The organism is Streptomyces sp. NPDC002773 (assembly GCF_040295605.1).
Classification (GTDB): Bacteria; Actinomycetota; Actinomycetes; order Streptomycetales; family Streptomycetaceae; genus Streptomyces.
Genome location: NZ_JBEOVO010000021.1, coordinates 1 through 57,671, shown reverse-complemented (window position 1 = coordinate 57,671; position 57,671 = coordinate 1). Strand labels below are relative to the sequence as shown.

46 protein-coding genes (1 of these 46 running past the window's edge) are annotated in these 57,671 nt (G+C 71.0%); 15 read left to right on the top strand and 31 right to left on the bottom strand.

Going from position 1 to position 57,671, the window contains the following annotated elements; all coding sequences use genetic code 11:
- Positions 1-381, bottom strand: partial view of an ABC transporter permease gene (locus ABT034_RS23810; protein WP_351218382.1) — the 5' end (the start) only. The gene continues 423 nt to the left of window position 1, outside the view; the window shows 381 of its 804 coding nt (coding positions 1-381); its start codon is at positions 379-381; its stop codon lies beyond the left edge, outside the window.
- 128 nt (positions 382-509) lie between these two features.
- Between ABT034_RS23810 and ABT034_RS23805 the strand changes: the two genes are divergently transcribed.
- The 3 genes from ABT034_RS23805 to ABT034_RS23795 all read left to right on the top strand — a co-directional run bounded on the left by ABT034_RS23805 (position 510) and on the right by ABT034_RS23795 (position 4,941).
- Complete coding sequence (locus ABT034_RS23805) at positions 510-1,391, top strand: winged helix-turn-helix transcriptional regulator (RefSeq protein WP_351218380.1); 882 nt, start codon at positions 510-512, stop codon at positions 1,389-1,391.
- 258 nt (positions 1,392-1,649) lie between these two features.
- On the top strand, positions 1,650-3,470 hold the full coding sequence (locus ABT034_RS23800; protein WP_351218485.1) for an NAD-binding protein: 1,821 nt from the start codon (positions 1,650-1,652) through the stop codon (positions 3,468-3,470).
- A gap of 199 nt (positions 3,471-3,669) precedes the next feature.
- Positions 3,670-4,941, top strand: a complete 1,272-nt coding sequence (locus tag ABT034_RS23795) for a phytase (RefSeq protein WP_502973039.1) — start codon at positions 3,670-3,672, stop codon at positions 4,939-4,941.
- Between the two features lie 64 nt (positions 4,942-5,005).
- Here ABT034_RS23795 and ABT034_RS23790 read toward each other — a convergent pair whose 3' ends face one another.
- The 6 genes from ABT034_RS23790 to ABT034_RS23765 form a co-directional block, all read right to left on the bottom strand.
- Positions 5,006-7,798 carry a hypothetical protein gene (locus ABT034_RS23790; protein ID WP_351218483.1) on the bottom strand — a complete coding sequence of 931 codons (2,793 nt, stop codon included), beginning with the start codon at positions 7,796-7,798 and terminating at the stop codon, positions 5,006-5,008.
- A gap of 119 nt (positions 7,799-7,917) precedes the next feature.
- On the bottom strand, positions 7,918-9,039 hold the full coding sequence (locus ABT034_RS23785) for an ATP-binding protein (RefSeq protein ID WP_351218376.1): 1,122 nt from the start codon (positions 9,037-9,039) through the stop codon (positions 7,918-7,920).
- Positions 9,040-9,077: 38 nt separating this feature from the next.
- Complete coding sequence (locus tag ABT034_RS23780) at positions 9,078-10,490, bottom strand: VWA domain-containing protein (RefSeq protein ID WP_351218374.1); 1,413 nt, start codon at positions 10,488-10,490, stop codon at positions 9,078-9,080.
- Positions 10,487-11,905 (bottom strand): hypothetical protein, encoded by a 1,419-nt coding sequence (locus ABT034_RS23775; protein ID WP_351218372.1) that lies wholly within the window; start codon positions 11,903-11,905, stop codon positions 10,487-10,489. Before ABT034_RS23775 ends, ABT034_RS23780 begins: the two co-directional genes overlap by 4 nt.
- Positions 11,905-12,408, bottom strand: a complete 504-nt coding sequence (locus tag ABT034_RS23770) for a hypothetical protein (protein WP_351218370.1) — start codon at positions 12,406-12,408, stop codon at positions 11,905-11,907. The genes ABT034_RS23775 and ABT034_RS23770 overlap by 1 nt, the downstream gene beginning before the upstream one ends.
- Before the next feature lie 197 nt (positions 12,409-12,605).
- Positions 12,606-12,758, bottom strand: a complete 153-nt coding sequence (locus tag ABT034_RS23765) for a hypothetical protein (protein ID WP_351218368.1) — start codon at positions 12,756-12,758, stop codon at positions 12,606-12,608.
- Positions 12,759-12,995: 237 nt separating this feature from the next.
- On the opposite strand from ABT034_RS23765, the gene ABT034_RS23760 reads away from it, so the two are divergent.
- Positions 12,996-13,232, top strand: a complete 237-nt coding sequence (locus tag ABT034_RS23760; protein WP_351218366.1) for a hypothetical protein — start codon at positions 12,996-12,998, stop codon at positions 13,230-13,232.
- A gap of 66 nt (positions 13,233-13,298) precedes the next feature.
- Here ABT034_RS23760 and ABT034_RS23755 read toward each other — a convergent pair whose 3' ends face one another.
- Entirely contained in the window at positions 13,299-14,339 is a 1,041-nt protein-coding gene (locus ABT034_RS23755; RefSeq protein WP_351218364.1) for an Lrp/AsnC family transcriptional regulator, read from the bottom strand.
- Between the two features lie 171 nt (positions 14,340-14,510).
- Between ABT034_RS23755 and ABT034_RS23750 the strand changes: the two genes are divergently transcribed.
- Positions 14,511-15,851, top strand: coding sequence for an MFS transporter (locus ABT034_RS23750; protein WP_351218362.1), 1,341 nt, complete (start codon positions 14,511-14,513; stop codon positions 15,849-15,851).
- A gap of 138 nt (positions 15,852-15,989) precedes the next feature.
- Here ABT034_RS23750 and ABT034_RS23745 read toward each other — a convergent pair whose 3' ends face one another.
- The 3 genes from ABT034_RS23745 to ABT034_RS23735 form a co-directional block, all read right to left on the bottom strand.
- A complete protein-coding gene (locus ABT034_RS23745; protein ID WP_351218360.1) occupies positions 15,990-17,468 on the bottom strand; it encodes a phosphodiester glycosidase family protein in 1,479 nt (492 codons plus the stop codon).
- 2 nt (positions 17,469-17,470) lie between these two features.
- Positions 17,471-18,232, bottom strand: coding sequence for a peptidase inhibitor family I36 protein (locus ABT034_RS23740; protein ID WP_351218358.1), 762 nt, complete (start codon positions 18,230-18,232; stop codon positions 17,471-17,473).
- A gap of 73 nt (positions 18,233-18,305) precedes the next feature.
- On the bottom strand, positions 18,306-18,884 hold the full coding sequence (locus ABT034_RS23735; protein WP_351218356.1) for a TetR/AcrR family transcriptional regulator: 579 nt from the start codon (positions 18,882-18,884) through the stop codon (positions 18,306-18,308).
- Between the two features lie 90 nt (positions 18,885-18,974).
- Between ABT034_RS23735 and ABT034_RS23730 the strand changes: the two genes are divergently transcribed.
- Complete coding sequence (locus tag ABT034_RS23730; RefSeq protein WP_351218354.1) at positions 18,975-19,421, top strand: anthrone oxygenase family protein; 447 nt, start codon at positions 18,975-18,977, stop codon at positions 19,419-19,421.
- Positions 19,422-19,505: 84 nt separating this feature from the next.
- A complete protein-coding gene (locus ABT034_RS23725; protein ID WP_351218352.1) occupies positions 19,506-19,910 on the top strand; it encodes a DUF4267 domain-containing protein in 405 nt (134 codons plus the stop codon).
- Between the two features lie 81 nt (positions 19,911-19,991).
- Here the strand turns inward: ABT034_RS23725 and ABT034_RS23720 are convergent, their stop codons facing one another.
- The 9 genes from ABT034_RS23720 to ABT034_RS23680 form a co-directional block, all read right to left on the bottom strand.
- Positions 19,992-21,464 (bottom strand): non-reducing end alpha-L-arabinofuranosidase family hydrolase, encoded by a 1,473-nt coding sequence (locus ABT034_RS23720; protein ID WP_351218350.1) that lies wholly within the window; start codon positions 21,462-21,464, stop codon positions 19,992-19,994.
- Positions 21,465-21,477: 13 nt separating this feature from the next.
- Positions 21,478-22,179, bottom strand: coding sequence for a cupin domain-containing protein (locus tag ABT034_RS23715; protein ID WP_351218481.1), 702 nt, complete (start codon positions 22,177-22,179; stop codon positions 21,478-21,480).
- Positions 22,176-23,036 carry a DUF6807 domain-containing protein gene (locus tag ABT034_RS23710; protein WP_351218348.1) on the bottom strand — a complete coding sequence of 287 codons (861 nt, stop codon included), beginning with the start codon at positions 23,034-23,036 and terminating at the stop codon, positions 22,176-22,178. Before ABT034_RS23710 ends, ABT034_RS23715 begins: the two co-directional genes overlap by 4 nt.
- Complete coding sequence (locus tag ABT034_RS23705) at positions 23,033-24,079, bottom strand: Gfo/Idh/MocA family protein (RefSeq protein WP_351218346.1); 1,047 nt, start codon at positions 24,077-24,079, stop codon at positions 23,033-23,035. Before ABT034_RS23705 ends, ABT034_RS23710 begins: the two co-directional genes overlap by 4 nt.
- Positions 24,076-25,134 carry an endo-1,4-beta-xylanase gene (locus ABT034_RS23700; RefSeq protein ID WP_351218344.1) on the bottom strand — a complete coding sequence of 353 codons (1,059 nt, stop codon included), beginning with the start codon at positions 25,132-25,134 and terminating at the stop codon, positions 24,076-24,078. The genes ABT034_RS23705 and ABT034_RS23700 overlap by 4 nt, the downstream gene beginning before the upstream one ends.
- 26 nt (positions 25,135-25,160) lie before the next feature.
- The gene (locus ABT034_RS23695; protein WP_351218342.1) at positions 25,161-26,531 is read right to left on the bottom strand and encodes a glycoside hydrolase family 30 protein; all 1,371 of its coding nucleotides are present in this window, start codon (positions 26,529-26,531) and stop codon (positions 25,161-25,163) included.
- A gap of 92 nt (positions 26,532-26,623) precedes the next feature.
- A complete protein-coding gene (locus tag ABT034_RS23690) occupies positions 26,624-27,454 on the bottom strand; it encodes a carbohydrate ABC transporter permease (protein WP_351218340.1) in 831 nt (276 codons plus the stop codon).
- Positions 27,451-28,356, bottom strand: coding sequence for a carbohydrate ABC transporter permease (locus ABT034_RS23685; protein WP_351218479.1), 906 nt, complete (start codon positions 28,354-28,356; stop codon positions 27,451-27,453). Before ABT034_RS23685 ends, ABT034_RS23690 begins: the two co-directional genes overlap by 4 nt.
- A 112-nt stretch (positions 28,357-28,468) precedes the next feature.
- The gene (locus tag ABT034_RS23680; RefSeq protein WP_351218338.1) at positions 28,469-29,761 is read right to left on the bottom strand and encodes an extracellular solute-binding protein; all 1,293 of its coding nucleotides are present in this window, start codon (positions 29,759-29,761) and stop codon (positions 28,469-28,471) included.
- A 235-nt stretch (positions 29,762-29,996) separates the two neighbouring features.
- Here ABT034_RS23680 and ABT034_RS23675 point away from each other — a divergent pair, with 235 nt between their 5' ends.
- The 4 genes from ABT034_RS23675 to ABT034_RS23660 all read left to right on the top strand — a co-directional run bounded on the left by ABT034_RS23675 (position 29,997) and on the right by ABT034_RS23660 (position 36,425).
- A complete protein-coding gene (locus ABT034_RS23675) occupies positions 29,997-31,010 on the top strand; it encodes a LacI family DNA-binding transcriptional regulator (RefSeq protein WP_351218336.1) in 1,014 nt (337 codons plus the stop codon).
- Positions 31,011-31,019: 9 nt separating this feature from the next.
- Positions 31,020-33,239, top strand: coding sequence for a glycoside hydrolase family 3 N-terminal domain-containing protein (locus ABT034_RS23670; RefSeq protein WP_351218334.1), 2,220 nt, complete (start codon positions 31,020-31,022; stop codon positions 33,237-33,239).
- Complete coding sequence (locus tag ABT034_RS23665; protein WP_351218332.1) at positions 33,236-34,699, top strand: glycoside hydrolase family 43 protein; 1,464 nt, start codon at positions 33,236-33,238, stop codon at positions 34,697-34,699. Before ABT034_RS23670 ends, ABT034_RS23665 begins: the two co-directional genes overlap by 4 nt.
- A 265-nt stretch (positions 34,700-34,964) precedes the next feature.
- Complete coding sequence (locus tag ABT034_RS23660; RefSeq protein WP_351218330.1) at positions 34,965-36,425, top strand: endo-1,4-beta-xylanase; 1,461 nt, start codon at positions 34,965-34,967, stop codon at positions 36,423-36,425.
- Between the two features lie 54 nt (positions 36,426-36,479).
- Here ABT034_RS23660 and araD read toward each other — a convergent pair whose 3' ends face one another.
- The 4 genes from araD to ABT034_RS23640 all read right to left on the bottom strand — a co-directional run bounded on the left by araD (position 36,480) and on the right by ABT034_RS23640 (position 41,809).
- On the bottom strand, positions 36,480-37,193 hold the full coding sequence (gene araD / locus ABT034_RS23655; protein WP_351218328.1) for an L-ribulose-5-phosphate 4-epimerase AraD: 714 nt from the start codon (positions 37,191-37,193) through the stop codon (positions 36,480-36,482).
- 38 nt (positions 37,194-37,231) lie between these two features.
- Complete coding sequence (araA, locus tag ABT034_RS23650) at positions 37,232-38,740, bottom strand: L-arabinose isomerase (RefSeq protein ID WP_351218326.1); 1,509 nt, start codon at positions 38,738-38,740, stop codon at positions 37,232-37,234.
- A gap of 74 nt (positions 38,741-38,814) precedes the next feature.
- The gene (gene araB / locus ABT034_RS23645) at positions 38,815-40,521 is read right to left on the bottom strand and encodes a ribulokinase (RefSeq protein WP_351218324.1); all 1,707 of its coding nucleotides are present in this window, start codon (positions 40,519-40,521) and stop codon (positions 38,815-38,817) included.
- A 241-nt stretch (positions 40,522-40,762) separates the two neighbouring features.
- Complete coding sequence (locus ABT034_RS23640; protein WP_351218322.1) at positions 40,763-41,809, bottom strand: LacI family DNA-binding transcriptional regulator; 1,047 nt, start codon at positions 41,807-41,809, stop codon at positions 40,763-40,765.
- A 230-nt stretch (positions 41,810-42,039) separates the two neighbouring features.
- Here ABT034_RS23640 and chvE point away from each other — a divergent pair, with 230 nt between their 5' ends.
- Genes chvE through mmsB form a run of 3 tightly spaced genes read left to right on the top strand, consistent with a single transcriptional unit; the run spans position 42,040 to position 45,982 of the window.
- Positions 42,040-43,149 carry a multiple monosaccharide ABC transporter substrate-binding protein gene (gene chvE, locus ABT034_RS23635; protein ID WP_351218320.1) on the top strand — a complete coding sequence of 370 codons (1,110 nt, stop codon included), beginning with the start codon at positions 42,040-42,042 and terminating at the stop codon, positions 43,147-43,149.
- Between the two features lie 20 nt (positions 43,150-43,169).
- Positions 43,170-44,741: a multiple monosaccharide ABC transporter ATP-binding protein gene (gene mmsA / locus ABT034_RS23630; RefSeq protein WP_351218477.1), complete on the top strand. Its 1,572-nt coding sequence runs from the start codon at positions 43,170-43,172 to the stop codon at positions 44,739-44,741.
- Positions 44,738-45,982 (top strand): multiple monosaccharide ABC transporter permease, encoded by a 1,245-nt coding sequence (gene mmsB, locus ABT034_RS23625; protein WP_351218318.1) that lies wholly within the window; start codon positions 44,738-44,740, stop codon positions 45,980-45,982. Before mmsA ends, mmsB begins: the two co-directional genes overlap by 4 nt.
- Positions 45,983-46,056: 74 nt before the next feature.
- Here mmsB and ABT034_RS23620 read toward each other — a convergent pair whose 3' ends face one another.
- The 5 genes from ABT034_RS23620 to ABT034_RS23600 all read right to left on the bottom strand — a co-directional run bounded on the left by ABT034_RS23620 (position 46,057) and on the right by ABT034_RS23600 (position 51,987).
- Positions 46,057-47,133 carry an aldose epimerase family protein gene (locus ABT034_RS23620; RefSeq protein WP_351218316.1) on the bottom strand — a complete coding sequence of 359 codons (1,077 nt, stop codon included), beginning with the start codon at positions 47,131-47,133 and terminating at the stop codon, positions 46,057-46,059.
- Positions 47,134-47,240: 107 nt separating this feature from the next.
- On the bottom strand, positions 47,241-48,248 hold the full coding sequence (gene yjfF, locus ABT034_RS23615) for a galactofuranose ABC transporter, permease protein YjfF (RefSeq protein ID WP_351218314.1): 1,008 nt from the start codon (positions 48,246-48,248) through the stop codon (positions 47,241-47,243).
- Positions 48,245-49,360, bottom strand: coding sequence for an ABC transporter permease (locus ABT034_RS23610; RefSeq protein ID WP_351218312.1), 1,116 nt, complete (start codon positions 49,358-49,360; stop codon positions 48,245-48,247). Before ABT034_RS23610 ends, yjfF begins: the two co-directional genes overlap by 4 nt.
- Positions 49,357-50,919, bottom strand: coding sequence for a sugar ABC transporter ATP-binding protein (locus ABT034_RS23605; RefSeq protein WP_351218310.1), 1,563 nt, complete (start codon positions 50,917-50,919; stop codon positions 49,357-49,359). The genes ABT034_RS23610 and ABT034_RS23605 overlap by 4 nt, the downstream gene beginning before the upstream one ends.
- 66 nt (positions 50,920-50,985) lie before the next feature.
- A complete protein-coding gene (locus ABT034_RS23600; RefSeq protein ID WP_351218308.1) occupies positions 50,986-51,987 on the bottom strand; it encodes an ABC transporter substrate-binding protein in 1,002 nt (333 codons plus the stop codon).
- A gap of 576 nt (positions 51,988-52,563) precedes the next feature.
- On the opposite strand from ABT034_RS23600, the gene ABT034_RS23595 reads away from it, so the two are divergent.
- Positions 52,564-52,773 carry a hypothetical protein gene (locus ABT034_RS23595; protein ID WP_351218306.1) on the top strand — a complete coding sequence of 70 codons (210 nt, stop codon included), beginning with the start codon at positions 52,564-52,566 and terminating at the stop codon, positions 52,771-52,773.
- A gap of 63 nt (positions 52,774-52,836) precedes the next feature.
- On the opposite strand, the gene ABT034_RS23590 is transcribed toward ABT034_RS23595, so the two are convergent.
- Positions 52,837-53,346, bottom strand: a complete 510-nt coding sequence (locus tag ABT034_RS23590) for a hypothetical protein (RefSeq protein WP_351218304.1) — start codon at positions 53,344-53,346, stop codon at positions 52,837-52,839.
- Positions 53,343-57,671 (bottom strand): DUF6531 domain-containing protein (locus ABT034_RS23585; RefSeq protein ID WP_351218302.1); only part of this gene is annotated, 4,329 nt, incomplete at its 5' end. The genes ABT034_RS23590 and ABT034_RS23585, both read right to left, overlap by 4 nt.

Genomic DNA, 57,671 nt, shown 5'->3' with positions numbered 1-57,671 from the left:
CAGGAACTCGAGGACGCTGCTGACCACCGCGAAGGCGGTGAAGCCGAGGAGGTACGGGAGGCGGCCGGCGGGGGCGATGAGCAGCGCGCCGAGGGTGCCCTGGCGCTGTTCGGTGATGAGGGCCTTGGCGGACCAGAGGATCAGCCGGACGGCGAAGTGGAAGGCGGTCGTGCCGACCACGATGTAGGCGAGGTAGGCGGTGGTGCCGCTGCCGGCGGCGAAGTCGTCGCCGACGGCGCCGCCGCCGATCGCGTGGAAGCCGAGGTAGGCCAGCGCGATGGTGAGTGCGGCGGGCAGGACGGTGCCGACGGCGTACGTCCACGGATAGGCGCGGCGGGTCATCTGCCAGGTGCGCCAGGCGGTTGCCCAGGCTATGGGCATGAAACGGATCCTCCCCCGGGTACGGAAACTCTGCGAGTGAGTTCCTCTTAGGAACTCACAGTGAGTTTCTATCGGGAACTCACTCGATGGCGCAAGATGGACCGGTCACCGAACGAGGAGGACACGCCATGGCACGAGCCGTGCCCGAACACGACGCCACCTGCGCCATCGCCCAGGCCGCGGCCGTCGTCGGCGACTGGTGGAGCCTGCTCCTCGTCCGCGAGACGGCACGGGGGCGGTACCGCTTCGACGAGCTCCAGCGCGAGCTGGACATCTCCCGCAAGGTCCTCACCGAGCGGCTGAACCACCTCGTCGACAGCGGCGTCCTCGACAAGGTCCCCTACCAGGAGGGGCCGGTGCGGTACGAGTACCGGCTCAGCGACGCCGGCCGCGCGCTGCTCCCCGTCCTGGTCTCGATGCAGGACTGGGCCGACCGCTGGCTGCTCGGTGACGGCTCGCTCACCGCCTCCGCCGACGAGCGGAGCGCCGAGGCCCACCGCGTCCACGACCTGCCCGGCACCCGGCTGCCCCGGCTCACGCTGCCCGCGCACACGGGTGCGACGCTCGACCCCGTCGACACGGGGGCCGGCGCCACCGTCCTCTTCTGCTACCCGGCGACCGGCAGGCCGGGCCCCCTGCCGGAGAACTGGCCGGACATCCCCGGCACGGCGGGATGCACCCTGGAGAACCGGCTGTTCCGGGAGGCGTACCCGCGGTTCACCGCGGCCGGGGTCGCGGTGCGCGGCATCAGCACGCAACGCCCCGACGAGCAGCGGGCGTTCGCGGAGGCCGAGGCGATCCCCTTCCCGCTCCTCTCCGACATGGACGACGGGTTCTCGGCGGCGCTGCGACTGCCGACGTTCCGCGCGGGCCAGGCCCTCCGGTTGAAGCGGGCGGTCCTGGTCCTGGACCGGGAACGGACCGTACGGCATGTGCAGTTCCCCGTCACCGACATCCCGGCGGCCGTGGAGACGGCGTGGCGAGAGGGGGCGGCGATCGCCTCGGGGTGACGGCACCGGCCCACCTCCCCGAATGGCCGCGGTCGCCTCGGGGTGCAGATCTTCTCCTCATCTTCCCTGCGAGCGGCGCAAGTTGGGTGTCGGCACCCATGCCGAAACATCCGTTCGACTGGAAGGGTGGGGGCGGTGAGGGCGGCCGCCGACCGGTCGGCGGCCCGAGGGGGGATCATGTCCGTCGTACCGCGGCAGGCTCGTCAGGAGGCCGAGGGCCGTGCGCAGCCGGTCGAGGCCGTGCCGCGGGACGGGCACATGGTCGTCTGCGGAGACGACGCCCTCGCGCACCGTATCGCCGGTGAACTGGCGGAGGTGTACCGGCAGAGCGTCGTCCTCGTCGCGCCCGCCGGGGGCGGGCCGGACGTCTCCGCACCACGCGTGCGCGTCCAGCACGCCGACCGTATCCCTCCCGACGAGGCGACCCTGGTCGAGGCGGGTGTGCGCCGGGCCCAGGCACTGGCGCTCCTCTACGAGGACGACGAGGTCAACATGCGGGCCGCGTTCCTGGCCCGTCGGCTGAACCCGCACCTCCGTCTGGTCCTCCGGATGTACAACCGCAACCTCGGCCACCGTATGGCCGAACTGCTCGACCAGGCGCGCGGAACGGATCCGGCGGAGGACGACGGCGGGCGCGACGCGACCACCATCGTGCTGTCCGACGCCGACACGGCGGCCCCCGCCCTCGCCGCCACCGCCGTCGCCGGAACCCGCAAGATCGTCCAGGCCGACGGGCTGCTCCTGCGCGCGGCCGAGCGGATCCCTACCGGTCCCGTCGGCCCCGAAGGTCCCGTCGGCGCCGAGGGACCCGCCGACGCCGGGCTCGTCACCCTCGCCCTACTGTCGTCGACGGCGAACGACCCCGCGGGCGCGGACGGCTCCGACCGCAGCGGGCGGCTCGCGCCCCGGCTCCTTCCGGACGACGCCGAGGTACGGGAGGCGGCCGGGCACGGCACCGTCGTCCTGGAGGCCATCAGCCACGAGCCGGTCCCCTCCCGCCGTCGGGAGAGCCGGGGTGCCTCACCCCGTGAACTGCTCTCGCCCCGGGTGCGGTGGGCCCTGGCCGGTGTCTTCGCCGCGATCGTCGCCCTCGCCATCGCCTCCTGGGCGACCACGGGGGACCATCCGCTGCACGCCGCGTACCTCACCCTCCTCGACCTGTTCGCGATCGGCGACCCCGCGCTCGGCGAGCCCGCCGCACGTCAGGTCCTCCAGCTCCTCGCCGGCCTGCTGGGCCTCGCGCTGCTGCCGCTGCTGATCGCCGGCGCCCTCGAAGCGCTCGGCGCCTACCGCGGCGCCGCCGCCCTCCGGCGCCCGCCGCGCGGGCTCGCCGGCCATGTCGTCCTCCTCGGCCTGGGGCGGGTCGGCACCCGCGTCCTGGTCCAGCTCCACGAGCTGGGGGTGCCCGTGGTGTGCGTGGAGGACGACCCAGACGCCCGGGGCGTCGCCCACGCCCGTACCCTGCGGGTTCCGGTGGTCCTCGGCGACGTCACCCAGGAGGGGGTCCTGGAGGCGGCCAAGACCCATCGCGCGCGTGCCCTGCTCGCCCTGACCAGTGCGGACACCACCAATCTGGAGGCCGTCCTGTACGGGCGCACCCTCAACCCCGACCTGCTCGTGGCCCTCCGGCTGTACGACGACGACTTCGCCTCCACCGTCTACCGGACCCTGCGGGCCGCCCACCCCGACGCGCTGACCCGCAGCCGGAGCGTGTCGACGCTCGCCGCCCCGGCCTTCGCCTCGGCGATGATGGGACGTCAGATCCTCGGGGCGATCGCGGTCGAGCGCCGTGTCCTGGTCTTCGCCGCGCTCGGTATCGCAGGGCAGCCGCAGTTCGAGGGCCGGACGGTCGCGGAGGCGTTCCGCCCGGGCGCGTGGCGCATCCTCGCCCTCGACACCAGCACCGCGGACGGGACGGACGTACCGGACGCGCGGGACACGCGGGACACGCCGGGGTCTCCCGCCTCCCCCGAGCCGCCCGGCCTGCTCTGGGACCTCCATCCCGGTTACGTGCTCCGCCCCGAGGACCGCGTGGTGGTCGCGGCCACCCGAGCCGGTCTCGCCGAGCTGCTCTCGTGACGACGGTCGCACCCGCCAGGAGGAAAGCCCGCAGGCCGCGCGGCGGTTCACCGCACGTACACCTGGACTTCGGACCTCCGGACGCCCCGTGGCGCCGTGCCGACACGAAGGGGCAGCACGCTCACGCAGGACCGATCACCCCCCTGCAGAGGAGAGTTGCGTGACTCGCCCCACCACCGCCCGGTCGCTCGCGCTCGTCATGACCACGGCGCTCGCGGCAGCGGCCCTCGCCGTGCCGGCCCACGCCCACCACCGCTCCTCCGGCAGCCCGCTGCCGGCCGTGACGCCCCGCGCCGAGACGCCGGTGCTGCACGACGACGACGCGGGCGGCAACGCCGACGCGGACGACCCGGCGATCTGGCGCAACGCCGCCGCCCCCGGCCGCAGCCTCGTCATCGCGACCGCCAAGGAGGGGGGCCTGCGCGTCTACGACCTGGACGCGCGACCGGTGCAGTCGATAGCCGCGCCGCCGGCCGCCGGACCGGACGACGCCCCGGGCCGCTTCAACAACGTCGACCTCGTCCACGGCCTGCGGCTCTCCACGGGCCGGGCCGACCTGGCCGTCACCAGCGACCGCGGCCACGACCGGCTGCGTTTCTACCGCATCGACCGCGACCGTACCGGCGGGCCGCTGACCGACGTCACCGACCCGGCCGCGCCTCCCGTGTTCTCCCGGGACCAGGCCGAGATCAACGACCAGCGGACCGCGTACGGTCTCGCGACCTGGACGGACCGCGCGACCGGGAAGTCCTTCGCCCTGGTCAGCCAGCGCGAGCGCACCAGCATCACGCTGCTCGAACTGCTCCCGGCCGCGGGCGGCAAGGTCACGTACCGCACGGTCCGCACCCTGGACCTGCCCTCCACGTTCCGGCTGCCCGACGGCACCTCGTGGACCCCCTGCGGGGAACCGGGCGAGCTGCCGCAGGTCGAGGGGATGGTCGTCGACCCCGCCGACGGCACCCTCTACGCCGGCCAGGAGGACATCGGCATCTGGCGTCTGCGCGCCGACCTCACCGGCACGCCGGAGCTGGTCGACACGGTCCGTGAGTACGGCGTTCCCGGGGTGTACGACGAGGAGACCGAGGAGTGCGCGCCGGGCGCCGACCCCGGCTACGGCGGCACCAGGATCTCCGCGGACGTCGAGGGCCTGACCTTGCTCACCGAGTCCGACGGCGACGGGTACCTCCTCGCCTCCAGCCAGGGTGACGACACCTTCGCCGCCTACGACCGGGAGGTCGGCGACGACAACGAGTACGAGGGCGGCTTCCGGGTCGCGGCCGCGCACAGCGCGCTCGACGGCTCCGAGGAGTGCGACGGGGCCGCCGCCCTGAACGCCCCCCTCGGCTCGAAGTTCCCGCGCGGCCTGCTCGTCGTTCAGGACGGGCATGACTCGCCCGCCGACGGCGACCGGGCCGCGACCAACTTCAAGTTCGTCGACCTCGGCACCGTCCTGGACGCCCTCGACGACTGAGCCCTTCCCGGCCGTTCGCCCGGGCCGGCCGCCGGGGCCCTTCGGCCCGGCGGCCGGCCCGGTGTCACGGGGCCGCCAGGAGCGCCGCCACCGCGTGGGCCGTGGCCGGGTGGCGCTCCGTCAGGGCCGGGGCGCGGGCGTCCGGGGCGGCCGGCGTCCAGGGGTCGCCGCCGCCCAGGAGCTCCGCCACCGCGTCGCTCGTGGCCCGGTGGGTGAACAGCAGCGCCGCACCCGCCGGACCGGTGACTTGCCCGTCCGCCGGGGCCCACGGGTCCGTGGAGCCCAGGAGCTCCGCCAGGGCGTCGCACGTCTCCGGGTGCGCCGGGAGCAACGCCGCACCGCGCGGCACGGCGGCCGGCCGGACGGGCCGCAGCTCCGGTCGGGCGCGCCACGGCGGGACCCAGGTGTCCAGGGCTGCGAGCCGGGCCGGGAAGATCCGGCCCGCCTCGCGGATGAGCAGCGGTGCCAGCTCCGCGGCGTTCGCCCGCAGGGTGGTGATGAGGGTCGGCAGCCACGGCAGCAGGACGTCGTCGGGCAGTCGCCCGAAGGCGTTCGACACGGCCTCCACCACCACGTCCGCGAGCCCCGGCACCGGTTCCAGAGCGTGCACGAAGCCGCTGAGGTAGCGCGGGTAGGTGGGCACCACGAGGGGATTGGCGAGGAGGGCGTCGCAGCGTGCGCGCAGCTCGGCGCGGGGCAGGGTGCCGAGCTGGACCTGCGCGGCCCACAGCAGCGCCGTCTTCGCCGGGTCGCCCGGGTGCGACTGCGCCACCGCCAGTTCCAGCTGCGTCCGGTCGCAGCCCAGGGACAGGGCCAGGCTCTCCATGCTGAACAGGAAGCCCAGCATCGCCGCCACCTGCCCCACGGTCGCGTCCTCGTCGCGGAACGCCGTCGGGAGCAGCGTGCAGTAGTGGGCGTACCCGGTTCTGACGAAGGACTCGATCCACGGCGGCAGCACCGGCTCGCTGGTGCGGTAGTACGCCAGGAGGCCGCGGACCCGGCGCAGCACCTCGGGTGCCCCGTCCGCGGTGCGCTCGCCCGCGAGGACGTCGAGGGCGCGGGTGCCGAGCTCGTCGGCGAGGCGCCTGCCGCCGAGGTACAGGGTGGCGTCCTCGACCGCCGCGAGCACCTCCGCCGTCGTGGCCCGCTCGCCGTACGCGGTGCGGCGCAGGCGCTGTTCGAGGACCTGCTCCAGGCTCACGCCCTCGTAGCCGAGTTCGATCAGTGCCCGCTGGTGGGTGCCGAGCGACAGGTCCCACGACTCCTGGATCGACCGCTCGCCGAGCCGCCGCTCCCCCATCACCGGGCGTGCGGCGCCGGGTGGGAGCAGGCGGCGCAGCATCCACAGGACGTCCGAGCAGGGTTTCAGCTCGGGCCGGGACGCCATGTCGAGGAGGGCTCGCCGTACGCCGCGCTGCTGGAGGTCCAGTTCGAGCGGTGCCAGCCGGTCGTGCACGTCGCGTGCGAGCGGCGGCAGGGCTTCGTAGCCGACCTGGCCGATCCGGTCGCCGCCCATCATGATCTCGACGAGCCTGCGTACGTCCCGGCGGCCGGGGACGGTGTCCTTCTCGATGCAGGTGACCGCCGCGTCCTGGAAGTCGTACGGCGTGGGCTTGGCCCGGTCCCGCATGGCGGCGAGCAGGATCGACGTCTCGAAGACGGCGATCGCGTCGGCGGTGGAGGCGAGGTAGCCGCTGCGGCGGGCGGCGCGGACGATGTCGACGGACCAGCCGAGCAGTTCGGCCTCGTCGAGGGAGTGCAGGGCGGGGGGCTGCTGGAGGAAGCCCGTGAGCCGGTCCTCCGTGGGTACGGGCGGGGGCGGCGGCGCGGCGGCCTTCGCTGCCTTCTTCGCCGGGCGCGGCTTCTTCGTGCCGGTCTGCCCCTCCAGCCGGTACGGCTCGACCCCGGTGCGCTTGAGGTTCTTCGCCCATTCCGTCGCGGCGATGGAGACGGAGCCGGGGGCGAGGCCGAACTGTGCCTCGATCGCGGTGTGGCTGGAGGGGATCAGGCCGTACTGCCAGGTCGTGGCGGTCCGCGGGGGGATGGCGAAGCCGCCGGTGCCGTGCACGCCGAACTCCTCGACGCGGCTGGTCGCGTGGAAGGCGCCGCACACGTAGAGGCAGTCCGCCGGGTCGGTGCCGGTCGCGGCCAGGTGCTCGCGCATCCGGGTCCACATGTAGCGCTCGCGGTCCTCGTCGACGCGCACCCGCTCGCCCCGCCCGGGGGCGAGTCGCCGGAAGAGGCTGCCGATGAGGAACATGACCTGGCGGTAGGTGTCGTGGTCGCTGCCGGCGAGCGGGACCTCGACGTACTGGTGCCACCACTCCGACCAGTGCCGCACCTTTCCGTGGCGCAGGAGGTGCTCCTCCAGTTCCGCGAAGCGGGGCCTGAGGTCACCGATCTCGATGCCGACGGCCTCGCCGTGCAGGGCGTCCTCGTCGGCGGCGGTCTGCTGGGCCTCGGCCTGGTCGGCCTGGTCGTGCCGGGCGTCCCACTGGAAGACGTGGTCGGAGGAGCGGTCGACGAGGACCAGTTCCACGCCGGGTGTGTCGAGGGCGTAGGCGATGGCCTGGTACTCGGCGGATGCCTCGGTGACGGGTGCGACGACGGACAGCGGGGCCCAGTCGGGCGGGAAGCCGTCGATCTCGCTGGCGAAGGCCTGTACCGCGACGGGCAGCCGGCAGTTGCGCAGCTCGGTGAGGAGCGGCGCCATGTCCTCGCACAGCTCCAGGTAGACGACCTTGGGCTGCTTCTCGCGCAGTCGGCGGGCCATGGCGAGGGCGGAGGCGGGCGAGTGGTGGCAGACGGGGAAGATCTCCAGGGGTTCGCCGACAGCGCGGTCTACGTCGTCGACCATGCCGAGGAGGATGCCTTCGAGGGCGTCCTGGCCCCCGGAGAACTCTTCGGCAGCCCGGTGGAGTTGACCTCGTAGCGCGGTGAACACGGCTCCCGGCCCGGCGGTCTCGATGGCCGCGGTCACGACAGCTTGGCGATCGCGTCGCGGCCGCCCTCCAGGAACTCGGGCCAGGAGCCGCCCTCCTCCTTGCCGCGCGGCTCGACGACGCCGTGCAGGTACTTGTTGAGGATGGCCAGGTCCTCGGGCTCGCGGCGGGCGAGCGTGCCGACCAGCGAGGCGGCGAGGGCGCGGGCGGTCAGGGTGCGCTCGCCGAAGAAGTCGCTGTGCAGGACCGCGTCCTCGAGGACGCCGATCTGCTCGGCGGTGGAGAGGGCGGACTCCAGCTTCTCGTCGTCGCTGCCGGCCGCGGCGGCGGAGGCCCGCAGGTCGGCGAAGCTCTGGAGGAGGACGTCGAGGAGGGTGGGCGGCACGTCGAGCTCGATGGCGTGCCGGCGCAGCAGTTCCTCGGTGCGGAAGCGGACGATCTCCGCCTCGCTCTTCTTGTTCGTGACGACGGGGATGCGGACGAAGTTGAACCGGCGCTTGAGCGCGGAGGACAGGTCGTTGACGCCCCGGTCGCGGCTGTTGGCGGTGGCGATGACCGAGAAGCCGGGCTGGGCGAAGACGATGTTCTCGCCGCCGGCGCTGTCGAGTTCGGGGACCGAGATGTACTTCTCGGAGAGGATCGAGATGAGCGCGTCCTGGACGTCGCTGGTGGAGCGGGTGAGTTCCTCGAAGCGGCCGATGGTGCCGGTCTCCATGGCGGTCATGATCGGCGAGGGGATCATCGACTCGCGGGACTGGCCCTTGGCGATGACCATGGACACGTTCCAGGAGTACTTGATGTGGTCCTCGGTGGTGCCGGCGGTGCCCTGGACCACCTGGGTGGAGTTGCGGCTGATCGCGGCCGAGAGGAGCTCGGCGAGCCAGCTCTTGCCGGTGCCGGGGTCTCCGATGAGGAGCAGACCGCGGTCGGAAGCGAGGGTGACGATGGAGCGCTCGACGAAGCTGCGGTCGCCGAACCACTTCTGCGACACCTCACGGTCCAGTCCGTCGGCGCGCTCGGAGCCGAGGACGAACAGGCGGACCATCTTCGGGGAGAGGCGCCAGGAGAACGGCTTGGGGTTGTCGTCGATCGACTCCAGCCAGTCGAGTTCCTCGGCGTACTTGATCTCGGCGGGAGCGCGGAGCAGGTCGGACATGCGAAGGGCCTTTCTGGGCGGTCTCGGGTCGGGGCGTCTCAGGTGAGGAAGGTCTTGAGTTCGTGCACGAGCTTGTCGATGTGGCCGGAGACCACCGGGGTGCCGAGCGCCTTGAACCGCTCCCGGAACCAGGGGTTGACCTCCTGCCGGCCGGAGCTGGTCACCGAGCCGACGGGGATGAACCGCACGCCGGACCGGTGGACCGCTTCGATGCCTTCGAACAAGGGCTGTGAGCGGTCGAACTCGTAGAAGTCGGAGATCCACACCATGACGGTGTTCTTGGGTTCGGCGATCTTCGGCCGGGCCATCGCCATCGCCACGGGTCCGTCGTTGCCGCCGCCGAGGTTGGTGCGCAGGAGCACGTCGAACGGGTCGTGCACCCAGGGGGTGAGGTCGATGGCACGGGTGTCGTACGCGATGAGGTGGACGTCGACCTTCGGGAGTCCGGCGAAGATGGAGGCGAGGATGGTGCAGTTGACCATCGAGTCGACCATGGAGCCCGACTGGTCCACGACGACGACGAGCCGCTGGGGTGTGGTCCGGCGGACGGTGTGCCGGTAGTAGAGGCGGTCGACGTAGAGCCGCTCCTCCTCCGGGCTCCAGTTGGTGAGGTTCTTCCAGATGGTGCGGTCGAGGTCCAGGTTGCGGAAGACGCGCTTGGGCGGGACCGAGCGGTCGAGCTCCCCGACGGTGGCCTTCTCCACCTGCGTGCGGAGCACCTGGGCGACCTCGTCGACGTAGCGCCGGATGAGCGACTTGGCGTTGGTGAGGGCGATGCCGGACAGGTTGCCCTTGTCGCGGAGGAGTTGCTCGATCAGGGACATGCTGGGGGTGAGCCGGGCGGCCAGGGCGGGGTCGGCGAGGACCTCGCGCAGGTGCATGCGGCGGACGAGTTCGGCCTCGACCGCGCCGAGTTCGGATCCCAGGCCGCCGGCCGTGACGGACGCTCCGGCGCCCTGGCCGCCGCGCAGGCCCCCGGGCGGGCAGCCGAGCGCACGCTCCAGCCAACCCGCGTCCGACTGCCAGCGGGCCAGTTGGCCCGCGGAGACCGTTCCCGATCCGGTGGCGAAGACGTTGAGCAGCAGCTTCGAGGCGAGCGCGGCGCGCCGTACCTCCGCCGCCCGGTCGCGCGCGCCGTCCGGGTCGGGCTCCGGCGTCATCAGGCCGTCGAACTCGCCGGCCAGCTCCGGATGCCGTTGTACGACGGAGTCGACGGACGCGCCCGGGTCGAGCAGCGCCGACGGGAGACCGATGTCCTCGACGACGGCGAGGCTCGCCGATTCGAGAGCGGCCTGCTCCTCGGGGTCGAAGAGCCGGGCGAGAAGGCGCCAGTAGAGGACCTGGCGACGGTTGTCGTCGGCGTCGGGGCCGTCCTGGGCCGTGGTGGCGGCCGCGACGGCTCCCGGACTGCTCGGCCGGGCCCGGTCGGCGGGGGGTGTGGTGTCGGTCATGCGCGCAGCAGCTTTCCTGCTCGCTCGCGCAGGACGGTGACGGAGTCCGCGGCCGCCTTCTCCGCCCGTACGCCGAGCTTGTCGGTGGTGCCTCCGGCCCACGCGCCCGCGTGGACGGCGACGGTCTTCTTCCGGACGGTCGTCTCGACGGCGAGCGGCTGGAGGACGAACTCCCCCGCGTCCCACCGGAGCAGCCCGAGGCAGGCGCCGGAGGCGGCGACGGTCTCCGGAGTGAGCGGGCCCGCGGCGGGGACGCGGTCGGTGTCGACGGCCAGCCGGTGCCCGGCGACGGTGAACACCGGCGTCCCGTCGTCCCCGCACTCCGCCGTGTACCCCTCGACGAGTACGGGGACGGCGATCCGGGCGGGGTGGCGGTCCAGCGGTGCGGTCACCGGGTCGGTGGCGGCGGCCAGGATCACCCGGGCGGTGGCGAGGGCGTCGGCCGGCTCCCCGGCGCGCGCCCGCTCGTCGTCCCATACGAGGTCGCCCTCGGCGGTGACGGGCATGGCGTCGAGTTCCATGGCGCGCCCCTCCCCCGCCGCGCCGAGCAGGGACATCCGCGGCCGGAGGAGCTGCCACAGGCCGGCGCCGACGACGGTGTCGGGCTTGGGTGCGGACACCGCCGCCCTGACGAGGCGCGGCGCCGTCCCGTCGGAGGGTTCGAGCACCGCGTGGACCTGGGCCTGCACGGCGGTCGCGTGCTCCTGTACATCCACGCCCAGGGGCAGCAGACGGCCGGTCACGGTGGACAGGGCGGGGGTACGGGCGGCGCCCGGCAGGGTCAGGAGCAGCGCGCGTGTCCACAGGTCGGCCCAGCGGCGCACCGGGACGCGTTCCAGGGTGGCGCCGGGGCAGGAGGCGGCGAGTTCGGCCGCGAAGCCGTCGAGCAGGGTCGCCTGGCGGCGCAGCCGGGTGTCCGGCAGCATCGCGGAGACCACGGGGGCGGCGCCGGCGACGAGTTCGTGGTCGATGCCCTGCCAGCCGGCGCGGGCGAGGTCGCAGAGCCAGGCGCGGGCGGCGGCGAGCACGTTCGCGCCGGGGCCGTCGGCGGCCGTGGCGTCCGCGTCGGTGGCACCGGGGTCCGGGGTGCTCCGCTCGGCGCGCGGCCGGCCGGTGACGTCGGCGACGCGGGCCGTCAGGGCGTCGTGTGCGGCGCCCATGAGGGCGGTGCGGGCGGCGGCGAGCGCGACGAGGTGGTCCTCGCCGGCGGCTCCGGCCGCGGCCTTGTCGGCCGCCTCGGCGACCAGCGAGGCGAGGGGGGTCCCGGCGACGGCGTCCGCGAGCGCCGCGAGTCCGGCGGCCTGGGCGGGTTGCGGTCGGAGCAGTCCGGCGACGAGCGCCTGGTCGAAGGCGTCGACGGCGTCGAGCGCTTCGTCGAGCCCGTCGACGGGGTCGGTGAGCAGGTCCGTACGCATCAGGCGACCGTCCTCGTCGGCGGGAACCACTGCATCTCGGGCAGCGGCGCGGTGGTCGGCTCCAGTTCGAGGTAGGCGAGGTGCCGGAGGAACCGGCTGAACACGGGGGCGGCCGCCGAGGTGTCGCCCTGTTCGGGCCGCGTCGCGGTCATCACGGAGACGAGCTTCTGCGCGTCGGGCTCGCCGTCCGGGGTGTCGGCCTTCAGGTACCGGGCGACGCGCTCGGCCCCGTACTGCAGGACGGCCTCGCCGACGAGGGCGCGGATGTGGTTGCAGAAGGTGCCGCGCGCTCCGCCGCAGGGGCGGTTGTTGTTGGTGCTGCACGCGAACGCGTACGTCGCGGCCGCGATCGAGGACACGTACACGCGTCCTGCGTCGGACCCGCTGGACACGACGCCCTGCAGTCGTCCGTCGGCCAGTTCGACGAACGGCACCTTGGCGAGCTTCCGCGGTCGCGCGGGCGGCACCACCCGCGCCGTACTCGACCTCTCCCAGACCGGCAACGTACCTCTCCCATGCACGTCGAAGGGATGCTCTCGCCGTCGTGGCGGAACGAGATCGAACTTATCCCCGCCCACTGACAACGCCTCGGAAACGCACATGCGGACGGAGCCCCGCCTCAGAACCGTGCTGGGGAAGAGGGCTTGGCGGGGTGAGTCGGGAAGCGCCGGGTGACAGGTCGCCGCTGCGGCGACGTCCCCTACGCGCCGCCCCAGGTGTCCCCGGAGTCGCCACCGCCGCCGTACGGCCACGGCTCGTCCGTCCCGAATCGGACCCACAGCCAGAAGGCACCCACGCCGAGCGCCAGCAGGCCGACGGGGATCAGGACGGCCAGAAGTATCGCCACCACCATGTCCATCTTCTCAACCAATCGTCAGGCGGACCGCCGCGCGGGATGTGCCACGGAGGCCCGCCAGGCTAGCCTTCCGGAAGGCTTACCTGTCTGCTCGGAGTCTTCCGTCAACATGACGGCCTGAAAAGGAGGTCGACACGTGCGGCCCTCACCCGTCGACCGCACCGCGACGCCCCGCTCCCCCGACGGGCGGGCCAGGAGCGAGTGTCCGGGCGAGCACCGGGGGCGGCGTTGACCTTGCTGACGAATCTCCTCTTCCTCGTCGGCGGCTTCGTAGGGCTCTTGCTCATATCCCTCCTCCCGATGCTCGTCATCGGGGCCCCCAAGGAGTGGTGCCGCACCTGCAAACACCAGAGCTACGACCACGAGGACGGCACCGGACGGTGTACGGGCGACGACTTCCCCACCGGTGAGTTCGCACCGAGCGGCACCTGCGACTGCTGGCAGTACGTGCCGAACAGAAAGCCCCGCTGAGGGGCGTCCGGAGAGACGACGGCAGGAGGCTCTCGCGGGATCGAGGCAGGGGGGTGAGTGGACGCCTCAGGAAGGGGCGGACCAGATGTCCATGGGGACGGTGGCCACACTGCGGCCGGCCGGGTCGAGGATGCGGCCCATGCGCTTGACGAAGCTCAGCGAGACGGCCTGGTCGAGCACCTTCAGGTGCGGCAGGGCGCTGGTGAGCCGGGCTTCGAGGCCGCGGATGTCGGGGAGGGAACGGAGCCAGACACTGATGAGCAGGTTCGCCGCGCCGCCGGCGAGGCCGATGCACGCCCTGATCTCGGGGACGGCGGCCAGGAGTCTGTTCAGGGTGTCGCGGTCCTCGATCTCGGCCTTGGCCCAGATCTGGGTGGAGATCGGCCAGCCGCACAGGGGCTGAGCCACTTCACAGCGCAACTCCAGGTCCTCGTTGGCGATGAGGAGCCGGAGCCGCTTGCGTACGGTGGTGATCCCGACGCCCAGTTCCTGGGCGAGGTCCGTGAGCGTGGTGCGCCCGTCGGCCCCCAGGCGCACCATGAGGAGCCGGTCCCTCTCGGTGAGCGTCTGGGGCGTCGACGGCGAGCGGGGCGGCCGCTCGGCGGTGATGCGGGCCCGCTGCCGGGGATCGAGGGAGCGCAGTCGCCAGTCGGCGGCTTGCGTGAAGACGTGGGTGCCGAGCTGGGTGCGGGTCGCGCGGATGCCGGGGAGTGCGCCCAGGCGTTCCAGCAGATACCCGGAGAACGTGGAGATCGTGGGCGTCGAGACGGTGAGCAGCAGGTCCCGACCGCCGCTCGTGTGTTCCACCGTCAGGACGTGGGGCCATCGCGCGAGGGTGTTGGCCACATCGAGCGTGTGGCCGGCCTGGCAGTCCACTTCGACGAAGGCGAGGCAGCTCTGGGAGACCTGTGCGCGCCCGGGCTGTGCCGTGACCCACGCGACGCCCGCCTCGGTCAGCCGGGACCAGCGCCGCGCCACGGTGACGGGGTCGAGGTCGAGCGCCCGCCCGATGCGGGACCAGGGCGCTCGGGGGTCGATCTGCAGCGTGTGGACCAGGCTGAGGTCGAGTTCGTCCAGGGGTGCGGATTCCTGCAAACGATCAGCCATGGAAGAAAAATCCTGCGTTTTCCGTGCGCGTGGATCTTGAGTATCCATCATCACAGGCAGCCGGCCGCACGCGTCAAGCCCCTCCCGCAGCTCAGCCGTACATCAACCCCCATCCGCAGTCCCTCCGCACGCAGCCCATCCGCGCTGTGCCTCGTCCCCCAGGAGCAACCCGTGCCCGACCAGATGTCCCCGGCCACCAGATCCACCGTCCCCGACCCCACGACCAAGAGCATCACGACCGCGGGCGCCCCTGCCCCGTCCCGGCGACGCACCGTCATCGGCACCGGTGTGGGCAACGCCCTGGAGTGGTACGACTGGAACGTCTACGCGATCTTCACCCCGTTCTTCGCTTCGCAGTTCTTCCCCTCCGCCGACCCGACCTCGGCCCTGCTGAGCACCCTGGCCATCTTCGCCGTGGGCTTCCTGATGCGCCCCCTCGGCGGGCTCCTCTTCGGTCGGCTCAGCGACCGCAAGGGGCGACGAGCGGCGATGGTCGCCTCCATCGCGCTGGCCGCCGCGGGAAGCCTGCTGATCGGGCTCGCGCCGACCTACGCCACGCTGGGCGTCGGCGCCTCCGTCCTCCTGGTGCTCGCGCGGCTCGTCCAGGGCCTGGCGCACGGCGGGGAGCTTCCCGCGGCTCAGACCTATGTGGCGGAGATGGCCCCCCGCGAACGGCGCGGCCTCTGGTCGAGCCTGATCTACGCCTCCGGCACCTGCGGCATCATGGTCGCCACCGTGCTCGGGGCGGTCCTCGCCTCCTTCCTCAGCGAGGACCAACTGCACGCGTGGGGGTGGCGGGTGCCCTTCGTGATCGGTGGTCTGCTCGGTCTGTACGCGCTCGTCATGCGGCTCCGGCTGGAGGAGACCGCCGCCTTCGAGAAGCAGGCCGACGCCTCGGGCCACGAGCCGCGTGCCTCCGTGTGGGCCGGCTTCCGGGAGAACCGGGTGGCGTGCCTTCGCGTGCTCGGCCTCACCATGGGCGGAACGGTCGTCTACTACACCTGGGCCGTCTCCGCCCCCGCCCAGGCCATCTCCCTCAAGGGCATCGAGGCCTCCTCCGCGCTGTGGGCGGGAGTCCTCGCCAACGTGGTCTTCCTCGTGACGCTGCCCCTGTTCGGTGCCCTGTCCGACCGTGTCGGCCGTAAGCCCGTCCTGTACGGCTCCTACATCGGCGGAGCCGTCCTGGCATTCCCCCTCAACTGGCTCATCCAGGACCAGGTGTGGCAGCTGGCCGTCTCGATGACGACGGCCATGCTCTTCATCTCCGCAGGTGTGGCGATCACCCCCGCGGTCTTCGCGGAGATGTTCCCCACCCGGGTGCGTACGACAGGTGTGGGCTTCCCGTACGCGATCGCCGTGGCCGTCTGCGGCGGCACCGCCCCGTACCTTCAGACGTGGCTGTCCAGCAACGGGAAGGGGGACCTCTTCCTCGGGTACACGGTGGCCCTGCTGCTCGTCGCCCTGGCCGTGATCCGCCGGATGCCCGAGACGAAGAACACCGACCTGACGTGACTGCGAGAGCGCCCAGTGCGTGGTCGGTCAGCGCCACCAGGGCACGTACGCGGTGCGGGAGATCGTGAACGCGATTTTCCACGAGAGCCGACGGTCGCTCCGGCCGGTGAATCCGGAGCGACCGCCAGGCAGGAGGCGTCAGTTGCCGCCGGACGGCAGGCCGTGTCCTCCGCGTCCCGCGTACACGGCGTCGTAGACGGGCCGTTCGACCCCGCCCGCGTCCGAGAGGACGTTCTTCACCTGCCCGTCGACGACGAACGTGGTGGATCCGCCGCCGTCCAGGTTGAGCGCGTCGACGGCGCCGAGGTCCTCCATGATCTTCGCGAGGTCGTAGATCGGGACACCCCGGCGCAGGCCCATGTCCCTGGCGGTGACGGTGACCAGCAGGGTGCGTCCGTAGCCGTCCGCGCCGATCGCGGTGCGCGGGTCGTTCGCGACGTTGTCGGCCGGTTCGGCCACGACCCTGCCGTGCCGCATCAGATCGTGGGTGCCGTTGACGACGTCGATCGACGGGTACGCGGGGTCGAGCGGCAGGTCGACGTCGTCGGTCGGGTCCGCGACGACGCCCAGGTCCGTGGCGCGCTGCGTGTACGTGAGCTTCGCGCCCACCATGGCGTGGTCCCTGAGCCACTGTGCGCCGCCCCCGGTCTGGGCGTCGTCACCGATGCCCTGGAGCACCCTGCCCCCCGGAGGGATGTCCATTCCGCCGCGCGGGGACTTCACCGCCGTCACACGGCCCGACGCGTCGACGGCGACCTCGACACCGTCGGCGTCGTCCGCCGCCACGAAGGGGGTGTGCCGGGGCTCCGGCGTCTTCTGGCCGTAGGCCGAGGTGAAGACGACGATCTCGCTGTGGTCCTGGTAGTACGGACCGCCCTTGATGACATTGCCGTACTGGTCGAGCCGTTGGACGTCGCCGTTCGCGTCGGTCTTGTACGGGAGGGCCCTGTCGCCGGCCTCCTGCGGGCAGAACACGACCCAGCCCGGGTACCGGTTGACGGCGTCGACCACGCGCGTGGCGTCGTCGGCGGTGTCCGCGGTGTTCCGGTCGGACGTGATTCCCAGCGTCGTCGTGATCTTGGTGAAGTGCGGCCGGCCGTGCTGGAGGACGACGGAGTTCTGCCCCTTCAGGCAGGCGGCGCCCTGCACGACGTCCTCCTGGACCGAGGTCACCATCGGGACCGACCGCTCCTCCGGGATGCCCTTGCCGGTCGCGTCGTCCTCGTCCTTGGTGGAGACGGAGTAGCCGCCGTTCACACCGACGTACGGCGCGTCCTTCGCGGTGGTGCCGACGGTGGCCAGCATCGCGGTGGTGGGCTCCTTCACGCTCACCCCGGCGCCCACCGTGCTGTCCAGGGATATCGCCCCCAGGTCCGGGTCGATGACCGCCACGCGGACGACGATCTCGGAGGATTCGCTGGAGTACGTGGTCCGCTCGATGCCGTCCGCCACCGTGAGGTGATGGGCCGTCAGGGTGTCCAGGACCGACTGGATGTCGTTGGTGGCGGGGTCGGCGACCGCCGCGCTCTGGGTCAGGGCCAGTGTCGCCAGGGCGACAGGAACGGCCGCGACGCGGCGCATGCGTGAGCGGCGGGCGGAGTTCGTGGCGGGGTTCATGGTCAGCACTTCCCTTCCGCGTCGGCGAGCTTGTGGGAGCTGACGGACGACTGGTACACGGCGGGCAGGGTCGTCTCCTCGCCGGGCAGGACGACGAACGCCCGGTACGCGACGCCGCCTGCCTGCCAGGTTCCGGAGTATCCGGGGTCCCGGAAGAAGCAGGCGGCCTTGTGCGAGCGGTTCGCGACGGACACCAGCTTGTCGTCCCAGGTCACGCCGTAGTCCCTGTTGCCCAGGACGCCGCCGGGAAGGACCTCGGCCTGGCTCGCCACGCCTCCCACGCCGCGCCCGCTGGGGCCCTGGAAGATGCACACCCGGCCGGCCCCGCACCGGTCGAACCCGGTCCGGCAGAGCGACTTCGACGGGGCGAACTTGTGCGAGGCCGCCGTCACCTTCGGCAGCCCGTCGGCACCCTTGGCCAGGTCGCCGCCGGCGTGCCCGGGCAACACGGCCTGGATGTCGGTCCCGCCGTACGCCGGGTCGTCGTAGAGGCACGTCCAGGAGGTGGTGTTGTTACGGAACGACAGGAAGGTCCGGTCCTTCAGGCTCTCGACCGTGCCGTAGTCGAGCACGGGCCCGTCCTGCGGCGCGAGCGAGACCATCTCGCCCTCACCGCCGGCCTGCGTGTACAGGCAGAACGTCTTCGCCGGACAGTCGGTGTACGCCGCCTGCGCCGGTCCGGCCTGCACCCACACCAGGCAGGCGGCCAGGAGAACGGCGGCCAGGCCGGCGAGCGCCAGGCGGTTGAGTGAACTCTTGATCATGTGCATGGTCGTGAACTCTAGAGAACCCACACACATCACGGGCACACCGGATCAGGCGAGTGCGTTCACCGCCTCAGACCACGGCGAGCCGGTCCACCAACAGCTCCACCCTCGACTCGGCGTCCTCGGGCAGCAGGCGGCCCGCTCGGGTCAGGGTCGCCAGGCCGTGCACAGCCGCCCAGAACACCTCGGTGAACAGCCCCGGGTGGACGCCGTCGCCGGCGACCTCGGCGAGGCTCTCGAGGAGGGCGGCGAAAGCGTCCTTCAGCGGCTCCGGGGTGTCCTCCTGCGCGAACGCCAGACCGCCGTCGAGCCGGAACATCGCGTCGTAGACCGCCGGGTTGCGTTCGGCGAAGTCCAGGTAGGCGCGGGCGAGGGCGGCGACCCGCTCGCGTGGGCCGTCCGTCGCGGAGGTCGCGGTCCGCAACGCCGCGGCCATCTCGGTGGCGCCCTCCAGGGCGACGGCGCCGATGATCTCGCGCTTGCCGCGGAAGTGGCTGTAGAGGACGGGCTGGCTGTACTCGATGCGCTCGGCGAGCCGGCGCGTGGTGACCGCGTCCCAGCCCTGCTGCTCGGCGAGTTCGCGGGCCGTCGCCACGATGAGACGTTCGCGGTCCGCCCGTTCGCGTTCCTTGCGTTCCTTTACCGACATGATTCGATCCTAGCATCGCTAGACAATCGAGCGTTAGCAGTACTAGCGTTGCCTCATCACCTAGCAACGCTAGCTCCTGGAGGGGTCGCCATGCTCAGCACACTCGGGGTCGTCACCACCGTCGTCGTCGGCCTGATGGTGGGGGTGGAGTTCTCCGTCGCCTTCATCATGAACCGGATCCTGGACGCGCTTCCCGAGGACAGTCGCCAGCTCGGCCACGCCCACGGCGGCCGAATGCTCGGCGCCCTGATGCCGTTCTGGTACATCGGCTCGCTCGTCCTCAGCGCGATCTGGGCCGTCGCCGGATGGCAGCACCCCGGCACCGGACTCGTCGTCACCGCCGCCGGACTGCTGATCCTCAGCGTGGTCATGTCGGTCCTGCTGCTCGTCCCGATCAACAACCGCAACAAGACGTGGACCCCGGAGAACCGGCCCGCCGACTGGAAGGAGCAGCTGCACCGCTGGAACCGCTACCACTACATCCGGGTCGCCGTCATCGTCGTCGCGTTCACCCTGCTGGTCGCCGCCCTCGCCTGACACCACCACTGCCCCGGCAGGCACCGGTTCGCCCCCGAGCTCCACGAAGCTCACCAAGCTGACGAAGACTCGCCTGGAGAAACAATGTCGCTGAAGAAGATCAACACCGTCCTGGCCGCCACCTTCATCCTCTTCATCCTCTGGTTCGGGACGGAGTACATCCTGAGCCCGGAAACGACGGCGCCGGGCTACGGCCTGCCGAGCTGGCCGTCCGGCGACGGCGACGGCTTCCTGGTCATCAAGGGAATCCGCGACGTCGTCCTGGCCCTGGTTCTGGGCATCCTGCTGGTGACGGGTCACCGCCGGGCGCTGGGCTGGGTGCTGCTGGTGGAAGCACTCGCCGCGTACGGCGACATGGCCAACGTGCTGGCCCACCACGGCTCGGTGGCCACCGCGCTGGGCGTCCACGGCCTGACCGCGACACTGATGGTGGTCAACGGCCTGCTGATCATGCGCGAGACCCGAAACGTCGCCGCCGCTCCGGAATGAGCAGCGGGATCGCGATGGTCTCGTGTGTGCCGTCCGGCTCCGACCGGTTTCCCGGTGCGGAGCCGGACCCGTGTCGCGTCGTCAGCGCCGCAGTGTCAGCAGGCCCGGCCGGTAGGGCCACTGGCCGTAGTCGCCGCCGGAGTCGGGGGCACGTCCCTGGTAGAGGAACTGCAGGTTGCAGGGGTCGACGGTGAAGGTCTGATCGGCGCTGGTGCGGATCAGTTCACCGTGGCTGATGTCGTTGGTCCAGGTGGCGCCGCTGTTGGCCTTGCCGGCGAAGGGGTTGCTCTCGGTCGCGGCCTGGGGTGTCCACGAGCCGTTCAGGCTGGTGGCCGTGAACGAGCGGAAGTAGCGCCCGTTCGCGCCCTTCGCCTCGACGATCATGAGGTACTGCTGCCGGCCCTGGACCTTGTAGACCTGGGGGGCCTCGAACAGGTTGGCCTCCGTGTCGCTCATGACCGTCGTGTACGACGAGCCGAAGCTGCCCGGGAAGTTCCCGATGGGCATGCTCGCCCGGTAGATCTTGCCGTTGTCACCGGCGAAGAACAGGTACATGTTCTGGTCGTCGGCGATCAGGGTCTGGTCGATCGGGCCGGTGGGGGAGCCGGTGATGCTGCCGGTGAACAGCGGCTGCGGCGCGGACCAGCCGTTGGGGTTGGCGGGGTCGTTCGACGTGCGGTAGATGAAGGGCCACTGGCCCCACTGGTAGGCGAGCACCCAGATGTTCTTCGGCGCGAAGAAGAAGAGCGTGGGCGCGACGACGGAGTTCGACATCGAGTTCTGGCCGGCCGAGGCCATGTCGGACCAGTTGGTGAAGGGGGTGAAGTTCATCGAACCCCAGCCCGCTCCCGTTCCCGCGGCGCCGTGCGTCGTCGCGTAGACGAGGTGCTTGCCGTTGTAGGGGGCGACGGTGAAGTCCTTGAGGGAGGCCCAGCCCGCCTTGGGCTGTGCCAGCGGGCCCGTCGACGACCAGCCGTACGTCGCCGGAAGGGCGCACGTGCCGGGGGTGCCGCCGCCGACCTTGACGAGCTGCCACTGCTGGTTGGTGCCGCCCCAGTCGTCGTACTGGACGATGTTCGCGGCGTCGGCCGTGGAGGCGCCCTGCACTTCGAGGGCCTTGCCGCTGTGGCGCGCGATGAGCCGCACGTGGCCGTCGGGGCTGTCGGCGAGACGCCACTGCTGGTTGGTGCCGTTCGCGTCGGCCCACTGGACGATCGCGGCGCCGTTGGCGGTGGACGCGCCCTGGACGTCCAGCACCTTGCCGGAGTGGCGGGACTTGACGCGGTAGTAGCCGCCGCCGGAGTCGACGAACTGCCACTGCTGCTGGTTCTGGTCGTTCCTGGTCCACTGGGTGATGCGGGCGCCGTCGTTGGTCGCCAGGTTGTAGACGTCGAGGGCCTTGCCGCTGTTGCGGTTGACCAGCACGTATGCGGCGTTGGGGTCGACGGTCGCCGCGGCGGCGGGCGGGGCGCCGAGGAGAGTGGCGCCGAGCAGCAAGGACGACAGGACCGCGAGTACGAGAGTCAGGACCAGGGGTGGATGGCGGAACCGCATCAGAAGAGCTCCTTCAGGGGATGGAGTGAGGTGACGGGTGGTCGGGGGCGGTATAGGTGTGAAGGCGGCCGCACATGCCGAAGACCTGGTGCTCCGGGCGCTCAAGGCGTGACACCTCGCCGTGGCGGAGGTGGGAGAGGTCTCCGGCCTTCAGCCGTTCCAGCTGACGGCCGGTCGTGAGGGCCGCGGCCATCGGGCCGTCACGCCAGCGGATCCGCCAGGCGTCCAGGAGCTCGCTCTTCAGGCGGAGGGCCGCGGTGTGGAACTCCGGGAGCCCGCCTTCGCGCAGGGCGAGGAACCCCTCCAGTGCCAGGTCGCGGCGGCGGCGCACCGCCGTGGAATGGTCGCCGGTCAGGGCGGCCGCCTTCCGGTAGGAGTGGGGGTCGGCGAGGACCGGGGCGGGGAAGGTGAAGACGGCGTCGCCCGCCTCGGGGAGTCCGCTGTTCTGCATGAGCACCACGAGGCGCAGGCCGCCGGCGTTGACGAGGCGGTGGATCGTGCCGGGGGTGAACCAGACGACGTCGCCGGGGTGCAGCGGGGTGTCGGCGAAGCCGGTGCTGGTGAGGGTCTGGACGCTTCCCGCGCCGCCGATGACGACGTACGCCTCCGAGCAGACGAGGTGCATGTGGGGTGTGCCCCCGCACAGACCGTCGGCGGTCTCCTCGTCGTACACGGTCACCCCGGAGATCCCCACGCCGCCGGGGAACGGGGTCACCACGGATGTTCCTCGACGTGGCGGGCCAGGCGCCCGGGGGTCCACGCTCCGTCGGCGACGACGATCCGGTAGCGGCGCGACAGGGTGTCGCCCGGGGCGAGCGGGAGTTCCTCGTCGAACGCCAGGGAGGGGTTCACGGCGGGGAAGGGCTCCCTGCGGACGAACCAGCGGCAGGGGGTTTCCGGATCGTCCAGGAACAGGAGCGTGGAGGAGCGGTCGACCCCGTCGTGCGTGCCGACGAAGGCCAGCCGGTCGCCCTTCTCCCCCATCGCGGGGCCGATCACGTCGCCGCCGGTGAAGTCGCGTGGGCCGCGCCAGAAGAGGCCGGAATATCCGGCGAGCTCTCTGCCCTGGGTGCCCGGGCTGCCGAACCGCAGAGTGGTGTCGTGGACGTTGGTCAGCGCGGTGGTGATCTCCAGGGTCCAGGAGTCGGGCTCGAGGTCGCGCGCGGTCAGCGTGCGGCGCTCGTCGATCCAGTGCTCCCCCGCCATCGTGTGCCAGGCGAGGTCCTCGGTGATGACGGCACGGTCGTGGTCCGTTCCGGGGGACAGGGCGAGGCTGCGCATCGTGCCGAGGTTCGGCAGGTCGACGTAGCCCTGGCCGCGCAGGTAGGTGCCGCCGCCCCAGAAGTTCTGGCCCGACACCCACGACGCCGTGAGCTGGATGCCCTTGTGCCAGCGGTGATCGTGCGGCCGGTAGCCGGTGACCACGTCGCCGGCGAGGGTGCGCACCGGATGCAGATAGGGCTTCGGTGCCTCGAAGGGGTCCATGACCGGCCGGTGCACGTAGCGGAAGAGGTCGGTGCCGCCGGCTCGGACGATCAGCGAGTCCTCGTTCTCGACCAGTTCGAACCTCATCGGAACACCCCCGGCAGCCCTCCGTTGAGCGAGCCGTAGAACGGGTCGGCCGCGTCGATCTCCCCGCGCCGGACCGGCAGTCCGGTGATCGCGGCCTTGTACAGGGCGGTGACCAGTTCCATGGTGGATCTCCCGAGGTCGGGCCGGGCCCCCGCTTCGTAGCCGTTCAGGAAGGCGTCGAGCTGGGCGGTGTGCGAGCTCGGCAGGTCGTCCGGCGGTTCCCAGGTGACGCCGGGCGACCCGGTGGTGACCGTCCAGTCCGCGTTGGAGTAGCCGTACAGATGGCGCAGCTCGACCGTGGCCTCGCTGAAGTCGAACCGCAGGTAGCTCTCCTCGCGCGGGGAGAGGACGCTGTTGACGACCGTCGCGATGGCTCCGTTCTCGAACCGGACCAGAGCCGTGGACACGTCCTCGGTCTGGACGTCGCGCTCCAGCCGGCCGGCCATCGCGCGCACCTCGGCCCAGTCGCCGAGCACCGCGAGCATCAGGTCCATCTGGTGGATGCCGTGGCCCAGCGTCGGGCCGCCGCCCTCGCTCTCCCAGGTGCCGCGCCAGGGCACGTCGTAGTACGCGTCGTCGCGGTACCACGCCGTGACGCACTGCGCGACCAGCGGGCGGCCAAGGGTTCCGGCCGCGATCCGGTCGCGCAGGTACCGGGCCCCGGAGCCGTACCGGTGCTGGAACACCGCGCCCGCGACGGCGGTCCCCTCGGCGGCACGGATCCGGTCGATCTCGGCGAGCGACAGCGCCACCGGCTTCTCGCACCACACCCACGCCCCCGACTCCAGGCAGGCCACGGCCTGGTCGGCGTGGAGGAACGGCGGCGTGCACAGGTGCACGAGGTCCGGCCGCTGCTCGCCGAGCATCGCGTGCAGGTCGGTGTAGACCGCGGGGATGCCGTGTTCCGCCGCGAACGCCTCGGCGCGCGCGGCGTCCACGTCGACGGCTGCCACGATCTCGGCCCGGTGCGCCTGGGCCCGGAGGGCGGGAACGTGGCAGATGCCCGCGATACCGCCGGTTCCGACGATGGCCGTCCTGATCATCCGCCCAGCACCGCCTTGATCGCGTGGTACGCGGGCTTGGGCCGCAGGTTCTCGTCGTAGGGCAGCGCCGCGCCCTCACCGGGGAAGACGGAGGGGATCCACGAGTACTTGTCCGTGTAGTCCCAGAGGGTGATGCCGACGCACTTCTCGACCGCCAGGCAGGCCTTGGTGTAGTCGGCGTACCAGGTGGCCTGGGTGGCGAGCTGCTCCGGGGTCGCGGGGAGGTTCATCCGGATGTCGAGCTCGGTGACCGCGACCTCCACCCCGAGGTCGGCGAAGCGCTGCATGTTCTGCTGGACGTCGGCGGGGAAGCCGTACTGGAGTGCCAGATGGCCCTGGATGCCGAAGCCCTCCACCGGGACGCCGTCGGCCTTCAGCTGCTTGATCAGGGTGTAGTAGGCGTCGCTCTTGGGGCCTATGCCGTCGACGTTGTAGTCGTTGAGGTACAGCTTGGCGTGGCGGTCGGCCTCGTGGGCCCAGCGCAGGGCGTCGGCGATGTAGCCGGGTCCGAGCTTCTTGTAGAAGAGCGACTCGCGGTAGGTGCCGTCCTCGTTGAAGGCCTCGTTGACGACGTCCCAGTGGATCACCTGGCCCTTGTAGTGCCGGACCACCTTCTGGATGTGGTTCTTGAGGATGGCGCGGAGCTCGTCGGCGGTCCAGGTGCCCTCGGTGAGCCAGGCGGGGAGCTGCTGGTGCCAGAGGAGCGTGTGGCCGCGGACCTTCATGCGGTGAGCCTTGGCGAAGGAGACGACCTCGTCGCCGGCGGTGAAGTCGAAGACGCCGCGCTCGGGCTCGGTGGCGTACCACTTCATGGCGTTGCCGGGGGTGGTCTGGCCGAACTCGCTGCCGAGGAGCTTCAGGTAGGCGGCGTCGGTGAACTCGGGGTTGTCGGTGGCGGAGCCGAAGTACTTGTGGTGCTTCTTGGCCAGTTCGGCGAGCGTCCTGGGGCGGGGGTCGGCCGCCGCGGGCGCGGCGGCGAGGCCGGCGGCGAGGCAGGCCGCGGCGGTCAGGGCGGCGAGCGTCCGCGATGCGGTGACGGTGCGGGAGGTGGGCATGGCTGACTCCTCGTGCGGTAGTCGGTTCAGTCGAGGACGATCGTGGTGAGCGCGCGCGGGGCGAGCTCGGCCGTGAGGGTCGTGCCGTGGGTGGAGACGACGTCGGCCGGGGTGATCGAGCGGGTCTCGTCGGTGACGTAGGCGTCGGGGTGCCGGTCGTGGCCGCCGCGCAGGGTGAAGTCGGCGGAGCGTTCGGTGGTCGCGGTGTTGAGGATCTCGATCACGCGGCTGCCGTCGGTGTTCCGGAAGGCCGTGATCCGGAGGGCGGGGTCGCCGTTCGTGACCGGTACGCGGACGGCGCCGGGGCGGATGAAGCGGCTGAAGGCGGCCAGCGCCCAGTACCGCTTGGACACCCGGTAGGAGTCGCCGGGGTTGGCGAGCTGGATGAGTCCCCGGGTGGCGCCGAGGGACGCGCCGGTCCAGTAGACGTAGGCGTTGGCGTTGCCGGTGGTGAAGGTGTTCTGGATGTCGGCCGCGACGGTGAGCCCGTCGTAGCCGCTGCCGTCGTCCCAGTTCTCGTTCCAGGTGGTGCCGTCCGGCGACCATTCCGACATCCACACGTGCTTGTCGGTCGGCTGGGGGACGTCGGTCGGGCCGCTGTAGCGGTGACCCGTGATGGTCCGTACGGCCTTGTCGGCCGCGGGGTCCGCCTCGATGGCCTGGGTGTAGGCGACCTGGCGGTCCCAGCCGGCGGCGTCGCAGCAGACCAGCCGGGTCGTGAGTCCGGATGCGCGGACGGTGGGCCCCAGCACCTTGAGGAAGTCGACGGCCTGCTGCGGGGTGAACCGCATCGAGGCGTAGGTCGCCGTCCAGTCGGGTTCGTTGGTGAACCCCAGGTCGGTGATCCCGACGCCTTCCTGCCGGTAGAACTTGGCGTACTGGACGAGGTAGTTCGCGTACGCCTGACGCCATTCGGGCCGCAGCCCGCCGCCGTCGTTCTCGCTTCCGTTGGTCTTCATGAAGGCCGGGGCGCTCCACGCGTCGGCGAAGAACCGCTTGACGCCGTAGGCCTTGGCCTCCTTGGCGAGCCGGACCTGGCCGCCGTCCCAGCCGTCCCAGACGTAGTCCGGTGTGCCGTCCGGGCCACCGGGGTCGACCGGAAGGATCGTCGGCATGTGGTCGTAGACCCTGTCGGTCGACGACCCGATGCCCAGACGCAGAATCGAGAGCCCCGCGCCCTGCTCCTTGCTGAACAGCAGATCGAGCACTTCGCGCTGCTTGGCCGGGCCGAGGCCCCGCGCGCCGTACAGCAGGTCGGCGCGCTGGAAGGCCATCGAGAAGCCGAAGCCGTCGATGGGCTGGAGGGCGGTGCGGAAGTCGACGGTGGGGTGTGCGAGCTCGGCCGCGGGTGGGGCGGAGTCGGCCGCGCGTGCCGCGGGTGGGGCGGGGTCGGCCACCGCTTGCGTTGTTAGCGCTAACAAAATGACGGTCGTCAGGGTGGTCAGGCGTTTCACGAGGTCTCCTCGGAGCGGAGGGAGAGCGGGGCGGGTCAGCCCTTGGTGGCGCCCGCGGTGAGGCCGCCGATCAGCTGGCGCTCGGCGACGGCGTAGAAGGCCAGGGCGGGGACCATGGCGAGCACGATGTAGGCGAGGACGAGCGCGTAGTCGGTCGAGTACTGGCCCTGGAACTGCTGGACGCCGACCGGGATCGTCTGCCATTTCGGGTCGTTGAACACGAGCAGCGGCAGGAAGAAGTTGTTCCAGCTCGCGACGATCGCAAGGACCGAGACCGTACCGAGCGCCGGTCGTGCCATCGGCAGCAGGATCTTCCAGAAGAAGCGGAACTTGCCGCAGCCGTCCATGACGGCCGCCTCCTCGACCTCGGCCGGGATGGTCCGGAAGAAGCCGCGGAGAATGATGATCGTCATGGGGAGCCCGAAGGCGGCCTGCGGGAGGATCACTCCCAGCGGGTTGTCGAGCAGGTCGAAGGTGCGCAGCAGCAGGAACAGCGGCAGGACCGCCACCGCGAACGGGAACATCAGCCCGATCGTGAAGAGCATGTAGAACAGCTCGCGGCCCCGGAAGGCGTAGCGCGCGAGGACGAACGCCGCCATGGCGGAGGCCGCCACCGTGCAGACCGTCGTGCCGATCGCGATGCCGGCGCTGTTGGCGATCTGCCGCCAGAACATTCCGTCGCCGAGGATGCCCGCGTAGTTGTTGATCTTCCAGTGCTCCGGAAGCCCGAACGGATTGGTCGTCAGCTCGCCCGTGCTCTTGAACCCGGAGATCACCGCGTAGATCAGCGGTACGACGACGAAGGCTCCGATCAGCCAGACCACGGCGTGCAGCGACAGGCCGCGTGCGGCCCTGCGGGCGTTCATCGGCCACCTCCCGTGGTGACGGCCCCGCTCAGGTCACGGCGGAGCACGTACCGCTGGTAGAGGAGGGAGAAGACCAGGCTGATCATGAACAGTACGACGCTGATCGCGCTGGCGTAGCCGACCTGGTAGCGCTTGAACCCGAACTGGAACATCGAGATCGCCATCGTCTCGGAGGAGTGGTTGGGGCCGCCCGTGGTCATGACCCAGACGAGGTCGAAGAGCTGGATGGCCCCGATGACCGAAAGGAAGACGCTGATCCGGATCGTCGGGCCGAGCAGCGGCAGCGTCACGTACCGGAAGCGCTGCCAGGCGCCGGCGCCGTCGATGGAGGCGGCGTCGAGGACCTCGCGCGGGATGCCTTGCAGCCCGGCGAGGAAGAGCATCATGTGGAAGCCGAAGTACTTCCAGGTCATGACCACGAAGAGGGTCGGCATGACCGTCGAGGGGTCGGCGAGCCACTTGCCCTGGAGTCCCTCCAGGCCGAGGGCGCCGGCGAGATGGTCGGCCATGCCGTCGCCGGGAAGGAAGATCATGGTGAAGAGGACCGCCGTGACCACCTCGGAGAGGATGTACGGCGCGAAGAAGAGCATCCGGTAGACGGCCCGGCCGCGCAGCTTCTGGTTGAGCAGGACCGCGGTGAACAGCGCGAAGGGCAACTGCACCGTGACCGACAGGATGATCAGGTAGAGCCCGCGCCCCATGTCGCCGACGAAGACCTGGTCGGCGAAGAGCCTGGCGTAGTTGTCGAGGCCGACGAAGTCGACCATGGGACCGACCCCGCCCCACTTGAAGAAGCTGGTGTGGACGGCGACGACGATCGGGGCGAGGACGAAGACGAGGAAGAGGAGCAGAGCCGGGACGAGGAACCAGGCGATCGACGCCCAACTGGCCAGTCCGCGCAGGAGCGACCGAGCCGGGGCGGGCGGGCGTACCGGTGCGGCGCCCTGGGTCCGCTCGCCGGCCGGGTCCTCGGCCGGGCCCTTGCCCGGGTCCTTGGTCGGGGTAGCCACGGACTTAGGCACCCTTCGCAGCCTCGGTGATCGACCGGGTGACCTGCTCGGGCGTCTTCTTGCCCGCGATGAGGTCGGCGACGCTGTCGTTGACCTCCTGGCCGACCGCCGGCGGATAGGCCTGGTCGAGGAAGAGCTGGAAGCCCGTCGCCTTGGCCAGGCTGCCGGCCACCACCTTCTTGTTGGCGTCGGTGAGCTGGCTCTCCGCGCCCTTGACCACCGGCAGGTAGCCGTTGGAGGCAAGCAGCTTGGACTGGTTCTCCAGGACGAAGAACTTCAGGAAGTCCAGTGCCTCCTTCGGGGCGCCCTTGCGCAACGCGAAGCCTCCGCCGCCGCCGAACACCTCGCCGGCCTTGCCGACTCCGCCGTCGACGGTCGGGAAGGGGAAGAAGCCGAGGTCCGCTCCGAGGTCGGCAGCCGCGTCCTTCTGCACCGACGGCGCCCACTGCCCCATCAGCTCCATGGCGGCCTTGCCGTGGCCCATGGTCGCGGCCTGACCGCCCGGGGTGGCGTAGCCGGCGCCGAGGAAGGCCTCCTGGAACGGCTGGAGGTCGACCAGCTCCTTGAGGTGGGCACCGGCCTGGACGAAGCCGGGGCCGGTGAAGTCCTTTCCGTCCGCGGCCTGTTGCAGGGCGGGGAGGCCGGCGACGCGCATCGCGAGGTAGGCCCAGTAGTAGTGGCCCGGCCACTTCTCCTTGCCCGCGAGGGCGATCGGGGTGACGCCGGCCGCCTTGAGCTTCCTGACGACGTCGAGGAACTCGGCCCAGGTGGCCGGCGGCGCGGTGACCCCGGCCTTGGCGAAGAGCTTCTTGTTGTACCAGAAGCCGACCATGCCGATGTCGTACGGGACTCCGTAGGTCCGGCCGTCGATCTGATAGGCCTGCAGCGACACCGGCGTGAGCTCGGACGACCAGCCGAGCGCGTCGGTGAGGTCCTCGACGAGACCCGCGTCGACCTGCTGCCGCAGCACGCCGCCGCCCCACGTCTGGAAGACGTCGGGGAGCTTGCCGGACGAAGTGGTGGCGGTCAGCTTGGACTTGAACGCCTCGTTCTCCAACGAGGTCGTCTTGATCATGATGTTCGGGTGAGCGGACATGAACGCCGAGGCGATCTGCGGGAAGAGTGACTTGCCCGGTTCCGTCGTGGCGATGTTCCACCAGTCGAACGCCACCTTGCCGTCGGCCGCCCGCCCGCTGCCGGAACCGCCGCCACCGCAGGCCGCGGTCAGCGAGACGGACAGTGCGGTCAGGCCCGAGAGCGCAAGGAAGCTTCGTCGGCTCGGGGGGATGCTGGCCATGGGACCTCCGGGGGTGGGGAATGCCGATTCGAGCCCGAAAACTTTTCGTAAAACTCTCGAATTCCGTGACGCCACAAACTAGGAACGCGTGGCTTCCCGGTCAAGACTTCTCACCGAACTCTCGCGAGCCAGCAGCGTGTTACAGGGTTGACAAGCCCGTCACACGGATCCGAAACTCTTCGAAACGTTTGCGGTATTGGTCGCCGACCGATGGCGTCCGCGCAGAGGAGAGAAGTTGAACGAGCAGCGTCCGACCCTGGCCGTCATCGCCGCGGAGGCAGGCGTCTCCCAGGCCACCGTGTCCAAGGTCATCAACGGCCGCTCCGATGTCGCGCCGTCGACGCGCGAGCGGATCGAGACCCTGCTGCGATCCCACAACTACCTCTCCCCGGGACGCCAGGCCAGGGCCCGCAGGTCGGGTCTCGTCGACCTCATCCTCGGCGGCCTGGACAGCGCCTGGGCGGTGGAGATCCTGCGCGGCGTCGAGGCCGAGTGCGCCCAGCGGAGCGTCGGCACCGTCGTGTCGCTCGTCCCGCCGGGCGAGGCCACACCGTCGAGCTGGGCCGCGCTGCCGGTCCTGCACCACAGCGACGGCGTCATCCTCGTCACCTCCTCGGTCACCCAGGCCCAACGCGCCACGGTCGAACGGGCCGGAGTGGCGCTGGTCGTCATCGACCCGATCGACCTGCCGGACAACGGCGTCCCGAGCATCGGCGCGACCAACTGGGCCGGCGGCCTCGCCGCCACCGAGCACCTGCTGGAGCTGGGGCACCGCCGGATCGCCGCGATCGGCGGGCGCAAGGAGATGCTGTGCAGCCAAGCCCGCATCGACGGGTACCGGGCAGCGCTTGAGCGCGCCGGGGTCGAGGTCGACCGCGACCTGATCCGGTTCGGCGACTTCCAGCACGAGGGCGGGTTCCGGCGCGCCCAGGAACTGCTCGCTCTCCCCGCCCCGCCGACGGCCGTCTTCGCCGGCAGCGACCAGCAGGCGATGGGCGTCTACGAGGCCGCGCGGCAGGCCGGGTTGAGCGTCCCGGAGGACCTCAGCGTGGTCGGCTTCGACGACCTCCCGATGTGCGACTGGCTGTCGCCGCCGCTGACGACGGTTCGTCAGCCGCTGGAGGAGATGGGCCGGCTCGCCGCCCGCACCCTGTTCCACCTCCTGGAGGGCCAGCCCCTGGTCAGCCACCGGATGGAGCTCGCGACCGAGCTCAAGGTCCGGCTCTCCACCGCCCCGCCCCGTTCCTAGGAGAACCCCTTGACCGAGCCCTGGCGTGACCCCCTCCTGCCCGCGCCCGAGCGCGTCGCCGATCTGCTGGAACGGATGACGGTGGAGGAGAAGGCCGGGCAGCTCGCCGGCTTCTGGGCACTGCCCTCGAATCCGGGAGCGCCCGTCGCGCCGATGGAGGACGATTCCGGCGAGTCCGCTCCCGGCTTCGACGACGTCATCGCCCACGGCCTCGGGCAGCTCACCCGCGTGTACGGTACCGGTCCGATCACCGCCGAAGCCGGGATGGAGCGACTCGCCGCGCTCCAGCGGCAGGTCATGGGAGCAGGCCGGTTCGGGATCCCGGCCGTCGCTCACGAGGAGTGCCTGACCGGGTTCATGACGTTCGGAGCGACGGTCTTCCCCGGGCCGCTCGCCTGGGGTGCGTCCTTCGACCCGGAACTCGTACGCCGGATGGCCGCCACCATCGGCGCGGGCATGAGGCGGGTCGGCATCCACCAGGGACTGGCTCCGGTGCTCGACGTGGTCAGGGACTACCGGTGGGGCAGGACCGAGGAGTGCGTCGCCGAGGATCCCTACCTCGTCGGAGCGATCGGCACCGCCTATGTGCAGGGCCTGGAAGGCGCCGGGATCGTGTCGACGCTCAAGCACTTCGCCGGGTACTCGGCCTCGCGCGGCGGCCGGAACATGGCCCCCGTCCCCTCGGGGCCGCGCGAGTTCGCCGACGTGCTGGTCGAGCCGTTCGTACGGGCACTGCGCGAGGGCGGCGCCCGGTCGGTGATGAACAGCTACACCGACGTGGACGGTGTCCCGGTGGCCGCCGACGAGCGGCTGCTGACCGAACTGCTCCGAGGCGAGCTCGGTTTCGGCGGTGTGGTCGTCGCCGACTACTACGCCGTCTCCTTCCTGGAGACCCGGCACGGCGTCACCGGCTCGCGCGGTGCGGCCGGCGCGCTGGCGCTCACCGCGGGGATCGACGTCGAACTGCCCACGGCCCGCTGCTACGGCGAGCCGCTGACCGCACTCGTACGGGCAGGAGCCGTACCGGAGGAGCTGATCGACCGGGCCGCGGAACGGGTACTGCTGCAGAAGGCCGAACTCGGCCTGCTCGACCCGGACTGGGAGCCCGTCAAGCCCGAGCCGGTCGACCTGGACCCGCCGGAGAACCGGGAGCTGGCCAGGCTCCTGGCCGAGCGGTCCACCGTGCTGCTCGCCAACGACGGCATCCTGCCGCTGCGGCCGTGCCGGGTCGCGATCACCGGGCCGTACGCCGACGACCCCCACTCCTTCCTCGGCTGCTACTCCTTCCCCAACCACGTCGCCCTGCCCGGCGACCCCGGGGTGGAAGTACCGACGCTCGGCGAGGCGCTGACCACCGCCGGGTTCACGGTCACCGCGGACGAACCGGATGTGAACGTGCTGATCCTCGGGGACCGGGCGGGCATGTTCGGCCGGGGCACCTCGGGAGAGGGGTGCGACGCCGAGACCCTCGACCTGCCCGGCGACCAGTCCGCGCTGGCCTCCGCCGTCCTGGACTCCGGGGTGCCGACCGTCCTGGTTCTCGTCTCCGGACGGCCCTACGCGCTCGGCGCACTGGCGGAGCGCGCGGCGGCCGTCGTGCAGGCCTTCTTCCCCGGCGAGGAGGGCGGGACGGCACTCGCCCGGATCATCAGCGGCGCCGCGGAACCGTCCGGGCGGCTGCCCGTCTCCATCCCCCGCCATCCCGGCGGCCAGCCCGGCACCTACCTGCACTCACGGCTCGGTGGGCGCACCGACTGGAGCTCGGTGGACCCGACCCCGCTGTTCCCCTTCGGACACGGGCTGAGCTGGACGAACTTCACCTGCTCGGACCTCTCGGTGGACCCCGGCGCCGCGACGGACGGGGTCGTCTCCGTCTCGGTCACCGTGCGCAACGTCGGAGAGGCTCCCGGGACGGAGGTGGTGCAGCTGTACCTCTCCGATCCCGAGGCGTCCGTGGTCCGGCCGGAGCGGTGGCTCGCCGGGTTCGGCAGGGTCGAGCTGGAGCCGGGCGAGGCCGCCCGGATCACCTTCTCCGTCCATGCCGACCGGACCTCCTTCACCGGGATCGACCTGCGCAGACGGGTGGAGCCCGGCGAGATCGGCGTGGCCGTCGGACGGTCCAGCGGCGACCTTCCGCTCCGGGGCTCCTTCACTCTGAGCGGCCCCGTACGTCATCCGGGGGCCGACCGGGTGCTGTCCGTGCCGGTCGAGATCGTCCCCCTGCCGTGACCGGATGGTTCGGCGATCCCGTACTCCCGGGATTCCGGCCCGACCCGTCCGTCTGCCGCGTGGGGGCGGACTACTACCTGGTGACATCCAGCTTCGAATGGTTCCCGGGCCTTCCCGTGTTCCACAGCCGCGATCTGGTGAACTGGCGGCGCCTCGGCTCCGCGCTCGACCGGGTGTCGCAGCTCGACCTCGACGGGTGCGGGCCCTCGCGGGGGCTGTTCGCGCCGACGATCCGGCACCATGACGGCGTCTTCCATCTCGTGTGCACGCTGATGGACGGCCCCGGCCACTTCGTCGTCACGGCGACGGATCCGGCGGGGCCGTGGTCGGAGCCGTACTGGCTGGACGGCGAGGGCTTCGATCCGTCCCTGTTCTTCGACGACGGGCCGCACGGCGGTGACGGCCGGGCCTGGTTCACCGCCGCACGGGTACGGGACGAGGCCGCCGGCCGCACCGAGATCTGGATGCGCGAGTACCTGCCCGACGAACACCGCCTCACCGGGCCCGAGTACGTCCTGTGGTCGGGGAGCCATCCGGACGCGCGGTGGCCCGAGGCTCCGCACCTCTACCGGATCGGCGGCTCGTATCTTCTGCTCACCGCCGAGGGCGGAACCGACGTGGACCACAGTGTGGTGGCCGCCCGCGCCGACCGCGTGACCGGCCCCTACCACGGCGTCCCCGGCAATCCGGTGCTCGCGCCCTCCACGGGTCCGGTCACCTGCACCGGGCACGCCGACCTCGTCCAGACCCCGGGTGGGGAGTGGCGGGCCGTCCTCCTGGGCGTCCGGCCAGGCTCCGCCATCGGCCGCGAGACGTTCCTCGCCCACATCGCCTGGGACGACGGCCGGCCGGTCTTCACTCCCGTCGCCCACACCGGTCGTGGCAGCCCTCTGCGCGACGACTTCGCCGGCCTCTCCGCAGACTGGAGTACCCTGCGCACGCCCCGCGAGCGGTTCTGGACCACCGGCGACGGGCTCCGTCTCCGGCTCCGCCCCGAACGCCTCGGCGAGCGCACCACGCCGTCCCTGGTGGCCCGCCCCCAGGAGCAGCCCGACTGCGACGTCTCCACCGAGCTGCGCTTCACCCCAGCGGCCCCCGGCGAGGAGGCGGGCCTCGCCGGGGTCCTCGACGACGATGCCCACCTCCTCTTCCTGCGCACCCCGGAAGGGCTCAGCCTCCGGCGCGGGACCGAGGTCCTGGCCGGCGCGCCCGTCCCTGCGGGCCCCGTCCGCCTCGGAATCCGTATCCGCGGCTTCGGCCACACATTCGTCTTCGCTGCACCTGAGGGCGCCTGGCAGGAACTGGCCACCATCGAAGCGACGTTTCTCGCCCCGCTGTTCACCGGCGTGCATATCGGCCTCTACGCGACATCCAACGGTGACCCATCGGCCAACGAGGCCCACTTCACGGAGTTCGCCCTCGCCTATCCGAATGCGTCCGCGCCGGGCCGGACTTCCTGACCCTTCACCTCGACGCTCGACGATCTCCGCAGATCAACGGGGGTCCGCGTCGAAAGAATTTCGACGCGACCGGACCTTCGAAAGCGATTCGAAACTCTTGACATGTTTCTGTCGAGTTTCCACACTGATTCCCGAGGCGGCGTCTTCCGGTTTCGGTAGCCCTGATGGTGCGAGCACGTTTTGTCAATCGACAAGGACGTCACCGACGTGAATTCGTTCTACCGCCCTCACTTCCTTCCGCGATTTCCGTCCTGGAGGTTCCTTCATGCGCTCACGCGCAATTCCCCGATCCGCCGTCCGCCGGAAAACAGGCGGCGTCTACGCGGCGCTGCTCGCCGGCGCCCTCGGTGCCGCCACCGTGCTGGTGACGCCACCGGCCTCGCACGCCGCCGAGAGCACGCTCGGCGCCGCGGCGAAGCAGAGCGGCAGGTACTTCGGCACCGCCATCGCCTCGGGCCGGCTCAACGACTCGGTGTACACGACGATCGCAGCCCGCGAGTTCGACTCGGTGACGGCCGAGAACGAGATGAAGATCGACGCCACCGAACCCCAGCAGGGCCGGTTCGACTTCGCCGCCGCCGACCGCGTCTACAACTGGGCGGTGCAGAACGGCAAACAGGTACGCGGCCACACCCTCGCCTGGCACTCCCAGCAGCCCGGCTGGATGCAGAGTCTCAGCGGGAGCGCGCTGCGCACGGCGATGAACAACCACATCAACGGCGTCATGGCCCACTACAAGGGCAAGATCGGCCAGTGGGACGTCGTCAACGAGGCGTTCGCGGACGGGAGTTCGGGAGCCCGCCGCGACTCCAACCTCCAGCGCACCGGCAACGACTGGATCGAGGTCGCCTTCCGTACCGCCCGCGCCGCCGACCCGGCCGCCAAGCTCTGCTACAACGACTACAACGTGGAGAACTGGACCTGGGCCAAGACCCAGGCCATGTACGCCATGGTCAAGGACTTCAAGCAGCGCGGCGTGCCGATCGACTGCGTGGGCTTCCAGGCCCACTTCAACAACGACAGCCCCTACCACAGCAACTTCCGCACCACCCTCCAGAGTTTCGCCGCCCTCGGCGTCGACGTGGCCGTCACCGAACTCGACATCCAGGGCGCCTCCCCCACGACCTACGCCAACGTGACCAACGACTGCCTGGCGGTCCCGCGCTGCCTCGGCATCACCGTGTGGGGCGTGCGCGACACCGACTCGTGGCGCGCGGAGCACACGCCGTTGCTGTTCAACGGCGACGGCAGCAAGAAGCCCGCGTACGCCTCCGTACTCAACGCGCTCAACGCCGCCTCCACGACCCCCACTCCGACTCCCACCCCCACGCCGCCCCCCTCCCCCGGCGCCGGGCCGATCAAGGGAGTCGCCTCGGGCCGCTGCGTGGACGTGCCCGGAGCCGGCACGGCCGACGGCACCCAGGTCCAGCTGTGGGACTGCAACAACCGCACCAACCAGCAGTGGACCCACACCGCCGCCGGTGAGCTGAGGGTCTACGGCGACAAGTGTTTGGACGCCGCGGGAACCGGCAACGGCGCCAAGGTCCAGATCTACAGCTGCTGGGGAGGCGACAACCAGAAGTGGCGCCTGAACTCCGACGGATCCATCGTCGGCGTCCAGTCCGGCCTCTGCCTCGACGCCGCCGCCAACGGCACCGCCAACGGCACCCTCGTCCAGCTCTACACCTGCTGGAACGGCACCAACCAGCGCTGGACCCGCAGCTGACGTCGCATCGCCCGTGGAGGGGAGCCAGGACGATCCTGGCTCCCCTTCGGCGCGTCAGACGGAGGCGGGGTTGCCGTAGTAGGCGTCCGGGCCGTGCTTGCGGGTGAAGTGGCGGTCCAGGAGGTGCTGCGGGGGTTCCACCGTGCCCAGGGCGATGGTGTGGAGCGCCATCTCGGCCACCGCCTCGCAGATGATCGCGTGTTCCAGGGAGGTGGTGGCGTCCACGCCCCAGGTGAACGGGCCGTGGTGGACGACCAGGGCGCCGGGGACTTCCCTGGCGCGGGTGTCGTCGCGTCCCAGCAGGTCCACGATGACCTGGCCGGTGTTGTACTCGTAGTCCGTGGCGCACTGCTCGGGGGTGAGGGCCGCGGTGACGGGGACGGGGCCGTTGAAGGTGTCCGCGTGCGTCGTGCCGAGGACCGGTATCGGGCGCCGGGCCTGGGCGAAGGCCACGGCGTGGGTGGAGTGCGTGTGGGTCACCCCTCCGATGGACGGGAAGGCCAGGTAGAGACTGCGGTGCGTCTCCGTGTCGGTGGACGGGCGCAGGTGGCCGTCGACGACGCTCCCGTCGGCCAGGGAGACGACGACGAGGTCCTCCTCCCTCAGGACGTCGTAGTCCACACCGGACGGCTTGATGACGAAGACGCCGGCCTCTCGGTCCACCCCGCTCACGTTGCCCCAGGTGAGGGTGGCGAGCCCGGCTCGGGGGATGCGGAGGTTGGCCTCCAGTACCTCCCGGCGCAGTTCCTCGGAAACGGTCGTGCTCACGGGGGACTCCGTCCTGGTGGGGGTGGCGGCGGGGGTGTTCACAGGCTCTGGGCCAGACGGTGGTACGCCTGGTTCCAGCGCAGCTCGCGGGTGAAGCGCCGGACGGTGGTGTCCTCGTCGATGACGGCGAGTTCGGTCCGCAGCATCTCGGCGAGGTCGTCGAGCTCCTCCCCGCCGAGGGCGGTGGTCAGGACCGTGTGGTGCGGTGCTCCGGCCGTCAGCCAGGCCTCGGTGGAGGTACGGAGGTCGGGGCGGGGCCGCCAGACGGCGCGGGCGACGGGGAGCCGGGGAAGCGGCTCGGGCGGGGCGACGACGTCGATGTGGTTGGCGACGAGGCGGAACCGGTCGCCCATGTCGGCGAGACCGACGACGACGGCCGCCCCGGGGTCCGCGTCGAAGACGAGGCGGACCGGGTCCTCGCGTCCGCCGATGCCCAGCGGGTGGATCTCGCAGGTGGGGGTGGCCGTCGTGAGGGAGGGGCAGACCTCCAGCATGTGGGCGCCGAGGATGAGCTCCTGGCCGGGCGTCAGGTCGTAGGTGTAGTCCTCCATGAAGGAGGTGCCGCCGGGCAGCCCGTGGCCCATCGCCTTGAGCGTGCGCAGCAGGGTGGAGGTCTTCCAGTCCCCTTCGCCGCCGAAGCCGTAGCCGTCCGCCATCAGGCGCTGCACGGCGAGGCCGGGCAGCTGGCGCAGGCCGCCGAGGTCCTCGAAGTTGGTGGTGAAGGCGCGGAACCCGCCTTCCGTGAGGAAGGTGCGCAGGCCGGCTTCGATGCGGGCGGCGTAGCGCAGGGAGTCGTGGCGCTCGCCGCCGGGCCGCAGCTCGGGCGCGAGGGCGTAGAGGTCCTCGTACTCCTTGACGAGGGCGGTGACGGTGTCGTCGGGGGTGGCGTCGACGGCGGCGACGAGGTCGTTGACGCCGTAGGTGTTGACCGAGACCCCGAACCGCAGTTGTGCCTCGACCTTGTCGCCTTCGGTGACGGCGACGTCGCGCATGTTGTCGCCGAACCGGGCGAGTCTGAGGGTGGTGAGTTCGGCGCGGCCGACGGCGGCGCGGGCCCATCCGGCGATGCGGTCGACGACCTCGGGGTGGGAGACATGGCCGGCCACGGTCTTGCGCGGGACACCGAGACGGGTCTGTACGAAGCCGAACTCGCGGTCGCCGTGGGCGGCCTGGTTCAGGTTCATGAAGTCCATGTCGATGGTGGACCAGGGCAGCCGGCTGTTGGACTGGGTGTGCAGGTGCAGCAGGGGCTTGCTCAGGGCGTCGAGGCCGGCGATCCACATCTTGGCCGGGGAGAAGGTGTGCATCCAGGCGATCAGGCCGATGCAGCGGTCGTCGGCGTTGGCCTCCAGGCAGATCGCCCGGATGGCGGCCGCGTCGGTGAGGACCGGCTTCCACACGAGGCGGACGGTCATCTGGGGCTGGTCGGCGAGGGTGTCGCGGATGGCGCGGGACTGCTCGGCGACCTGGGCGAGGGTGTCGTCGCCGTAGAGGGCCTGGCTGCCGGTGAGGAACCAGATCTCGCGGTCGGGCTGGGCGAGCGTCATGTCGGGTGTGCTCCTCGGAGGTGCGGGGTCGGAGGGGTCGGGCCCATGGAGGCGGAGGGGCGGCGGAGGCCCGGTCAATCGGTGGTGGTGGCGCGTGCGGTGTTGCGGATCCGTCGCAGGCGGTGCAGCAGGAGGTCCGGGCCGGTGCCGAAGTGCTCGTGGAGGGTGCGGTACTCGCCGAAGAGCGCGTCGTAGACGTCCGCTCGCGAAGGGTCGGGCAGGTACGCGTGGCGCTGGACGCTTCCCATGGCGGAGGCGGCGGAGCGGACGTCCACGTAGGCGCCCGCGGCGACGGCGGCGTGGATGGCCGAGCCGAGCGCCGGCCCCTGTTCGGAGGTGCCGAGGGAGACGGGGCGGCGGAGCACGTCGGCGTAGATCTGCATGAGCAGCGCGTTCTTCTTCAGGCCTCCGGTGACGATGAACTCCTCGACGGGGATGCCGCCGTCCTCGAAGGTCTCGACGATCAACCGGGTGCCGTACGCGGTGGATTCGAGCAGGGCCCGGTAGACGTCCTCGGGGCGGGTGTCGAGGGTGAGGCCCGCGATGACTCCGGAGAGGTGGTGGTCGACCAGGGGGGAACGGTTGCCGTTCATCCAGTCCAGGGCGATGAGGCCGTGCGCGCCGACCGGCTGGTCGGCGGCCATGCGGCTCAGGAGCCGGTGGATGTCCTCGCCCGATGCCTCCGCCTCGGCGCGGTAGTGGTCCGGGACGCCCTGGCGGAGCCACCAGGCGAAGATGTCGCCGACCGCGCTCTGGCCGGCCTCGTAACCGTAGGCGCCCTCGACGATGCCCCCGTCGACGACCCCGCAGATGCCGGGGACTTCGGCGAGGGTCGCCGCGTTGAGGACGTGGCAGGTGGAGGTGCCCATGATGGCGAGCATGCGGCCGTTCTCGACGGCGCCCGCCGCGGGCGCGGCCACGTGGGCGTCGACGTTGCCGACGGCGACGGCGATGCCCTCGGGGAGGCCGGTCCACCGAGCGGCCCTGCCGCTCAGTCCGCCGGCGCGGGAGCCCAGGGGGGACAGCGGGTGCTCCAGGCGCGTGGCGGGGAAGTCGGCGAAGTCCGGGTGGAGCCGTGCGAGGAAGGCCGGTGAGGGGTAGGCGCCGTCCTGGTGGATGCCCTTGTAGCCGGCGGTGCAGGTGTTGCGGGACTCGGTGCCGGTCAGCTGCCAGACGATCCAGTCGGCCGCCTCGATCCAGCGGGCGCAGGCGGCGTAGACGGCCGGGTCCTCTTCGAGGACCTGGAGGGCCTTGGCGTACTGCCACTCGGAGGAGATCTTGCCGCCGTACCGTGCGATCCACTTCTCACCGTGGGCGTGGGCGAGGGCGTTGATGCGGTCGGCCTGCTCCTGGGCCGCGTGGTGCTTCCACAGCTTGGGCCAGGCGTGCGGGCGGTCGGCCCACTCGGGCGCCAGGGCGAGCGGGGTGCCGTCCGGGGTGGTCGGCAGGACCGTACAGGCGGTGAAGTCGGTGGCGATGCCGATGACGCGGGCCGGGTCGACCCCCGCGTCGGCGAGCGCCGCGGGTACGGCGGTACGGAGGACGTCGCGCCAGTCCTCGGGGTGCTGGAGGGCCCAGTCGGGCGGCAGTGGGGCGCCGGTGGAGGGGAGTCGCTCCTCGATGACCGCGTGGCGGTACTCGAGGACCGACGACCCGAGTTCGGCGCCGTCCCGGACCCGGACCACGACGGCGCGCCCGGAGAGGGTGCCGAAGTCGACTCCGATGGTGCATGCCTCGGGGTGGTGACGGGCTGCGGGGTCGGCAGGGGCATGTGTGGTCACGATGCGGTCTCTCTCGTCATGGGCGGGGTCGGAGAAGCATCCTGATTGTTAACGCTCACAATTACGTTGGACAAGGGGTGGTCGCCTTTCCGTCCCACATTCGACGGGAAATGAGGCCTCAGAAGTGAGCGCTCACTTGCACCCGAGACGGCCGCCGCGAGGTCGCGGTGGCGGCGGTCACGAGGTCGCGCTGGCGGTGGTCACGAGGTCGCGGTGGCGGCGGCGGGAGCCGCCCGCCCCGTCAGCTCTCGTGCGACGGGCGCGAGCTCGCCCGCATGATGAGCTGCGGTTCCACCAGGAGGTGCTCGGCCTTCCGGGCGCGGCCCTCGATGTGGTCCACCAGAAGCCCGATGCTCCGGCGCCCGATGGCGGCGAAGTCCTGGCGGACCGTCGTCAGGGGCGGCGGGAAGTACTCGGCCTCCGGGATGTCGTCGAAGCCGGCGACGGCCACCTGCGCGGGGGTGCGGATCCCGCCCTCGCGCAGCGCCCGCAGGACGCCCAGCGCCATCTGGTCGTTGGCGACGAAGACGGCCGTGACCGGTGTCGCCCCGCGGCGGGCCAGGACGAGTCCCGCGAGCTCCTGTCCCGCCCGGTACCCGGACAGCGGGCTCCAGTCCCCCGTCAGTACGCGGGGAGGCTTGATGTCGTTCTCCTCCAGGACGGCGCGCCAGCCCGCGGTACGGGCCTCGCTCTCCAGCCAGTCCTCGGGTCCCGCCACGTGCCAGACGGTGCTGTGTCCGGCGGCGAGCAGGTGCTCCGTGACCATGCGGGCGCCGAGCTCCTGGTCGAGGGAGACGCCGGGCAGGTCGAGCTGATGCCCTCCCTCCACGGTGACCACGGGGAAGGGCGCGTCCAGCTCGGCGAGCGCCTGCACGTGCGAGCGCTGCGGGGTGATGGCGACGACACCCTCCACACCCCAGGCCGCGAGGTGGTCGATGGCGTCCTTGAGCCCCTGGCCCCCGCCCGAGCGCAGGTTGACGGTCGAGACGAGGTAGCCCTCCTCCCGGGCCGCCTCCTCCAGGCCGGTGAGGGTGCTGGCGGGGCCGTACAGGGCGGTGTTGACGGCGATGACGCCCAGCGTCCTCGTCCGGCGCGTCACCAGGGCGCGTGCGGCGGAGTTGCGGCGGTAGCCGAGCCGCTCGATGGCCGCGGCGACCTGTTCCCGGGTGGCCGCGCGCACGTTGGGGTGTGCGCTCAGCACCCGGGAGACGGTCTGGTGGGAGACCCCCGCCTCGCGTGCGACGTCGGCCATCGTCGGCGGGCGGACGTCTTCCGCGGGTTGCGCCACGTTCGCCTCCCTTCTCCCTGCTTGCGGCTGCGTACTCGATACGAGAAAAACCTTAGCGCCTCTTGTATCACGCTGTTGTGAGCGCTAACAATCTACCTCGACCGGGGTGCCGACGCCCTGGCCACCCAGCCGGAACGGTGCCGTCCCGGTGGTGCGAGGACACGCGCTGCCGTCAAGCCCGTCCCCCCGGCCGGAGCCGCCCTCGACGACGGGATTGCCAGGTAACGCCCATGAAGAAGTTCCGATCCGCATCCGCCCTCCTGGCCGTGACCACCGGCTGCGCCCTGCTCCTGACCGCGTGTGGGCAGAACAGCGAGGGGGGCAGCCAGGAGTCGAAGGACAAGAAGGACCTCACCATCGGCATCGCCATGCCCACCAAGTCCTCCGAGAGGTGGATCGCCGACGGCCGGAACATGACCGAAAGCCTGAAGAAGGCCGGCTTCTCCACGACCCTGCAGTACGGCGAGGACGACCCCGACCAGCAGGTCGCCCAGATCGAGAACATGATCACCCAGGGCGTCGACGCCCTGGTCGTGGCCGCCATCAACGGCGAGGCCCTGTCCAACGTCCTCCAGGAGGCGGCGGACGCCCACATCCCGGTCATCTCCTACGACCGGCTCATCCTGGGCTCCCCGCACATCGACTACTACGCCTCCTTCGACAACGAGAAGGTCGGCGAGCTCCAGGCCACGTACATCGTCGAGAAGCTGGGGCTGAAGACCGGCTCGAAGAAGGGCCCCTTCAACGTCGAGCTGTTCGCCGGGTCGAACGACGACAACAACACCAAGTACTTCTTCAACGGCGCCATGAAGGTGCTGAAGCCCTACCTCGACAAGAAGCAGCTCGTCGTGCGCTCCCGGCAGACCCAGCTCAACCAGGTCACCACCCTGCGCTGGGACGGAGGGACGGCGCAGAAGCGGATGGACGACCTGCTGACCTCCTCGTACTCCACGGCCCGGGTCGACGCCGTGCTCTCCCCGTACGACGGCATCTCCATCGGGATCCTGTCCGCCCTGAAGTCCGACGACTACGGCAGCGCCACGAAGCCCCTGCCGGTCGTCACCGGCCAGGACGCGGAGGTCGCCTCCGTGAAGTCGATCATCGCGGGCCAGCAGACCCAGACCGTCTACAAGGACACCCGCGCACTCGCGCAGACCGCCGCCGACATGGTGACCGCCGTCCTCGCCGGCAAGAAGCCCGAGATCAACGACGACTCCACGTACGACAACGGCAAGAAGGTGGTCCCCGCCTTCCTGCTCGACCCGGTCAGCGTCGACAAGTCGAACTACCGGAAGGTCCTGGTCGACTCCGGCTACATCGACGCCAAGGAACTGCGGTGATCCCCGGCCCCGTCCTGGAAATGCGGTCCATCGGCAAGACCTTCCCCGGAGTCAGAGCACTGTCCGACGTGACTCTGTCCGTCGAGCGCGGCGAGGTGCACGCCCTGTGCGGGGAGAACGGTGCCGGCAAGTCGACGCTCATGAAGGTCCTCTCCGGCGTCCACCCGCACGGCACCTACGAGGGCGAGATCCTCTTCGAGGGCGAGCCGTGCCTGTTCAAGGACATCAGGGCCAGCGAGCGGCGCGGCATCGTCATAATCCACCAGGAACTCGCCCTCGTCCCCTACCTGTCGATCGCCGAGAACATCTTCCTCGGCAACGAGCCGGGCAGGCGCGGGATCGTCGACTGGCGCGAGGCGCTGCGCCGCGCCTCCGAACTGCTCCGGCGCGTCGGGCTCGACGAGCACCCCGAGACCCGGGTCGCGGACATCGGTGTCGGCAAGCAGCAGCTCGTGGAGATCGCCAAGGCACTGGCGAAGGACGTCCGCCTGCTGATCCTCGACGAGCCCACCGCGGCGCTCAATGACGAGGACAGCGCGAAGCTGCTGCGGCTGATGCGGGAGCTGAAGAGCCAGGGCATCACGTCGATCATCATCTCGCACAAGCTGAACGAGATCGCCCGGATCGCCGACTCCGTCACCATCCTGCGCGACGGGCGGTCCATCGAGACCCTGGACGTCAGGGACCCGGCCACCACCGAGGAGCGCATCATCCGCGGCATGGTGGGGCGGGACCTCGACAGCCGCTTCCCCGACCGCACGCCCTACGAGGGCCCGCCCGGGGCCGCCCCCGTCCTGGAGATCCGGGACTGGACCGTGCGTCACCCGCTCGACCGCGGCCGCAAGGTCGTCGACGGGGTCTCGCTGCAGGTCCGCCGCGGGGAGATCGTCGGCGTCGCGGGGCTCATGGGCGCCGGCCGGACCGAGCTCGCCATGAGCGTCTTCGGCCGTTCCTACGGCCGCTACGAGCGGGGCGCCGTGTTCAGGGACGGCCGCGAGGTACGGACACGTACGGTTCCGGAGGCGGTCGCCCACGGCATCGCGTACGCCACCGAGGACCGCAAGCACTACGGTCTCGACCTCGGGGACTCCGTGAGCCGGAACATCTCGCTCGCGTCCCTGGGCGCCCTCGCCCGCCGGGGCGTCGTCGACGGGCACGAGGAGCGCAGGGTCGCCGAACGGTTCCGGCGGACCATGAACATCAAGACGCCGACCGTCCTCGAACCGGTCGGCCGCCTCTCCGGCGGCAACCAGCAGAAGGTCGTCCTCAGCAAGTGGATCCTCGCCGGTCCGGACGTCCTCATCCTCGACGAGCCCACGCGCGGAGTCGACGTGGGAGCCAAGTACGAGATCTACACCGTCATCGACCGGCTCGCCGCCGAGGGCAAGGCGATCCTCCTCATCTCCTCCGAGCTGCCCGAACTGCTCGGCATGTGCGACCGCGTCTACACCATGGCCGCCGGGCGGCTGACCGGCGAGGTCGCCCGCGCGGAGGCCACCCAGGAAGTGCTGATGCGGCACATGACGCAGGACTCCCCCGCACCACCGGCGGCAACCGCGCACGCCGACTCCAGCGAAGGACATCAGGAATGAGCACCGACGTCAGCACGGAACCGGCCACTCCGGCCCCCGCCGGCCGCGGCGCCCCGCCCGGCGGGACGCCCCTCACCCGCCTGCTCGTGGACGGCGTCCGGCGGAACATGCGCCAGTACGGAATGCTCTTCGCGCTCGGCCTGATCGTCCTCCTGTTCCAGATCTGGACGGGTGGCGACCTCCTGCTGCCACGCAACGTCTCCAACCTGGTGCTGCAGAACAGCTACATCCTCATCCTGGCGATCGGGATGATGATCGTCATCATCTCCGGGCACATCGATCTGTCGGTGGGCTCCCTGATGGCACTGGTCGGCGGGATCGGCGCGGTGCTCATGGTCGAGCACCACGTCTCCTGGCCCGTCGCGGTGCTCCTCACCCTTCTGCTCGGAGCGGCCGCCGGGGCGCTCCAGGGATTCTTCATCGCGTACGTCGGCATACCGTCGTTCATCGTGACCCTCGCGGGCATGCTGCTCTTCCGCGGCCTCACGGAGATCTTCCTCAAGGGGCAGACGCTCGGCCCCTTCCCGGACGGACTGCAGAAGGTCGCCAACGGCTTCCTGCCGGAGGTGGGCCCCCGGACCAACTACCACAACCTGACCCTGCTCCTCGGCCTGGGGCTGATCGCGTACGTGGTCTTCCAGGAGGTACGGGACCGGCGCCGGCAGCGGGAGTTCACCCTTGAGGCGCTCCCCACGGGCCTGTTCGCGCTCAAGGTGACGGCTCTGGTGGCCGCGGTCCTGGTCACCACCCTGTTGCTCGCCAGCTACAAGGGCGCCCCCGTGGTCCTGCTGATCCTGGCGGTGCTTCTGGTCGGCTTCGGCTACCTGATGCGCAACGCGGTCATCGGCCGCCACGTGTACGCGATCGGGGGGAACCTGCCCGCCGCGAAGCTGTCCGGGGTCAAGGACAGGAAGGTGACCTTCGCGGTCTTCCTCAACATGGGAATGCTCGCGGCGCTCGCCGGGCTCGTCTTCGCGGCACGCTTCAACGCGGCCTCGCCGAAGGCCGGCGTCAACTTCGAACTGGAGGCCATCGCCGCCGCGTTCATCGGCGGGGCCTCGATGAGCGGCGGCGTCGGGACCGTCCTGGGAGCCATCATCGGCGGCCTGGTCCTCGGCGTGCTCAACAACGGCATGAACCTCGTCGGGGTGGGCACCGACTGGCAGCAGGTCATCAAGGGCCTCGTGCTGCTCGCGGCGGTCGGCTTCGACGTGTGGAACAAGCGCAGGGCGGGTGCCTGAGCCCGCTCCGTACATGGCCGTGCCCGCCGGTTCTCCACCGGCGGGCACGGCCGTTTCGGCATGTCCGTACGGGGTCAGGGGCGCGTACCGAACCGCAGGACGGTCCTCGACCGGTATTCGCCGCCGGGTCGCAGCACCGTGGACGGGTCACCGGGGCGGTTCGGGGAGTCGGGGAAGTGCTGGGTCTCCAGCGCGACGCCGGCGCCCGACCGGTAGGGCGTACCGCTCTTGCCGAGGACCGATCCGTCGAACTGGCCCGCTGTGTAGACCTGGAGTCCCGGCTCCGTGGTCAGCACCTCCATGCGGCGGCCGGTGGCCGGGGCGTGGAGGACGGCGGCCCGGCGCAGTGTCCCGTCGTCGTGCGGGCTCAGGACGAAGTTGTGGTCGTACCCGCCGCCGGCGCCGGGACGGGCCTGCGCCTCGCCGATCCTGAGCGGCCGGCGGAGGTCGAACGCGGTGCCGTACACGGGGCGGTGGTCCCCGGAGGGGATGAGCTCCTCGTCGACCGGCGTGTAGTGGTCGGCGCCGACGGCCAGTTCGTGGTCGAGGACGTCGCCGGCGCCCTCGCCTTCGAGATTGAAGTAGGCGTGGTTGGTCAGGTTGACCGGAGTGGGGGCGTCGGTGACGGCGGCGTACGAGAAGGAGAGTTCGCCGTCGCGGCCGATGAGAAGGCTGGCGGTGACGTCGAGGTTTCCCGGGAATCCCTGGTCGCCGTCGGGGCTGCGCAGGTGCAGGAGCACGCCCGTCCGCTCCGGGGTGTGCACGCTTTCGGCTTCCCAGAGCCGGGTGTCGAAGCCGTCGGGTCCGCCGTGCAGGCAGTGGCCGGTCTCCTGTGTGGCCAGCTGGTACGGCGTGCCTTCCAGGGAGAACCGGCCGTGTGCGATGCGGTTGGCGTAGCGGCCGACGGTGGAGCCGAAGTACCGGGCGGTATCGGCCGTCCGGGCCGGGTCGCGCGGAGCCAGGACGACGTCGGCCGGGGTGCCGTGGCGGTCGGGCACCCACAGCGCGTGGAGGCGGGCCCCGCGGGTGTGCACCTCCGCCGTGAGTCCGCCGGGGAAGCCGAAGACCCATCGCTGTCCGGAGTCCGTGGCGGGCAGGCAGACCGGTGGGCCGCCGGTGAAGGGGGGACGGGAGGTCGGAGTCACGGTCATGGGAGTTCCTCGTCAGGAGTGCGGCGCGGCCGGGAAAGGGGGCTGAAGGGCCCCGCTTTCCCGGCCGTGGTCGTGGTGGTCGGCGATCAGTGGTGAGTAGCTGGTGCTCAGTGGTCCGCTCGGGGTCCGCCGAAGAGCCGTTGGAGGAGGATGAAGACGAACAGCAGCCCGCCGATGACGATGCGCGTCCACCACGAGCTGAGCGTGCCCTGGAAGCTGATGACGGTCTGGATCAGACCGAGGACCGTCACGCCCAGCGCCGTGCCCAGGACGAAGCCGGAGCCCCCGGTCAGCAGGGTCCCCCCGATGACGGCGGCCGCGATGGCGTCGAGTTCCATGCCGACGGCGTGCAAGGCGTAGCCGGACAGCATGTAGAAGGTCAGCAGCAGACCGCCGAGGGCGGAGCACAGACCGCTCACGGCGTACACCGCGACCTTGGTGCGTCCCACGGGCAGGCCCATGAGACGGGCCGAGGACTCGTTGCCGCCCAGGGCGTAGACGGTGCGGCCGAAGCGGGTGTGGTGCAGGACGCCGAAGGCGAGCGCCAGGACCACCAGGGCGATGACCACGGCGGGTGAGACGAACAGTCCCCCCGGCAGGAGCACGCGCGTCTGGGCGATCGTCGTGGTCGTCGGGTCGGTGATGGAGAGGGACTTCGTGCTGATCATGTAACAGAGGCCGCGGGCGAGGAACATGCCCGCGAGGGTGACGATGAAGGGCTGGATCTCGAAGGCGTGGATGACCCACCCCATGAGGGCGCCGCCTCCCGCTCCCACCAGCAGGACCAGGGGCGCCGCCAGGGCGAGCGGCACGCCGTTCTGTTCGACGAGCCAGGCCGTCAGCATGGTCGACAGGGCCACCATGGCGCCGACGGACAGGTCGATGCCCCCGGTGAGGATGACGAACGTCATGCCGATCGCCACGACGAGCAGGAAGCTGTTGTCGATCAGGACGTTGAGCAGGACCTGCGCGGAGAAGAAGCCTTCGTACTGCAGCGAGCCGATCGAGAACATCGCGACCAGCAGGGTGGCCGTCACCATGAGCGGCAAGCGGGTGGCATGCCGTACCGAGAACCGCTGGAGCGGTCCGGTGAGGGAGCTGAGGGTGGCACTCACGGGTGGACCTCCTGCCGGCGGACTCCCGCGTCGCCGGCCGCGGGGGCCGGGTCCGGGCCTGCCGGTCGGCGACGGTGCGGGAGTCGTGCGCGGAACGCGGGCGACTGGGCGAGACATACGACGATGACGACCAGGGCCTTGAAGACGAGGGTGGTCTCCGGCGGTACGCCGAGGGTGTAGATCGTGGTCGAGAGGGTCTGGATGATGAGCGCGCCCAGGACCGTCCCGCCGAGGGAGAAACGGCCGCCGGTGAGGGCGGTGCCGCCGATGACCACGGCGAGGATCGCGTCCAGCTCGATCCACAGGCCCGCGTTGTTGCCATCGGCACTGGACACGTTGGAGCTGATCATCAGGCCGGCCACCGCGGCGCACACGGCGCTCACCACGTAGACCATGACCAGGAGCCCGGCCGCCCGGATGCCGACGAGGCGGCTCGCGACCGGGTTGCCGCCCACCGATTCGATGAGCATGCCGAGCGCGGTCCGCCGGGTGACGAGGGAGGTCACCGCGACGAGGGCCGCGGCGAGCAGGACGGCGAAGGGGAGCGTGAGCCAGTAGCCGCCGCCGATCATCTTGTAGGCGCCGCTGGACACGCTGATGATCTGGCCGTCGGTGATCAGCTGGGCCACGCCCCGGCCGGCGACCATGAGGACCAGCGTGGCGACGATGGGCTGGACCCCGAGCCGGGCGACGAGGAGACCGTTCAGGAGTCCGATGGCGGCGGCCACGCCGAGCGCCGTCGCGATCGCCGAGAGGACGGTGGGCAGGCTCCCGGGATCCTTCGCGGTGGCGATGTGTTCGCACGCGAGGGCGCCGGCGATGGCGACCGTCGAACCGACCGACAGGTCGATGCCGCGGGTCGCGATGACCAGCGTCATGCCGAGCGACACCAGGATCAGGGGGGCGCCGAACTGGAGGATGTCGATCAGGCTGCCGTACAGGTGCCCGTTCTGGACGCGTACGGCGAAGAAGTCGTGGGTGAGTGCGACGTTCCCCAGCAACAGGGTGGCCAGCGCGGCGGCAGGCCAGAACAGGCGGTGCTCGGTGAGCCGCCGGGTGCCGGGCGCCCGGGCCGGACGACCCCCGGCGCCGGTGTCGTCAGGTGGTGTCATGAGGTGGCTCCGGTGGCGATGGCGCCCAGGATCCGGTCGGGCGTCAGGGTCGTGTCGTTGGGGAGGGTGGCGACGAGCCGGTGGTCGCGCAGCACGCCGACCCGGTGGCTCAGCCGCAGCACTTCCTCGAGTTCGGCGGAGATGAAGAGGACCGCGGTGCCCTCCGCGGCCAGGCGGGTGACGAGCTTCCCGATCTCCGTCCTGGCGCCGATGTCGATGCCCCGGGTGGGTTCGTCCAGGATCAGCAGTTCGGGGTCGGTGAGCAGCCATCGGGCGAGCAGCACCTTCTGCTGGTTGCCTCCGCTGAGATTGCGGACCTGGGCCTCGGGGTTGGCCGGACGGATGTCGAGGACCTCGGTCCACCGGGCGGCGATCTCGTCCTGGCGGGTGCGGGAGAGGGGTTTGGTCCAGCCGCGTGCGGCTTGCAGCGCCAGCACGATGTTCTCGCGGACCGTGAGTTCGCCGATCAGGCCCTCCGCCTTGCGGTTCTCCGAGCAGAAGGCGATCTTGCGGGCGATCGCGGCGCGCGGCGAGCGCAGGACGGCGCGCTCGCCGTCGATCCGCAGCTCGCCCGCGTCGGCGTGGTCGGCGCCGAAGAGCAGCCGGGCCGCTTCGGTACGTCCGGATCCGAGGAGTCCGGCCAGGCCGATGACCTCGCCGCGGTGGATGTCCAGGTCGTACGGCTGGATGGAACCGGCCCGGCCGAGTCCGCGGGCGCTCAGGAAAGGGGCGTCCGTGGAGTCGGGGACGACGGCGGTGCCGGTGGGGGACGTCTCGGCCGGTTCGTCCGGGGTGCGCGGTTCGCTGCCGACCATGTGGTGCACGAGGCTGACGGGTGTCAGCTCGTCGATCCGGTACTCCCCTTCGAGGCGGCCGTTGCGCAGGACGGTCACCCGGTCGCACAGGTCGAAGACCTGGTCGAGGAAGTGAGTGACGAAGAGGATCGCGACGCCCCGGTCGCGGAGTCGGCGGACCAGTGCGAACAGCTGGGCGACTTCGTCCCGGTCGAGACTGGAGGTGGGCTCGTCGAGGACCAGCACCTTCGCCTGGATGTCCACGGCGCGGACGATCGCGACGAGTTGCTGGACGGCGAGGGAGTGCGCGCTCAGCGGCCGTCGGACGTCGAGGTCGAGTTCCAGCTCGGTGATGAGCTGTGCCGCGCGCCGGTGGAGGGCCGACCAGTGGACGAGGCCCAGGCGCCGGGGTTCACGTCCGATGAGGATGTTCTCGGCGACGGAGAGGTTGGGGCACAGGTTCACCTCCTGGTAGACCGTGCTGATTCCGGCGTGCTGGGCTCCCAGGGGTTCGGCGAACCGCTGGGGGGTTCCGTCGACGGAGACCGTTCCCGCGTCGGGCGGGTGGACCCCGGTGAGTACCTTGATGAGGGTCGACTTGCCGGCGCCGTTCTCGCCCATGAGCGCGTGGACCTCGCCCGGGAAGAGGCGCAGGTCCACGCCGTCGAGTGCGAGGACGCCGGGGAAGGCCTTGCGGATGCCATGGGCTTCCAGGACCGGCCGGCCGGTGCGGGTGGGTGCGGGTGGGGTGGGTGGGGCTGCCATCCGCCCTCCTCTCCTGAGGGATCGGGGGCGGCGCGAGGGCCGCCCCCGGTCTGTGCGGGCGGTGGGTCAGTACTGCCGGCCGGGCAGGGCGGCCTCGGCCTGGTCCTGGGTGAAGACGCCCTCCTTGACCTCGACCCGCCGCGGGACGCTCTCCCCCGCCGCGACCTTCTTGGCGAGCTCCATGAGCTGGTCGCCGAGGAGCGGGTTGCACTCGACCACCACGTTGATCTTCTTCTCCTTCATGGCGACGAAGGCGTCCTTGATGCCGTCGACGGAGATCACTTTGATGTCGGCGCCCGGCTTCTTCCCCGCCTCCTCGATGGCCTGGATGGCGCCGAGCGCCATGTCGTCGTTGTGGGCGTACAGGACGTCGATGTCCTTGTGGGACTTGAGGAAGGCCTGCATGACCTCCTTGCCCTTGGCTCGGGTGAAGTCCCCGGTCTGGGAGGCGACGACCTTGAACTTGGGGTCGCCCTTGATGGCATCGGCGAAGCCCGCCTTGCGGTCGTTGGCGGGTGCGGAACCCGTGGTGCCCTGGAGCTCGACGAGGTTGACCGGCGCGGAGGTGCCCTCGTACTCCTTGACCAGCCACTTGCCGGCCTCCTGTCCCTCCTTGACGAAGTCGGAGCCGAGGAAGGTCCGGTAGAGGGAGGTGTCCTGCGAGTCGACCGCGCGGTCGGTGAGGATCACCGGGATACCGGCGTTCTTGGCCTCCTTGAGGACGGTGTCCCAGCCGGACTCCACCACCGGCGAGAAGGCGATGACGTCCACCTTCTGCTGGATGAAGGTGCGGATCGCCTTGATCTGGTTCTCCTGCTTCTGCTGCGCGTCGGAGAACTTCAGCGTGATGCCGGCCTTCTCGGCCGCCTCGCGCACGGACTTGGTGTTGGCCGTGCGCCAGCCGCTCTCGGCTCCCACCTGGGCGAACCCGAGCACCAGCTTGCCGTCGGAGGAGCCCTTGCCGGTGCCGCCGGCGGTGCCGGTGGTCGCGGGCTCGGTGGTGCAGGCGGTCAGCACGCTGCCGGCCAGGGCGGCGGCGGCGATGACACGGAGGGCTCTGTGGGCCATGTCGTGGTTCCTCTCGGGACGTGCGTCGGACCAGGCGGAGCCCAGAAGGAGATGGGCCCGGTGAAGGCGTGGCTGTGCAGCGGTGGTTGAGCCGGGCGGAGGCAGAGCGAAGCGTCGGCCTCGACGAGCGGCGCTGGCGAATGCGACACATTGTGAGCGCTAACAGAGCCGTAACTCAAGGGCTTGTACGGCCGTTACCCGTTCTTGATGGGCACACCATCCGCTGGATTGAGACGCCAGTCCGCCACCCGTGGACCCGATGCGGCGACCCTGACATGGGGGATCGACCCAAATATTGTGAGCGTTAACACTCGCTAGGGACCATGCGAAGGGTCGCAACGGGCCGCCGAAATCCCTGCGGAGCGACGATCGTTGACACCTCCACAGCGGGCTTCGTATCGTCACGCCATCATTTCGAACAACGTCCGATATGCCGAACATCGGGAGTCGTCCCATGTGTTCCACTCGGTCCGGCACCCGTGCCAGGGGCGTCCGCTATCCGGTCAGTCCGGTCGTGGGCGAAGGCCTGCGGAACTGTGGGACCTGTGGGCCCTGCCGCGACGGCGAGACCAACCTGTGCACTTCGTCGCACGGCAGTTCTCGATCGGAACCGCCTTCGGAGCCTCCTCCGGAGCCTGGTCCTACGCCGTGAGCGTCTTCTCCGCGGGCCGGCTGGCACCGCTCGAACTCCTCGCGCACGAGCTGGGCATCGACGAGTTCGAGCGGGCCATGGAGCTCACGGGCGGCCGCGATCCCCGAGTCGGGCGGGTTCTGCTCCGGCCTTGAAGGGCCCGCCCAGCCCGACGAGCTCGACCGCTGATCAGCGCCCCGCGGGCGGCCCGGCCTTCGTCACTTCTCCCGGTACTTCGCGTCGGCCACGAGCACCGAGGTGAAGTGGACCGGCAGGCCGCTCTCGTCCCTCGGGACCTCCTGGGAGGTGTCCCGCGTGAAGGCCAGGGTGACACCGGGGATGTAGGGCGCTCGCGGGTCGTCGGTGTTGACCTGCCAGCCCTTCCGGGCGGCGTGGGCGAGGACCTCGTCGGCGGGGGTACGGAAGACGTCGAGGCCGTCGAGGAGGACCTGGACGTCGGGGTCCTCGTCCTCGTCGGGGCCCCAGACGGTGACGGCGGTGACCCGGTGGTCGCGTTCGAGGGCCGCCTGGAAGCCGATGCCGTCGTACTCGGCGGAGACCAGGTCGAAGTCGCGCACCGCGTCGGCCGGGTACACCCGGGGCGCGCCCCAGGCCGAGACCGCGGCGACCGTCTCGTCGAGCGTCATTCCCAGCTGGACGGGGGCCACGCCGCGGGGCGGGTCGAGGACGAACTGCATGAGGGGGCCTTTCTGGTGGGTTGCGGTCATTTCAGTATGTCGTAGTCGATCGTCCAGCCCCGGCTCTCCAGCATCGCCTGGAACTTCCTGTTGTCCTTGAGGCTTTGGACCATGTCCGCGATGTGCTGGTCGTACTTGTCGCCGTACTTGGCGCGGACCTCATCGATGTCCATCTTCATGGCCAGGTCCCAGCGTCCGGCGTCGATGTGGGCGCGCTGGTCGGCGCGCCACTGGACGGAGTGGGCCCACGAGCCGGTCGAGGACATGTCCCGGTGGTCGGCCTTCTCCATGCGGATCGCCGGGCCCATCCCGGCGTCGTTGATGAAGCCCTCCTCGTCGAGGTGCGCGTAGGAGGCCTTGGCCGGGATGTGGTTGATCTCCATCTTGACCGGGTACTTCGGGTCGCCGTTCTCGTCCTTGAGGTTGGCCGGGGTCATGCCCCCGTACCAGCCGCCGTCCTCGGTACACCCCTTGGCGATGAGGCCCAGGGGGTCGGTGAGGGTCCAGGGGTTGGTCACGTAGGCGACGGGGTTCGCCGCGGGGGCCAGGCCCAGGGGGTCGGGGCTCGCGTACCGGGCCGTCTCCGGGTCGTAGTGACGCAGGTAGTTGTAGTGCAGGCCCGTCTCGGGGTCCTCGTACTGGCCGGGGAGGCGCAGCGGGGTGTGGGCCGTCGCGGTGCGGTTCCACCGGGTGCTGCCCCAGGTGGTCCTGCGGGACTGCCACGCCACTTCGCCGGCTTCGTCGACCAGCTCGGTGGGGGCGCCGACCAGGTCGGTGACGATGGCGAAGAAGCGGGTGTCGTAGGCGTCCTGTCCGGCGCCGGCCGGGCGTCGTTCGAGCTGGCTGAGGGGGCGGTGGTCGTGGGCGTCGTACTCCCAGGTGACCGTGGTGGCGGTGGCGGTGTCCGTCTGTTCGGCCAGCCGGGTGCCGTCCCAGGTGAAGTACACCGACTGCGCGACGCTCCTCCCGTCGGGCGCCATGCGGTGCTTGGCGGTGCGCCGGCCGAGCGGGTCGTACGTGTAGCACCAGGTGACGCCGTCGGGGGTCCGGCAGGCGGTGAGCCGGTTCTCCGCGTCCCACGTGTAGTGCCAGGTGTCGGGCTTGCGGGAGAGACGGGTCCGCTGCCGCAGCACCATGCGGCCCGCCGTGTCGTACTCGTAGCGGAACCGGCCGGCGCGGAGCAGGCGGTTCCCTTCGTAGGCGCGCTCGCCCCGGGCGTCGTCCCTGAGTGCGCGGTCCGGCCAGTCGGCCTGGGCCTGGTTGCCGACGGCGTCGTACGCGTACGTCTCGTTCCAGTCCTCGGCCGTGACCCGTAGCGGCCGTCCGACCGGGTCGAGGTGGAACGTGACGTCGGTGTCGGCGAGCCGGTCGGTGATCCGTTCGAGGTGACCGTCGGCGCGGTAGCCGTAGCCGCGGGAGCGGACGACGCGCTCCCCCGCGGTCACGGTGCGGGAGGAGAGCCGGCCCATGCGGTCCCAGGCCGACGCCAGCGTGACGGAGGACGGGTCGTCGCCCAGCGCGCGGGCCACCTCGCGGCCCCGCTCGTCGCGGGTGACGAGCATGTCGTACCCGTCGGATGTGAGCCGGGTCCGGCGCCCCGCCGCGTCGTGCGTGTACCGGGACCGCGCTCCGCTCGGCGTGGTCCTGGACACCAGGGCTCCGGCCGGGTCGTACGCGTACCTGGTGGTGCGGCCGTCGACGGTCTCGGCGAGGAGCAGTCCCACCGCGTCCCGTTCGAGGACGACACTCGACGTCGGGGACGTCAGCGAGACCGGTCGGCCGGCCGGGTCGTAGCCGTACCGGGTGATCTCACCGCCGCAGTCCTTCTCCACGACCCGGTCCATCAGGTCGTAGGCGGTGGTGATGCGCTCCCCGAGCGCGGTCGTACGCGCGGTCGCGCGTCCGGCGGCGTCGAGCTCGTAGTGGACGGTGCGGCCGTCGAAGTCGGTCTCGGCGACCAGCCGGCCGGCCGCGTCGTAGGTGTAGGTCCAGGTCAGTCCCTGGGGGCCGGTCACGGAGGTCAGCCTGAGTTCCTTGTCGTAGCGGAACTCGTAGCGGGCGCCGTCCGCGCCCGTCCGGGCGGCCAGCTTCCCGAAGTGCGTGTACTCGAACCGGGTGGTCGCACCCGTGGGGTCCGTGTGGGAGGTCCTGTTGCCCTCGGCGTCCCACGTCCAGGTCTCCGTGCCGCCGTCCGGGCGCGTGGCGCGGGTGGCCCAGCCTTCGGTGTTCCACTCCGTGGTGTGTTCCGCGCCCAGCGGGTCGGTGCCGCGGACGGGCCGGCCGAAGGCGTCACGCGTGAGGCGGTAGGTGTGGCCCAGCGGATCGGTGTGGCTGAGGGTGAGGCCCGCCGCGTTGTGGGTCATGTGGTGCGTGGCACCCGAGGGGTCCGTGCGCGAGGTGAGAGCGCCGCGGTCGTCGTAGGTGGAGCGTGTGGTGGTGCCGTCGGGGGCGATGACGGCGGTGCGGTTGCCCCGCGCGTCGTACTCCTGCCGCCAGACGCTGCCGTCGGGGCCGGTGACGGTGACGGGCAGGTCGAGTGCGTTGTACGAGGTCAGCGTCCGGGTCCCGTCGGGGCGGACGACGGAGGTCAGGTTGTTGCGCTCGTCCCAGGTGAACGCCGCGGTGCGGCCCAGCTGGTCGGTCCGCGAGAGCAGGTTGTCGTACGCGTCCCACTGCCGGTACACGGTGTGGCCGAGCGGGTCGGTCTCCGCGACGACCTGCCCGAGTTCGTTGAAACGGGTGGTCGTGACCGCTCCGGTGGCGTCGGTGAAACGGGTGACGCGCTCGGCGGCGTCGTAGGAGAAGCGGGAGGAGAGGAAGCCGTCGGGGCCCACGGTCTCCACGACGCGGCCGTCCGGATCGTAGACGTAGCGGTACGTCGAGCCCAGGCGATCGGTCCACGAGGTGACCCGGCCCGCGTCGTCGTAGGTGAAACGCAGTTCGGCGGCCTCGCCGTCGCTGCCTCGGGCGTCGGAGACGGCGGTGAGCCGGTCCTCGGAGTCGTAGGCGAACTCGCTGGTTTTCTTCGGGCCTTCGGCGGTCCGCAGGGCGAGCCCGGTCACGCGCCCTCGCTCGTCGGAGGTGACGTCGACCTGGTAGCCACCGCTGTGCACGACGGTGACGGGTATCCCCTCGGCGTCCCGCTGGATTCCGATGCTGTTGCCGTTGCGGTCCTCGATGCGGCTCAGCCAGTAGAAGCGGTCGCCGTGGTACGGGTTCCCTTCGAACAGCCGTGTCTGGCCGGTGTGCGGCTCCTCCACCGCGTAGACGACTTCCCCGAGGCCATCCCGGGCACGCAGGCTCAGGGTGGCCGTCCGGTTCGCGGTGCTCGGCAGCAGGGTCTCGTCGCCGTCGGGGAGCCGGGGGTAGAGGAGGAGGGAGCCGTCCTCGCGGGCCCAGGCCGCCGTTCCCGCGGCGTCGAGGGAGATCTCGAGCCGCTCGTCGAGCGTGGACGCCCAGCCCGCTCCGAAGCACCGTCCGTAGTGGTACCCCGAGACGTGGGTGCGCCGCAGGACGAGGGGCAGGGTGCCGGGAAGCGCCAGGTCGGTCTGCGGGAGCAGCATCTCGCCGCTGGCGATGTCCACGGGGTCGGTCTTGCAGCGGCGCTTGTCGAGGCTGACGCCCTTGCCCCGCGGATCGCCGAGGACCTCCCGGGTCGAGTCGGGGGTCCGGCTCCCGTTCCCGCCCTTGCCGCGCCCCTGGCCGGTGTTGCCGCCGTTCCCGCTGCCGCCGTCGCTGTCGTGGTCGCCCTTGCGCTGGCGGGCGAGGCGGGCGGCCGTGTCGTCGTCGTTGTTCTTGTGGTCCTTGGAGATCTGTTTGACGGCCTTGGGGAGGGTCTCGCCGATGTGGTCGCCCATGGTCTTGGCGGACTTCACGAGGGCGCCCATGGCCTTCTCGATGACCGGGTCCAGGGCGTCGGCGATGTCGTCCCGGCCCTTGTTGCGTCCCTGGTGACCCTTGGCCTTGGTCAGCTTTCCGGCGGTCTTGCCGTGGATGCCGGCGCTCACACCGTTCAGCCTGGTGCCGGCCTGGTCGTGCTCGTCGTGCTCGATGTGGAAGCCCTTGCCCTTGCCGCCCCCGCCGCCTCCGCCGCCTCCTGCCGAGGCGAGGTTCAGGCCCTCCTTGCCGGCCTGCTTGGTCTGGTCGAGGTTCACGCCGTTCTGGACGCCCAGGGCGTCCATGCTGACCTGGACGACGAGGTCCGCCGCCATGTTCTCCAGCGCGGCCACGACCGGCTCGGTCATCACCGCGACGACGTGGCCGACGGCCTCCTGCATGGCGTCGGTGATCAGTTTCAGGAGCTGCTTCTTGGTGAGGGCGATCGCGCCCGCCCCGAGGAGCGCGGACAGGCCTCC

What these genes read in the sequence shown, in the direction of transcription:
- mmsB (WP_351218318.1), top strand. Translation starts at nt 44,738, where the DNA reads ATGAGCACCGACGTCAGCACGGAACCGGCCACTCCGGCCCCCGCCGGC.
- ABT034_RS23600 (WP_351218308.1), bottom strand. Translation starts at nt 51,987, where the DNA reads ATGGCCCACAGAGCCCTCCGTGTCATCGCCGCCGCCGCCCTGGCCGGC.
- ABT034_RS23740 (WP_351218358.1), bottom strand. Translation starts at nt 18,232, where the DNA reads ATGATCAAGAGTTCACTCAACCGCCTGGCGCTCGCCGGCCTGGCCGCC.
- ABT034_RS23800 (WP_351218485.1), top strand. Translation starts at nt 1,650, where the DNA reads ATGGTCGTCTGCGGAGACGACGCCCTCGCGCACCGTATCGCCGGTGAA.
- ABT034_RS23700 (WP_351218344.1), bottom strand. Translation starts at nt 25,134, where the DNA reads ATGCCCACCTCCCGCACCGTCACCGCATCGCGGACGCTCGCCGCCCTG.
- ABT034_RS23590 (WP_351218304.1), bottom strand. Translation starts at nt 53,346, where the DNA reads ATGACCGCAACCCACCAGAAAGGCCCCCTCATGCAGTTCGTCCTCGAC.
- ABT034_RS23660 (WP_351218330.1), top strand. Translation starts at nt 34,965, where the DNA reads ATGCGCTCACGCGCAATTCCCCGATCCGCCGTCCGCCGGAAAACAGGC.
- ABT034_RS23780 (WP_351218374.1), bottom strand. Translation starts at nt 10,490, where the DNA reads ATGACCGACACCACACCCCCCGCCGACCGGGCCCGGCCGAGCAGTCCG.
- ABT034_RS23705 (WP_351218346.1), bottom strand. Translation starts at nt 24,079, where the DNA reads ATGATCAGGACGGCCATCGTCGGAACCGGCGGTATCGCGGGCATCTGC.
- ABT034_RS23755 (WP_351218364.1), bottom strand. Translation starts at nt 14,339, where the DNA reads ATGGCTGATCGTTTGCAGGAATCCGCACCCCTGGACGAACTCGACCTC.
- ABT034_RS23785 (WP_351218376.1), bottom strand. Translation starts at nt 9,039, where the DNA reads ATGTCCGACCTGCTCCGCGCTCCCGCCGAGATCAAGTACGCCGAGGAA.
- ABT034_RS23605 (WP_351218310.1), bottom strand. Translation starts at nt 50,919, where the DNA reads ATGGCAGCCCCACCCACCCCACCCGCACCCACCCGCACCGGCCGGCCG.
- ABT034_RS23720 (WP_351218350.1), bottom strand. Translation starts at nt 21,464, where the DNA reads ATGCGGTTCCGCCATCCACCCCTGGTCCTGACTCTCGTACTCGCGGTC.
- ABT034_RS23805 (WP_351218380.1), top strand. Translation starts at nt 510, where the DNA reads ATGGCACGAGCCGTGCCCGAACACGACGCCACCTGCGCCATCGCCCAG.
- ABT034_RS23710 (WP_351218348.1), bottom strand. Translation starts at nt 23,036, where the DNA reads ATGAGGTTCGAACTGGTCGAGAACGAGGACTCGCTGATCGTCCGAGCC.
- ABT034_RS23730 (WP_351218354.1), top strand. Translation starts at nt 18,975, where the DNA reads ATGCTCAGCACACTCGGGGTCGTCACCACCGTCGTCGTCGGCCTGATG.
- ABT034_RS23775 (WP_351218372.1), bottom strand. Translation starts at nt 11,905, where the DNA reads ATGCGTACGGACCTGCTCACCGACCCCGTCGACGGGCTCGACGAAGCG.
- ABT034_RS23690 (WP_351218340.1), bottom strand. Translation starts at nt 27,454, where the DNA reads ATGAACGCCCGCAGGGCCGCACGCGGCCTGTCGCTGCACGCCGTGGTC.
- ABT034_RS23725 (WP_351218352.1), top strand. Translation starts at nt 19,506, where the DNA reads ATGTCGCTGAAGAAGATCAACACCGTCCTGGCCGCCACCTTCATCCTC.
- ABT034_RS23790 (WP_351218483.1), bottom strand. Translation starts at nt 7,798, where the DNA reads ATGGTCGACGACGTAGACCGCGCTGTCGGCGAACCCCTGGAGATCTTC.
- ABT034_RS23765 (WP_351218368.1), bottom strand. Translation starts at nt 12,758, where the DNA reads ATGGTGGTGGCGATACTTCTGGCCGTCCTGATCCCCGTCGGCCTGCTG.
- ABT034_RS23610 (WP_351218312.1), bottom strand. Translation starts at nt 49,360, where the DNA reads ATGACACCACCTGACGACACCGGCGCCGGGGGTCGTCCGGCCCGGGCG.
- ABT034_RS23745 (WP_351218360.1), bottom strand. Translation starts at nt 17,468, where the DNA reads ATGAACCCCGCCACGAACTCCGCCCGCCGCTCACGCATGCGCCGCGTC.
- ABT034_RS23795 (WP_502973039.1), top strand. Translation starts at nt 3,670, where the DNA reads ATGACCACGGCGCTCGCGGCAGCGGCCCTCGCCGTGCCGGCCCACGCC.
- mmsA (WP_351218477.1), top strand. Translation starts at nt 43,170, where the DNA reads ATGCGGTCCATCGGCAAGACCTTCCCCGGAGTCAGAGCACTGTCCGAC.
- chvE (WP_351218320.1), top strand. Translation starts at nt 42,040, where the DNA reads ATGAAGAAGTTCCGATCCGCATCCGCCCTCCTGGCCGTGACCACCGGC.
- araA (WP_351218326.1), bottom strand. Translation starts at nt 38,740, where the DNA reads ATGACGCTCGCCCAGCCCGACCGCGAGATCTGGTTCCTCACCGGCAGC.
- ABT034_RS23735 (WP_351218356.1), bottom strand. Translation starts at nt 18,884, where the DNA reads ATGTCGGTAAAGGAACGCAAGGAACGCGAACGGGCGGACCGCGAACGT.
- ABT034_RS23680 (WP_351218338.1), bottom strand. Translation starts at nt 29,761, where the DNA reads ATGGCCAGCATCCCCCCGAGCCGACGAAGCTTCCTTGCGCTCTCGGGC.
- ABT034_RS23620 (WP_351218316.1), bottom strand. Translation starts at nt 47,133, where the DNA reads ATGACCGTGACTCCGACCTCCCGTCCCCCCTTCACCGGCGGCCCACCG.